The sequence below is a fragment of the Burkholderia sp. BCC0405 genome, from assembly GCF_902833075.1.
Taxonomy (GTDB): Bacteria; Pseudomonadota; Gammaproteobacteria; order Burkholderiales; family Burkholderiaceae; genus Burkholderia.
Window position 1 is genome coordinate 226171 of the sequence record NZ_CADFEO010000007.1, and the last position, 55751, is coordinate 281921.

At 67.8% G+C, this 55751-nt stretch carries 54 protein-coding genes and 1 pseudogene (1 of these 55 running past the window's edge); 21 read left to right on the forward strand and 34 right to left on the reverse strand.

Annotation, left to right across the window (positions count from 1 at the left end):
• A protein-coding gene (locus tag HWX36_RS14040; RefSeq protein ID WP_175952684.1) for a peptide ABC transporter substrate-binding protein crosses the window boundary here: on the reverse strand, window positions 1-521 show its 5' end (the start). Its footprint begins 1090 nt before the window's first position; the window shows 521 of its 1611 coding nt (coding positions 1-521); its start codon is at window positions 519-521; its stop codon lies off the left edge, out of view.
• Window positions 522-700: 179 nt separating this feature from the next.
• Window positions 701-1282, reverse strand: a complete 582-nt coding sequence (locus tag HWX36_RS14045) for a cupin domain-containing protein (RefSeq protein WP_175952685.1) — start codon at window positions 1280-1282, stop codon at window positions 701-703.
• A 499-nt stretch (window positions 1283-1781) separates the two neighbouring features.
• Here HWX36_RS14045 and HWX36_RS14050 point away from each other — a divergent pair, with 499 nt between their 5' ends.
• Together HWX36_RS14050 and HWX36_RS14055 are read left to right on the forward strand one after the other, a co-directional pair.
• Complete coding sequence (locus HWX36_RS14050; protein WP_175952686.1) at window positions 1782-3302, forward strand: oligopeptide:H+ symporter; 1521 nt, start codon at window positions 1782-1784, stop codon at window positions 3300-3302.
• 116 nt (window positions 3303-3418) lie between these two features.
• A complete protein-coding gene (locus HWX36_RS14055; RefSeq protein WP_175952687.1) occupies window positions 3419-3625 on the forward strand; it encodes a hypothetical protein in 207 nt (68 codons plus the stop codon).
• A gap of 46 nt (window positions 3626-3671) precedes the next feature.
• Here the strand turns inward: HWX36_RS14055 and HWX36_RS14060 are convergent, their stop codons facing one another.
• The 3 genes from HWX36_RS14060 to HWX36_RS14070 form a co-directional block, all read right to left on the reverse strand.
• Window positions 3672-4793, reverse strand: coding sequence for an OpgC domain-containing protein (locus HWX36_RS14060; RefSeq protein ID WP_175952688.1), 1122 nt, complete (start codon window positions 4791-4793; stop codon window positions 3672-3674).
• Between the two features lie 397 nt (window positions 4794-5190).
• Window positions 5191-6090: an EamA family transporter RarD gene (rarD, locus tag HWX36_RS14065; protein WP_175952689.1), complete on the reverse strand. Its 900-nt coding sequence runs from the start codon at window positions 6088-6090 to the stop codon at window positions 5191-5193.
• A 16-nt stretch (window positions 6091-6106) separates the two neighbouring features.
• Entirely contained in the window at window positions 6107-6403 is a 297-nt protein-coding gene (locus tag HWX36_RS14070) for an acylphosphatase (protein WP_175952690.1), read from the reverse strand.
• Window positions 6404-6579: 176 nt separating this feature from the next.
• Between HWX36_RS14070 and hpnA the strand changes: the two genes are divergently transcribed.
• Window positions 6580-7587: a hopanoid-associated sugar epimerase gene (gene hpnA, locus HWX36_RS14075; RefSeq protein WP_059780150.1), complete on the forward strand. Its 1008-nt coding sequence runs from the start codon at window positions 6580-6582 to the stop codon at window positions 7585-7587.
• 108 nt (window positions 7588-7695) lie between these two features.
• Window positions 7696-9138: a phage tail protein gene (locus tag HWX36_RS14080; RefSeq protein ID WP_175952691.1), complete on the forward strand. Its 1443-nt coding sequence runs from the start codon at window positions 7696-7698 to the stop codon at window positions 9136-9138.
• Between the two features lie 124 nt (window positions 9139-9262).
• Here the strand turns inward: HWX36_RS14080 and HWX36_RS14085 are convergent, their stop codons facing one another.
• Window positions 9263-10450: a glycosyltransferase gene (locus tag HWX36_RS14085; RefSeq protein WP_175952692.1), complete on the reverse strand. Its 1188-nt coding sequence runs from the start codon at window positions 10448-10450 to the stop codon at window positions 9263-9265.
• Between the two features lie 398 nt (window positions 10451-10848).
• On the opposite strand from HWX36_RS14085, the gene ispH reads away from it, so the two are divergent.
• Window positions 10849-11790, forward strand: a complete 942-nt coding sequence (gene ispH, locus HWX36_RS14090) for a 4-hydroxy-3-methylbut-2-enyl diphosphate reductase (protein WP_175952693.1) — start codon at window positions 10849-10851, stop codon at window positions 11788-11790.
• 12 nt (window positions 11791-11802) lie between these two features.
• A complete protein-coding gene (hpnH, locus tag HWX36_RS14095) occupies window positions 11803-12963 on the forward strand; it encodes an adenosyl-hopene transferase HpnH (RefSeq protein ID WP_021158681.1) in 1161 nt (386 codons plus the stop codon).
• A gap of 233 nt (window positions 12964-13196) precedes the next feature.
• Here the strand turns inward: hpnH and HWX36_RS14100 are convergent, their stop codons facing one another.
• Genes HWX36_RS14100 through HWX36_RS14110 form a run of 3 tightly spaced genes read right to left on the reverse strand, consistent with a single transcriptional unit; the run spans window position 13197 to window position 14286 of the window.
• Window positions 13197-13685 (reverse strand): hypothetical protein, encoded by a 489-nt coding sequence (locus HWX36_RS14100; protein ID WP_175952694.1) that lies wholly within the window; start codon window positions 13683-13685, stop codon window positions 13197-13199.
• Window positions 13682-13894 (reverse strand): hypothetical protein, encoded by a 213-nt coding sequence (locus tag HWX36_RS14105; protein ID WP_175952695.1) that lies wholly within the window; start codon window positions 13892-13894, stop codon window positions 13682-13684. Before HWX36_RS14105 ends, HWX36_RS14100 begins: the two co-directional genes overlap by 4 nt.
• A 14-nt stretch (window positions 13895-13908) precedes the next feature.
• Complete coding sequence (locus HWX36_RS14110; protein WP_175952696.1) at window positions 13909-14286, reverse strand: hypothetical protein; 378 nt, start codon at window positions 14284-14286, stop codon at window positions 13909-13911.
• Window positions 14287-14785: 499 nt separating this feature from the next.
• Between HWX36_RS14110 and HWX36_RS14115 the strand changes: the two genes are divergently transcribed.
• The 3 genes from HWX36_RS14115 (at window position 14786) to HWX36_RS14125 (ending at window position 17092) form a co-directional block, all read left to right on the forward strand.
• Window positions 14786-15139, forward strand: a complete 354-nt coding sequence (locus tag HWX36_RS14115; protein WP_175952697.1) for a DOPA 4,5-dioxygenase family protein — start codon at window positions 14786-14788, stop codon at window positions 15137-15139.
• Window positions 15140-15257: 118 nt separating this feature from the next.
• Window positions 15258-15689, forward strand: a complete 432-nt coding sequence (locus HWX36_RS14120) for a nuclear transport factor 2 family protein (protein WP_175952698.1) — start codon at window positions 15258-15260, stop codon at window positions 15687-15689.
• Window positions 15686-17092, forward strand: a complete 1407-nt coding sequence (locus tag HWX36_RS14125; protein WP_175952699.1) for an MFS transporter — start codon at window positions 15686-15688, stop codon at window positions 17090-17092. The genes HWX36_RS14120 and HWX36_RS14125 overlap by 4 nt, the downstream gene beginning before the upstream one ends.
• A gap of 58 nt (window positions 17093-17150) precedes the next feature.
• Here the strand turns inward: HWX36_RS14125 and HWX36_RS14130 are convergent, their stop codons facing one another.
• From HWX36_RS14130 to HWX36_RS14145, 4 genes are all read right to left on the reverse strand, one after another.
• The gene (locus HWX36_RS14130) at window positions 17151-17771 is read right to left on the reverse strand and encodes a hemolysin III family protein (protein WP_175952700.1); all 621 of its coding nucleotides are present in this window, start codon (window positions 17769-17771) and stop codon (window positions 17151-17153) included.
• Window positions 17772-17969: 198 nt separating this feature from the next.
• Entirely contained in the window at window positions 17970-18176 is a 207-nt protein-coding gene (locus HWX36_RS14135) for a YbdD/YjiX family protein (RefSeq protein ID WP_048246131.1), read from the reverse strand.
• Window positions 18177-18188: 12 nt separating this feature from the next.
• Complete coding sequence (locus tag HWX36_RS14140) at window positions 18189-20267, reverse strand: carbon starvation CstA family protein (RefSeq protein ID WP_175952701.1); 2079 nt, start codon at window positions 20265-20267, stop codon at window positions 18189-18191.
• Window positions 20268-20617: 350 nt separating this feature from the next.
• Entirely contained in the window at window positions 20618-22108 is a 1491-nt protein-coding gene (locus tag HWX36_RS14145; protein ID WP_175952702.1) for an alanine/glycine:cation symporter family protein, read from the reverse strand.
• A gap of 337 nt (window positions 22109-22445) precedes the next feature.
• On the opposite strand from HWX36_RS14145, the gene dapF reads away from it, so the two are divergent.
• A complete protein-coding gene (gene dapF / locus HWX36_RS14150; protein WP_175952826.1) occupies window positions 22446-23270 on the forward strand; it encodes a diaminopimelate epimerase in 825 nt (274 codons plus the stop codon).
• A gap of 203 nt (window positions 23271-23473) precedes the next feature.
• On the opposite strand, the gene HWX36_RS14155 is transcribed toward dapF, so the two are convergent.
• The 4 genes from HWX36_RS14155 to HWX36_RS14170 form a co-directional block, all read right to left on the reverse strand.
• Window positions 23474-23902 carry a PRC-barrel domain-containing protein gene (locus HWX36_RS14155; RefSeq protein WP_175952703.1) on the reverse strand — a complete coding sequence of 143 codons (429 nt, stop codon included), beginning with the start codon at window positions 23900-23902 and terminating at the stop codon, window positions 23474-23476.
• Window positions 23903-24076: 174 nt separating this feature from the next.
• On the reverse strand, window positions 24077-24994 hold the full coding sequence (locus HWX36_RS14160) for a hypothetical protein (protein ID WP_175952704.1): 918 nt from the start codon (window positions 24992-24994) through the stop codon (window positions 24077-24079).
• 76 nt (window positions 24995-25070) lie between these two features.
• Window positions 25071-26201, reverse strand: coding sequence for a 3-deoxy-7-phosphoheptulonate synthase (locus tag HWX36_RS14165; RefSeq protein WP_244136419.1), 1131 nt, complete (start codon window positions 26199-26201; stop codon window positions 25071-25073).
• Window positions 26202-26453: 252 nt separating this feature from the next.
• Window positions 26454-27770: a lipase family protein gene (locus HWX36_RS14170; protein WP_175952705.1), complete on the reverse strand. Its 1317-nt coding sequence runs from the start codon at window positions 27768-27770 to the stop codon at window positions 26454-26456.
• A gap of 403 nt (window positions 27771-28173) precedes the next feature.
• On the opposite strand from HWX36_RS14170, the gene HWX36_RS14175 reads away from it, so the two are divergent.
• Genes HWX36_RS14175 through HWX36_RS14185 form a run of 3 tightly spaced genes read left to right on the forward strand, consistent with a single transcriptional unit; the run spans window position 28174 to window position 30445 of the window.
• Window positions 28174-28728, forward strand: coding sequence for a hypothetical protein (locus HWX36_RS14175; RefSeq protein ID WP_175952706.1), 555 nt, complete (start codon window positions 28174-28176; stop codon window positions 28726-28728).
• Window positions 28728-29180: a hypothetical protein gene (locus HWX36_RS14180; protein ID WP_244136420.1), complete on the forward strand. Its 453-nt coding sequence runs from the start codon at window positions 28728-28730 to the stop codon at window positions 29178-29180. Before HWX36_RS14175 ends, HWX36_RS14180 begins: the two co-directional genes overlap by 1 nt.
• Window positions 29180-30445, forward strand: coding sequence for a hypothetical protein (locus HWX36_RS14185; RefSeq protein ID WP_175952707.1), 1266 nt, complete (start codon window positions 29180-29182; stop codon window positions 30443-30445). Before HWX36_RS14180 ends, HWX36_RS14185 begins: the two co-directional genes overlap by 1 nt.
• 90 nt (window positions 30446-30535) lie before the next feature.
• On the opposite strand, the gene HWX36_RS14190 is transcribed toward HWX36_RS14185, so the two are convergent.
• Window positions 30536-31243 (reverse strand): YceH family protein, encoded by a 708-nt coding sequence (locus HWX36_RS14190; RefSeq protein ID WP_175952708.1) that lies wholly within the window; start codon window positions 31241-31243, stop codon window positions 30536-30538.
• 373 nt (window positions 31244-31616) lie between these two features.
• On the opposite strand from HWX36_RS14190, the gene HWX36_RS14195 reads away from it, so the two are divergent.
• Window positions 31617-32381: an SDR family oxidoreductase gene (locus HWX36_RS14195; protein ID WP_175952709.1), complete on the forward strand. Its 765-nt coding sequence runs from the start codon at window positions 31617-31619 to the stop codon at window positions 32379-32381.
• A 59-nt stretch (window positions 32382-32440) separates the two neighbouring features.
• On the opposite strand, the gene HWX36_RS14200 is transcribed toward HWX36_RS14195, so the two are convergent.
• From HWX36_RS14200 to HWX36_RS14210, 3 genes are read right to left on the reverse strand one after another with little or no spacing between them, the layout of a single operon-like run.
• Complete coding sequence (locus tag HWX36_RS14200; protein WP_175952710.1) at window positions 32441-33148, reverse strand: MOSC domain-containing protein; 708 nt, start codon at window positions 33146-33148, stop codon at window positions 32441-32443.
• Window positions 33145-34041, reverse strand: coding sequence for a dihydrodipicolinate synthase family protein (locus tag HWX36_RS14205; protein ID WP_175952711.1), 897 nt, complete (start codon window positions 34039-34041; stop codon window positions 33145-33147). The genes HWX36_RS14200 and HWX36_RS14205 overlap by 4 nt, the downstream gene beginning before the upstream one ends.
• 50 nt (window positions 34042-34091) lie before the next feature.
• Window positions 34092-34874, reverse strand: a complete 783-nt coding sequence (locus tag HWX36_RS14210; protein WP_175952712.1) for an aldolase — start codon at window positions 34872-34874, stop codon at window positions 34092-34094.
• Between the two features lie 134 nt (window positions 34875-35008).
• Between HWX36_RS14210 and HWX36_RS14215 the strand changes: the two genes are divergently transcribed.
• Together HWX36_RS14215 and hutC are read left to right on the forward strand one after the other, a co-directional pair.
• Complete coding sequence (locus HWX36_RS14215; RefSeq protein ID WP_175952713.1) at window positions 35009-35551, forward strand: XRE family transcriptional regulator; 543 nt, start codon at window positions 35009-35011, stop codon at window positions 35549-35551.
• Window positions 35552-35581: 30 nt separating this feature from the next.
• On the forward strand, window positions 35582-36319 hold the full coding sequence (gene hutC / locus HWX36_RS14220) for a histidine utilization repressor (RefSeq protein ID WP_175952714.1): 738 nt from the start codon (window positions 35582-35584) through the stop codon (window positions 36317-36319).
• Between the two features lie 81 nt (window positions 36320-36400).
• On the opposite strand, the gene HWX36_RS14225 is transcribed toward hutC, so the two are convergent.
• The 3 genes from HWX36_RS14225 to HWX36_RS14235 all read right to left on the reverse strand — a co-directional run bounded on the left by HWX36_RS14225 (window position 36401) and on the right by HWX36_RS14235 (window position 38551).
• A complete protein-coding gene (locus HWX36_RS14225) occupies window positions 36401-37249 on the reverse strand; it encodes a phytanoyl-CoA dioxygenase family protein (protein ID WP_175952715.1) in 849 nt (282 codons plus the stop codon).
• A 31-nt stretch (window positions 37250-37280) separates the two neighbouring features.
• Entirely contained in the window at window positions 37281-38084 is an 804-nt protein-coding gene (locus HWX36_RS14230) for an ABC transporter substrate-binding protein (RefSeq protein WP_175952716.1), read from the reverse strand.
• Between the two features lie 320 nt (window positions 38085-38404).
• Window positions 38405-38551 carry a hypothetical protein gene (locus HWX36_RS14235; RefSeq protein WP_244136421.1) on the reverse strand — a complete coding sequence of 49 codons (147 nt, stop codon included), beginning with the start codon at window positions 38549-38551 and terminating at the stop codon, window positions 38405-38407.
• A 184-nt stretch (window positions 38552-38735) separates the two neighbouring features.
• Between HWX36_RS14235 and HWX36_RS14240 the strand changes: the two genes are divergently transcribed.
• Window positions 38736-39596, forward strand: a complete 861-nt coding sequence (locus tag HWX36_RS14240) for a LysR family transcriptional regulator (RefSeq protein WP_175952717.1) — start codon at window positions 38736-38738, stop codon at window positions 39594-39596.
• A gap of 107 nt (window positions 39597-39703) precedes the next feature.
• Here HWX36_RS14240 and HWX36_RS14245 read toward each other — a convergent pair whose 3' ends face one another.
• From HWX36_RS14245 to HWX36_RS14255, 3 genes are all read right to left on the reverse strand, one after another.
• Window positions 39704-40177 (reverse strand): nuclear transport factor 2 family protein, encoded by a 474-nt coding sequence (locus HWX36_RS14245; RefSeq protein WP_175952718.1) that lies wholly within the window; start codon window positions 40175-40177, stop codon window positions 39704-39706.
• 67 nt (window positions 40178-40244) lie between these two features.
• Window positions 40245-41429 (reverse strand): amidohydrolase family protein, encoded by a 1185-nt coding sequence (locus HWX36_RS14250; protein WP_175952719.1) that lies wholly within the window; start codon window positions 41427-41429, stop codon window positions 40245-40247.
• 85 nt (window positions 41430-41514) lie between these two features.
• Window positions 41515-42714 carry an amidohydrolase family protein gene (locus HWX36_RS14255; RefSeq protein WP_175952720.1) on the reverse strand — a complete coding sequence of 400 codons (1200 nt, stop codon included), beginning with the start codon at window positions 42712-42714 and terminating at the stop codon, window positions 41515-41517.
• 459 nt (window positions 42715-43173) lie between these two features.
• Between HWX36_RS14255 and HWX36_RS14260 the strand changes: the two genes are divergently transcribed.
• Together HWX36_RS14260 and HWX36_RS14265 are read left to right on the forward strand one after the other, a co-directional pair.
• Window positions 43174-43818, forward strand: a complete 645-nt coding sequence (locus HWX36_RS14260; protein ID WP_175952721.1) for a glycine zipper 2TM domain-containing protein — start codon at window positions 43174-43176, stop codon at window positions 43816-43818.
• A gap of 400 nt (window positions 43819-44218) precedes the next feature.
• Complete coding sequence (locus HWX36_RS14265; RefSeq protein WP_175952722.1) at window positions 44219-44728, forward strand: GNAT family N-acetyltransferase; 510 nt, start codon at window positions 44219-44221, stop codon at window positions 44726-44728.
• A 278-nt stretch (window positions 44729-45006) separates the two neighbouring features.
• Here the strand turns inward: HWX36_RS14265 and HWX36_RS14270 are convergent.
• Both HWX36_RS14270 and HWX36_RS14275 read right to left on the reverse strand, forming a co-directional pair.
• Window positions 45007-45280 (reverse strand): annotated as a pseudogene (locus HWX36_RS14270) (endopolygalacturonase); the annotation flags it as partial.
• 266 nt (window positions 45281-45546) lie between these two features.
• Complete coding sequence (locus HWX36_RS14275) at window positions 45547-46125, reverse strand: CS1 type fimbrial major subunit (RefSeq protein WP_175952723.1); 579 nt, start codon at window positions 46123-46125, stop codon at window positions 45547-45549.
• 514 nt (window positions 46126-46639) lie between these two features.
• Between HWX36_RS14275 and HWX36_RS14280 the strand changes: the two genes are divergently transcribed.
• Window positions 46640-47998, forward strand: coding sequence for an aspartate aminotransferase family protein (locus HWX36_RS14280; protein ID WP_175952724.1), 1359 nt, complete (start codon window positions 46640-46642; stop codon window positions 47996-47998).
• A gap of 153 nt (window positions 47999-48151) precedes the next feature.
• On the opposite strand, the gene HWX36_RS14285 is transcribed toward HWX36_RS14280, so the two are convergent.
• Window positions 48152-49327: a M20 aminoacylase family protein gene (locus HWX36_RS14285; RefSeq protein ID WP_175952725.1), complete on the reverse strand. Its 1176-nt coding sequence runs from the start codon at window positions 49325-49327 to the stop codon at window positions 48152-48154.
• A gap of 49 nt (window positions 49328-49376) precedes the next feature.
• On the reverse strand, window positions 49377-50609 hold the full coding sequence (locus HWX36_RS14290; protein ID WP_175952726.1) for a diaminopropionate ammonia-lyase: 1233 nt from the start codon (window positions 50607-50609) through the stop codon (window positions 49377-49379).
• Window positions 50610-50789: 180 nt separating this feature from the next.
• Between HWX36_RS14290 and HWX36_RS14295 the strand changes: the two genes are divergently transcribed.
• Window positions 50790-51266, forward strand: coding sequence for an Lrp/AsnC family transcriptional regulator (locus HWX36_RS14295; protein WP_175952727.1), 477 nt, complete (start codon window positions 50790-50792; stop codon window positions 51264-51266).
• Window positions 51267-51323: 57 nt separating this feature from the next.
• On the opposite strand, the gene HWX36_RS14300 is transcribed toward HWX36_RS14295, so the two are convergent.
• The 3 genes from HWX36_RS14300 to mhpT all read right to left on the reverse strand — a co-directional run bounded on the left by HWX36_RS14300 (window position 51324) and on the right by mhpT (window position 55486).
• Window positions 51324-53045 carry a tannase/feruloyl esterase family alpha/beta hydrolase gene (locus tag HWX36_RS14300; protein ID WP_175952728.1) on the reverse strand — a complete coding sequence of 574 codons (1722 nt, stop codon included), beginning with the start codon at window positions 53043-53045 and terminating at the stop codon, window positions 51324-51326.
• Window positions 53046-53073: 28 nt separating this feature from the next.
• On the reverse strand, window positions 53074-54213 hold the full coding sequence (locus HWX36_RS14305) for a porin (RefSeq protein WP_175952729.1): 1140 nt from the start codon (window positions 54211-54213) through the stop codon (window positions 53074-53076).
• Window positions 54214-54280: 67 nt separating this feature from the next.
• Window positions 54281-55486 (reverse strand): 3-(3-hydroxy-phenyl)propionate transporter MhpT, encoded by a 1206-nt coding sequence (gene mhpT / locus HWX36_RS14310; protein WP_175952730.1) that lies wholly within the window; start codon window positions 55484-55486, stop codon window positions 54281-54283.
• Window positions 55487-55751 lie beyond the last annotated feature (265 nt).

A 55751-nucleotide genomic window follows, 5' to 3' on the forward strand; every position in this document is an offset into this window, starting at 1 on the left:
AACGCGACCGGCACGTCGGTCGTCACCTCGAGCGTGTACGGGTCGATCGCACGCACGCCGAGCGTCGACGGCGCGGCCTTGCCGGCGATGATGTCCTTCGAGTTCTTCACGAACTCGACGAGGATCGTGTATTTCGAGCCCGTCTTCGGATCGACGAGGCGCTGCCACGCATAGACGAAATCGGCGGCCGTCACCGGCTGGCCGTTGCTCCACTTCGCGTCGTGGCGAAGCTTGAAGATCCACGTCTGCGGCGTCTTTCGCTCCCACGACAGCGCGACGCCCGGCACGACCTGGCCTGCCGCATCGATGCGGGCCAGCCCTTCGAACAGGTCGAGGCCGATCGTGTTGCCGGTCCACGACTCGATGTGCGCGGGGTCGAGCGACTCGACTTCGGCGGGCACCTGTCGCGTCAAGTCCTGTTGAGGAGCGAGCGTGACATTCGACGGAACGGTAACGGCGTGGGCGGCAGGCGTCAGGGCGAGCGCGGTCAGCACGGCCGACATGGCATGCAAGGATTTCATCGTGGCGGTCTTGAGAAGGGTTGTTCGGTGAGCGTCGCGCGGCGGATGCCGCGGCTTACGCTTGAGACGCTGACGGGTGCAGCGATTGAGGAGGCCCGTGATTCTCGTATTGCATTTTAGTATTCCTTACGTTTCTTTCGACAGGCATTCCGTCTTCGAAACGAAGGAATACCTGTGCGTTAGAACAGCCTTGGCGTCCCCACCCAGACCACCACCGACTCGATCTTCGCGGTGTTGACCCAGCTATGCGGGACCGTCGACTGATAATGCGAGCTGTCGCCGGCCTGCAGGACGAACGTCTTGCCTTCCAGCGTCAGCGACACTTCCCCTTCAATCACATACAGGAACTCCTCTCCTGCATGTGTCGTCACCTCAGACCGCTTCTGCCCCGGCGGCATCCTCACGAGGATCGCCTCCAGCTGGCGCCCTTCGGATACGTTCGTCAGCCTCGCGAACAGGTTCGCCGAATCGGCAAACCCGAAGAAGCGCAGCTGTTCGCCGCGGCAAACCGAGCGTTCCTCGCTCGGCGTATCCACAAAGTACTGCACCGTCACACCGAGCGCGTGCGCGATACCGGCCAACGATGTCAGCGACGGCGACGCGAGCCCGCGTTCGACTTGAGACAGAAACGGCTTCGAAATCCCCGCGGCGGTAGCGGTGTCGTCGAGCGTGCGCTTGAGTCGTTGGCGCAACGCGCGAATCTTGCTGCCCAGAGCGGCGGGAGCGTCTGCCGACCGCGAGTTTTCAGTGGGGGGAACCATAGCAGGCCGAAAAGTGATCGTCAAAAAATGTTTGATGGAAAATAACTAAGTTAGAACGATATCGCTTAGTCTTCGGGTTCGCCCACGTCTTCGGTGTTGAGCCCGGTGCACTGAACGGGACACGAAGCGAGCGAAATGACGCGCTATCTTGCCAGACTCGCCGGCTTCACAGGCAAGCTGCAAGCGGCTCTCCGGGAATCTTCGGAGGGCCGGCACGAAATCTTACAAATAGATGATGAGACGAATGTTCCTGAAAGCTTCTACCGCATTGGGAGTTTCCCTAAGTGGCAGATACGTGACGCACCGGACCGGCAGCCGTTACCATGCGCGCGCCGGTCGGGGCCCCTCCCCGCCACACCAGGCGGAGTCAGACCCCGGCCCGGGCTAACCGCCCGACTGTTCCATCGCCAGCACGAAGCCTACCCGGCCCATTGTGCACCGGCGCCAGTTCGACCCCCAGACGACGCGCGATCCGTGCCGTCCGTTTCAAACGAGATTGATGATGCAACCACCTGTTTCACAAACCCGATCGTTCACGACGGTCTTCCTCATCGAAATGTGGGAGCGCTTCGGCTATTACGGCATGGCCGCGCTCCTGGTCCTCTTCATGGTCGACCGGCTCGGTTTCACCGACAGCCATGCGAACCTGACCTGGGGTGCGTTCACCGCGCTCGTCTATGCGGCGCCGTCGATCGGCGGCTGGATCGGCGACAAGGTGCTCGGCGCCCGCCGCACGATGATCATCGGTGCGGCCGTGCTGTGCGCCGGCTACCTGATGCTGTCGGTACCGAACGATCAGCTGACGTACATGTACGCGTCGCTCGGCGTGATCGTCGTCGGCAACGGCCTGTTCAAGGCCAACGCGGCCAACCTCGTGCGCCGCATCTATGAAGGCGACGACGCCCGCATCGACAGCGCGTTCACGATCTACTACATGGCAGTCAACATCGGCTCGACGGTGTCGATGCTCGCGACGCCGTGGATCAAGGATCACTGGGGCTGGCACGCCGCGTTCGCCGTCTGCTGCGGCGGCATGCTGCTCGCGATCCTCAACTTCATGCTGATGCATCGCACGCTCGCGCACGTCGGCTCGCTGCCGGACGAGCAGCCGATCCGCTGGAAGCGCCTCGGCGCGGTCGCGCTGGGCGGCGTCGGGCTCGCGCTGATCACGCTGTACGTGCTGCAGCACAAGCAGCTCGCGGTCGCCAGCGTGTGGACGGCAGCGTTCGCGATCCTCGCGATCTTCGCATACATGATCGCGAAGTCGGAGCGCTCGGAGCGCGCGGGCCTGATCGCGGCACTCGTGCTGATCGGCCAGGTGATCCTGTTCTTCATCTTCTACGTGCAGATGTCGACGTCGCTGACGCTGTTCGCGCTGCGCAACGTCGATCCGCGCTTCATGCTGTTCGGCACGACGCTGTTCACGTGGAGCGCCGCGCAGTTCCAGGCGCTGAACCCGATCTGGATCATGCTGCTCAGCCCGGTGCTCGTGTGGGTCTACAACGCCGTCGCGAAGGGCGGCCGCGACCTGCCGGTCGCCGCGAAATACGCGCTCGGCTTCGGCGCAGTGGCCGCAGGCTACCTGGTGTTCACGATCAGCGGCCGCTACGCGGTCGACGGCCGCGTGTCATCGTGGTTCATGGTGTGGGGATACGGCCTCTACTCGCTCGGCGAACTGCTGGTGAGCGGCCTCGGCCTCGCGATGATCGCCCGCTACGTGCCGGCGCGCATGAGCGGCTTCATGATGGGTGCGTACTTCGTCGCGACGGGTGTGTCGCAGTATCTGGGCAGCGTCGTCGCGAACTTCGCGCAGATGCCGTCGCACGAACTGCCGGCCACCGAATCGCTGCCGCTGTATCTGTCGCTGTTCGAGAAGCTCGGCTGGCTCGCCGCGATCGGCATGCTGCTCGCGCTGCTGCTTCTGCCGCTGATGAACCGCCTGTCGCGTCAGCACCAGCGTTGTGCAGAAGAGCGCCGCGAGGAAGCGCTGCAGGCGCAGGGCGTCGCCGCGGCTCAGTAAGGACTATCCCTCGGCGTGCTGCGTGCACGCCACATTCTCCCGCCGGTTGCGCGATTGCGTCCTACACTGGTTGCAAGCAGTGCATCCGCCGAGATGCGCACTGGCGGGAGAAGACCATGAAAAGCAAGACCACGAGGCTCCTCAGGATCCTCTCGGACATCCGGTACGCGCAACGATGCACTGCACTGCGCGCCGCCCGGGCGGCAGCCGAAGCCGACGCGGTACTCGCGGAACGCGACGATCCGGCGCCCGACGAACGCGACGACGCCGAATCCGACGACGCCACCGCCGTTCCCCGCTCCCGTATCGGCTCACCTCACTGACGCCGCGCGGCACATTCCGTGCCGCACGCGCCGCCTCCCGCGCCGCTCATGCGGCCGCGCCGCGCCACCGCGCGATCCACGTTCCCGAACCGGCCACGGCCATCATCAGCCCGAGCGCGCACGCGTCGGCCACGAGGCCCACGCCGACATGCCGCAGATCGGCACTGCGCACGACCGGATGCAACAGCGAATCGATGACGAGCGAGATCGCCGCGCCCGCGACGAAGCAGATCAGCCCGCGCTGGCCCACGGCCACGACGGGCCGCACGCCCTGCGCGATCCGCGCGATCCAGCCGAAACGCACGCAGTCGGCCATCAGCCACGCGATGGCCGCGAAGCTCACGACGCGCGGCAGCGCGAGATCGCGCTTGAACACGCCTTCCGGCAGCGGCAGCCCCGAGAACAGCTTGTAGCTCGCGCAGCCGAGCACGACCGCGCACGCGAGCCCGGTCGCAGCCGCCCCCCAGCGCCCGAGCGCGATGCGCCGGTAGAACGGCTGGCAGCGCGCGAGCACGCCGGCGACGAACATCAGTTGCCATGCGAACGGATTGAAACTCCAGCGGAATCCGTCGGTATCCAGCAGCTCGGGGCCGAGCCAGCCCGCCGCCAGCCACGACGCAACGCTGAGCGCAACCAGCAGCCACGGATGCCGGCGCGCGAACGGCACGAGCACCGGCGACGCGAGCGCGAACAGCACATACATCGGCAGCACCGACGCGAGATAGGGCTGGCGCTGGAACGTCAGCAGCTCGGCGAGGCCCGTGAGCGGCGAGGCGAGCATCACGCTGACGTCGTCGAGCGCGAGGTTCGGCGCATCGATCCCGTAGTGGTCGAGCACGGCCGACACGACGAGCATCAGCGTCGAGGTCGCGAGAAACGCGCGGTAGATCTGCATCGCGCGGCGCACGAACCGCTTTTGCGCCGCGCGGGCGCCGTGCCGCTCGGCGATCGCGCCATAGGCGCTCGCGGTCGCGAAGCCGCCGAGAAAGACGAAGACCTCGGCCGCGTCGCACAGCGCGAACGCGTGCAGCGTGACGCGCGACAGCACGCTTGCACCGATGTGATCGACGACGATCATCAACAGCACGAGCCCGCGGAAGAAATCGACTTCGATCAGGCGGCCGCTGCGCGACGGCTGGATCGTGGCGGGCAGTCCACTCAACGACATGAGCGCACCTGCACGACAACGGTGCGGCACGCACCGGAAAGTGAATCGGGGAGAAGGAGGCGAGCGCGATCCGCGGCGATACGCGTATGCCCGCATCGCGCCGACCCGGCCGGCCAGGCACGGAGATGACCGTTCATTGAAAGGCTGCATACGAAGGGAAATCGGTGAGGCCAGTCTAATGGCCGATCCGGGGAGACCCTAAGTAACAAAGTGCAACCGAATCTTTTGTTCGATTACGGGCGCGAGCCTTGTGGGGCAAAGCAGGCAGCGTCGCCAGACTCGCGTCGGCGCGACGCCAGTTTGCGGCCAGCATCGATGTATCTGACCGCCGCGGCGCAGTGGTTTCGCGATGCACGACGCGGCACATGGCACGCGGCAGCCGCATCGCGATCGACGTTTATCTGCGCGCCGGCAGGCGCCGCATCAGCATGGCGCTATGCCACGCGGTCAGCGCAACGGCGACCCAGATCGGCCCATACGTCGCGAGCTTCGCGACGCTCAGCGTTTCGCCGAGCAGCAGCAGCGACACCGCGACGAGCAGCACCGGTTCGACGTAGCCGAGAATCCCGAACAGCGCCATCGGCAACATCCGGCTCGCCTTCAGGTAGCTCGCGAGCGCGAGCGTGCTGAGCACGCCGAGGCCAGGCAGCAGCGCAGCCCACAGCACCGGATGGCCGGCGACGCGCGTCGCGCTCGTCACGACCATCGCAAACGCGATCGGGCACAACAGCACGATCTCGACCGCGAACGCGGCGAGCGAATCGGCGTTGATCCGCCGGCGCAGCACGAAATACGGCGGATAGCCGAGCGCGACGACGAGCGTCGGCCACGCGAACGCGCGCGTCGCCCACACTTCGTGCGCGACGCCGAGCGCGGCACACGCGACCGCCGCCCATTGCAGCGGGTCGAGCCGTTCGTGATAGTAGAAGCGGCCGACGAGCACCATCGTCAGCGGCAGCAGGAAATAGCCGAGCGACACTTCGAGCATGCGGCCGTGCAGCGGCGCCCACAGGAACAGCCACAACTGCACGCCGAGCAGCGCGGCGCTCACGGGCAGCGCAAGCAGCAGACGCCGGTCGCGCACGCTGCGCCGAAGGAGGTCGACGAGCGCCGGCAAGCGGTCGCGCAGCGCGATCAGCGCGAGCGCGCCCGGTGCGGTCCACAACACGCGCCACGCGAAGATGTCGAGCCCGGTGAGCGGCGCGAGCAGTTTCGCGTAGGCGGACATCAGCGCGAACAGCATCGACGCCGCCACCGACAGCATGAGGCCGCGCCCGGCCTCCGGATACCCCGTCATGATCGTTCCGCGCCGCTTACTGCTGCTGGAAGCGCTCGAAGCGCCGTTCGGTCTGGCGTTCCTCGAACGTCACTTCGGTCACGCGCGCGGCCGGCGGCCCGTGGCGCAGCCACGCGAGCATCCGGTCGATCTGCGCGCCGGGGCCCTGGATCATCGCCTCGACGCTGCCGTCCTCGAGATTCGCGACCCAGCCGCGCAGCTTCAGCGCATGCGCCTCGCGCACCGTCGCATGACGGAAGCCGACGCCCTGCACGACGCCGCGCACCCGCACGTAGTAGGTCTCGATCCGTTCGTCCAGTTCATTGCGGCTCATCGCGTCGCCCTCCCGTTGCATTCAAGCCCGGCATTGTAGTCGCGTCGGCCGCTTCGCACACGGGCCGGAGCCTGTTCGCCGCCGTCGCGGCCTTGCGTCGCCGCGCGCGCCGACCACGTACAATCTCGCCGATGCTCAACCGCCGCGCCGCTCGCGCGCGGCCCTGAAGGAAACGCATGACTGATACCTCCCGCGATCTCGTTCTCGTCACCGGCGCGTCCGGTTTCGTCGGCTCGGCCGTCGCACGCATTGCGCAGCAGAAAGGCTATGCGGTGCGCGTGCTCGTGCGCCCGACCAGCCCGCGCACGAACGTGGCGGACCTCGACGCCGAGATCGTCACCGGCGACATGCGCGACGAGGCGTCGATGCGCGCCGCGCTGCGCGGCGTGCGCTACCTGCTGCACGTGGCGGCCGACTACCGGCTGTGGGCGCCCGATCCCGACGAGATCGAGCGTGCGAACCTCGAGGGCGCGGTCGCGACGATGCGCGCGGCGCGCGCGGAAGGCGTCGAGCGGATCGTCTACACGAGCAGCGTCGCGACGCTGAAGGTGACGAGCGCTGGCGACCCGTCCGACGAAAACCGGCCGCTCACGGCCGAGCAGGCGATCGGGGTCTACAAGCGCAGCAAGGTGCTCGCGGAACGCGCGGTCGAGCGGATGATCGCCGACGAAGGGCTGCCGGCCGTGATCGTCAATCCGTCGACGCCGATCGGCCCGCGCGACGTGAAGCCGACGCCGACCGGCCGCATCATCGTCGAGGCCGCGCTCGGCAAGATTCCCGCGTTCGTCGACACGGGACTGAACCTCGTGCACGTCGACGACGTCGCGCACGGCCACTTCCTCGCGCTCGAGCGCGGCCGGATCGGCGAGCGCTACATCCTCGGCGGCGAGAACCTGCCGCTGCAGCAGATGCTCGCGGACATCGCGCAGATGACGGGCCGCAAGGCGCCGACGATCGCGCTGCCGCGCTGGCCGCTGTACCCGCTCGCGGTCGGCGCCGAAGCGGTCGCGAAATTCACGAAGAAGGAGCCGTTCGTCACCGTGGACGGGCTGCGGATGTCGAAGAACAAGATGTATTTCACGTCCGCGAAGGCCGAGCGCGAACTCGGCTACCGTGCGCGCCCGTACCGCGAAGGGCTGCGCGATGCGCTCGACTGGTTCGGCGCCGCAGGCTACCTGAAGTAGCACAAAGCGGCGCGCTTCACGCCGCTTTGCGCACTTTGTTACACGTCCCGCGCGGCCCGCCACCGGCGCAGCGGGTAAAATCGCGGGTCTTACGCAGAGAAGACACGCATGAACCTGAACGATCAGATCGCTTCGCTCACCGTGGGCGTCGATCAGCTCCTCCACGATCACCACGCCGCGCAGCAGGCGGCCCGCAGCGCGGAAGCCTTCGCGCGCGCCGCAGCAGCGGAAGCCCAGGCCGCCGCGCAACGTCACGCCGCCGCGGAAGCCGAAGCGCAGGCCGCCGCACAACGCCACACGGCGGCAGCCGCCGACGCCGAAGCCGCGCAACAGCGCCACGCGGAAGCCACCGCCGCCGCCGAAGCCGCCGCCCACCGTCACACGGATGCCGCCGCGCAGGCCGAAGCCGCCGCGCAGCGCCATACGGAAGCCACCGCACTGACCGAAGCGCTCGCGCAACGTCACGCGGATGCCGAAGCCGCATCGCAACGTCACGCAGCGGCGATCGCCGAAGCCGAAGCCGCCGCGCAACGCCATCACGCCGCCGCGACCGAAGCCGAAGCGGCCGCGCAGCGCCATGCGGCCGCGACCGCCGAAGCCGAGGCCGCCGCGAAGCGTCACGCGCAGGCGACTGCCGAAGCCGAAGCGGCCACGCAGCGTCACACGGCCGCGATCGCCGAAGCCGAAGCCGCCGCGCAGCGCCACAAGGCTGCGATCGCGGAAGCCGAAGCGCTCGCGCAGCAGCACATGCAGGCGATCGCGGAAACGCAGGCCGCCGCGCAGCGTCATGCCGACGCGACCGCCGAGGCCGAAGCCGTCACGCAACGCCATGCCGAAGCGATCGCACAAGCCGAGGCGGCCGCGCGGCGCCACGCCGACGCCGCCGCGCAGGCCGAGGCCGTCGCGCAGCGTCATACCGAAGCGATCGCGCAAGCCGAAGCGGCTGCGCAACACCACGCGAAGGCCATCGCCGACGCCGAGGCGCTGGTCGAGGCCGTCGTCCAGGAAGCCGCGACCCACGCGGTCGCCGCCCCGGCCGTGGCGGCCGAAGTCGTCGAACCTGCGCCGGCCGCGGAACCGGCCGTGATCGCGCCGGCGCCCGCGCCGGCTGCGGCCGAAACGGTGGATTCGACGGCCGATGCCGAAACGGCCATCGTCGCGACGGCGCAAGCCGACACGCCGGTTGAAGGCGAAGCCGACGCGGCCACCACCCCGGCCCAGTCCGACAAATCGACGCTGCACGTGTCGCGTCCGTCGCAGAACGAACTCACGCTGACCATCAACGGCGAATCGATCACGCTGCATCCGGAGCAACTGGGGCAGTTGATCGAGGAACTCGCGCACGCACGCGCGTCGATGCAGCCGGAGCCGCCGCCCGGCATCCCGGCCGGCTGGCGCTTCGTGACGACGAAGAATCCGATGATGGCCGTGCAGAAGCAGACGAACGGCGACCGCCTGCTGGTGGCCCGCCACACGGGCTACGGCTGGGTGCCGTTCACGTTCTCGCCGGACGTCGTGGTCCAGATGTACATGATGCTGACGCAGCGCTAGGCACCGGCAGGCCGCACCGCCGAAAACGAAACAGCCCGACCGGTTTCCGCCGATCGGGCTGTTTGCTTTCCGGCTGCCGGAAAGGCAGCCTTCCGGGACGCGCGCCAACGGCGCGCGAAACCGCTCAGCGATCCACCGGCGCCTGCACGCGCGCCTTCCACTGGCCGCCCTTGCCGCGCCAGTAACGCCACGCGGACGCGAACGTCGCACCGACGTAGAACAGCGCGACGAGCGGCAGCGCCGGCGCCCACAGCGGCGAGCGCCGGTAGTAGCGCAGCATCGGCGCATACGCGGCGCACATCGACGCCCACGCGAGCCACGCCGGCCATGCGCGCGCGCCGTACGCGAGCGCGGCTGCGGGCGGCACGAGATAGATGATCGTCATCCCGAGCAGCGTGCCGGCCAGCAGCAGCGGCGAATAGTGCAGCTGCGTGAACGCCGTGCGCGCGATCATGTTCCAGATGTCGCGCCAGCTGTCGTACGGGCGCAGCGATACGCTGCGGTCGGCCAGGTCGAGCCGGATCGGATGGCGGCCTTCGCCGCGATGCTTGATCTGCGCGGCGAGGCTGCAGTCGTCGATCAGCGCGCCGCGGATCGACTCGATGCCGCCCGCTTCCTCGAGCGCCGTACGCTTGACGAGCATGCAGCCGCCCGCGGCGCCGGCTGTCCGGTTGCGCGGATTGTTGATCCACGAGAACGGGTAGAGCTTCGCGAAGAAGAACACGAACGCCGGGATCAGCGCCTTTTCCCAGAACGAATCGCAGCGCAGCCGCACCATCAGCGAGACGAGATCGCGGCTCTCGGCCTGCGCACGCGTGACGAGTTGCGCGACCGCGTCGGGCGGGTGGCCGATGTCGGCATCCGTCAGCAACAGGTAGTCGGCCGCCAGGCCGAGCGTCTGCACCGCGGCGATCCCCTGCGACTGCGCCCACACCTTGCCCGACCAGCCGGCGGGCAGCGGCTTCGCGGCCAGCACCGTCAGCCGGTCGGCGCGGTTGATCGCGAGCGCGGCCGCCCGGGCCGCGTCGGCGGTACCGTCGTCGCTGTGGTCATCGACAATGATCAGATGAAAATCGCCCGGGTAATCCTGCTCGAGCAGCGAAGTCGCCGCCCGGGCGATCACGTCGGCCTCGTTGCGTGCCGGCACGACCGCGACGACGGCCGGCCAGCCGGCCTCGGCCGCGGCGCCGCGCGCCTCGGGCGGCAGCGGCCGCGCGGGCACCGCGCGCCAGAAGCCGCCGCGCGCGACGAGCAGCACGATCCAGATCATCAGCGACAGGCCGGACACCAGGAAAGCGAGCACCAGCATCATCGGCGCGCCTCCTGCCGGGCGCCGGCATCGGCCCAATCAATAGGGGTCAGGAACAAAACGCCCGAAACCGCACGGGCGGCCGGGCAATACGCGTAAGAATCGACGGTCATCGAATGGCCTTGAAATGAGCGCGACGCCGGGCAGCCGGAGCGGCTGCCCGCGAAACCGCATAGTTTACTGGGTTCCGCGCGCGCCAGCGCCGACGCGGCTCTCCCGCAAATGCAACACGCCGGATACAGCACCGAAGCAAGGACTTGCCGATGAGGTTAAAATGCGCGATTAATTCGGGGTTCCGGGGCCTGGCCGGCCGGTTCGTTCCTGCCTTCATAACATCAAGCCGGGGCGAGCGAGTGCCAGCTCCTCGAACCCCGGCGTCTGTCGTCGGAGTTCGCTCACCTATGCGAGTCATCCTTGCCCAGCCTCGCGGCTTTTGTGCGGGGGTTGTCCGTGCGATCGAGATCGTCGATCGCGCGCTGCAACAGCACGGTGCGCCGGTCTATGTGCGTCATGAGATCGTGCATAACCGGCATGTCGTCGAAAATCTGCGTAATAAAGGGGCACGATTCGTTGAGGAACTCGACGAGGTGCCCCACGGCGCTGTCGCGATCTTCAGCGCGCACGGGGTCGCCCAGACGGTCGAGCTCGACGCGCAAACGCGCGGGCTCGACGTGCTCGACGCCACCTGCCCGCTCGTCACGAAAGTGCACGTGCAGGGTCGCCAATATGTCGCGGCGGGCCGCCGGCTGATCCTGATCGGCCATGCGGGCCACCCGGAAGTCGAGGGGACGATCGGCCAGATTCCGGCCGAGGTGATCCTCGTGCAGAGCGAAGCCGAAGTCGATACGCTGACGCTGCCTGTCGATACGCCGGTTGCGTACATCACGCAGACCACGCTGTCGGTCGACGATACGCGCGGCATCATCGAGGCGCTGCAGCGCCGGTTCACCGACCTCGTCGGCCCGGACACGCGCGACATCTGCTACGCGACGCAAAATCGCCAGGCCGCCGTGCGCGAACTGAGCGAGCAGGTCGACGTGCTGCTCGTGGTCGGTGCGACGAACAGCTCGAACTCGAACCGCCTGCGCGAGATCGGCACCGAAAGCGGCGTGCCGAGCTACCTCGTCGCCGACGGTTCGGAAGTAAAGGCCGAATGGTTCGCGAATGCGAAGACCGTGGGCCTGACCGCCGGGGCGTCCGCGCCCGAGGAGATGGTCGAAGATGTAATCGGCGCGCTGCGCGCGCTGGGTCCCGTCGACGTCACGACGATGGCGGGCCGAGAGGAAAAAGTCGAATTCAAGCTGCCGGCGAAGCTCACGCAAGCCGTCGCCCGCGAAGTTTAAGGAGGACATCTCTTGTCTATTCCGCTGCTCCAGCAAGTCCGCGTCGGCGCGTACATCACGCGCCAACACCTGTCCGGCAACAAACGCTATCCGCTCGCGCTGATGCTCGAGCCGCTGTTCCGCTGCAACCTCGCGTGCAACGGCTGCGGCAAGATCGATTACCCGGACCCCATCCTGAACCAGCGCCTGTCCGTCCAGGAATGCCTGGAAGCGGTCGACGAGTGCGGCGCGCCGATCGTGTCGATCGCAGGCGGCGAGCCGCTGCTGCACAAGGAAATGCCGGAAATCGTCCGCGGCATCATGAAGCGCAAGAAGTTCGTCTACCTCTGCACGAACGCGCTGCTGATGGAAAAGAAGATGGACGACTACCAGCCGAGCCCGTACTTCGTCTGGTCGGTCCACCTCGACGGCGACGCGCAGATGCACGACCACTCGGTGTCGCAGGAAGGCGTGTACGACAAGGCGGTCGCGGCGATCAAGGAAGCGAAGCGCCGCGGCTTCCGCGTGAACATCAACTGCACGCTGTTCAACGATGCGATCCCCGAGCGCGTCGCGAAGTTCTTCGACACGCTCAAGCCGATCGGCGTCGACGGCATCACCGTGTCGCCGGGCTACGCGTACGAGCGCGCGCCGGATCAGCAGCACTTCCTGAACCGCGACAAGACGAAGAACCTGTTCCGCGAAATCCTGAAGCGCGGCGAAGGCGGCAAGCGCTGGTCGTTCAGCCAGTCGTCGCTGTTCCTCGACTTCCTGGCCGGCAACCAGACGTACAAGTGCACGCCGTGGGGCAACCCGGCGCGTACGGTGTTCGGCTGGCAGAAGCCGTGCTACCTGGTCGGCGAAGGTTACGTGAAGACCTTCAAGGAACTGATGGAAGACACGAACTGGGACAACTACGGCGTCGGCAACTACGAGAAGTGCGCGGACTGCATGGTCCACTGCGGCTTCGAAGCGACCGCCGTGATGGACACGATGGCGCATCCGCTGAAGGCGTTCGCCGTGAGCCGCAAGGGCATCAAGACCGACGGCCCGTTCGCTCCGGACATTCCGATCGACAAGCAGCGTCCGGCCGAGTACGTGTTCTCGCGTCACGTCGAGATCAAGCTCGAGGAAATCCAGCGCGCCGGCAAGGGCAAGCTGCAAAAGCCGGCGAAGCCGGCAGCCGCCGCTTAAGCGCGTTTCGCCGCGCGGGGGCCCTGCCTCCGCGCCGGCGGGAAAAAACGAAGCGCCACGGAGTCCGCTCCGTGGCGCTTTTGTTTTGGGCCGCGGTTTTGCGTCGCGTTTCGCCGTCACCGCATGGCCGCGACGGACGTGCAATCGTCGAAGCCGAAGCCGCGCGATTACCGCAGCCACGCCGGTGCGGCTGGCCCTGTCTCCTCCAACCTCCCTGCGAAACCGGTGCGACGCTACGCGGCCGTCGATTCGGCGGCATGCCTGCGCATCTTCTCCGCCGCGCTCGCGACGAGCGCCGGCTGGCCGCTCGACGCGAACGTGCAGACGTGCTCCCACAGTTCGGCCAGCCGATGCCGCGTGAGCGTCGCGACGCACGTGTCGTTCGCCGCGAGCACATGCTCGAGTACCGCGCATTCGTCGTCGCGCAGCGTCCATGCGCCGCTTTGCGCCGCACGCGCCACGCCCGCATCGAGCGCACGCTCCGCGTCGACGCACAGGTCGATGTCCGCGTCCGCGCTCACCGCATCGTCAAGCGCCAGAAACACCAGGTAGACGCTCGTGCGCAAGCGCATCAGCAGCGCCTCGTTGCCGTGCCCGCCACGCAGCGCGACGAGCGCCATGTGGCATTTCAGCGAGATGTCGCGCGCATGCACGGGCGGCAGCGGCAGCAGCCACTCGCGGGTCAGCGGCACGTGACGACGCTTCTTCCGGGCGCCCTTCATGACTGGCCCCCGCTTGCCGGCGCATCGGCCGCCGCAACGGCCGGCCATGCGATGCGGCACGCAACCGCGTCACGGCGCGCATGGCGCGGGTGCTTCGCACGACGCCGCGCGCCGTGCCCAGCCTCGCGCCGCTGCGTCGCTCGCGCGTCCGGCAGCCGGTGCGGCGTCGACGCGTGCACGACGTCGACAAACCGGATCGTGCAAGCCATGCTCGTCTCCCGCATCAGAACGTGTTCTCGCCCTTCAGGTAGTACGCGGTCTTCACGAAGAACGCCTTGACCGGATGGCCGCCCTGCACGTCGCGCGCGACGCGCGCTTCCATCTCGGCCCGCTCTTCGCGCGACCGGTCCGGCACCGGATTGTGGACACGTTCGAGCGCACGCTGCATCGCGAGCGGATAGTTCTGGTTGCCGGCCGACGTCGCGCGATAGCCGGCGCGCGTCATCTGCATCAGTTGCGCGTCGGTTTCGGCACGCGCGGCGGACCAGGTCGACACGGCGGCATTCGGTGCGCCGTCCGGCGCGACCGGCTGCGCAAGGCTGACGGCGGGTAGCGCAACGAGTGCGCAGGAAAATACGGCAACGGGAACGAGGGATCGCATAGTGGCCTCCAGATGGTTGTCCCCGCATCGATCGTGTTCGACGATGCGTTGAAACCATCGTATGTCGCGCTGCATTCCGCTTGAATAGCCGATTCCGCAATTGATATTTTCGGCTTCGAAATCCGGTGCGCAAACCGCGTCATGCGCGAATCCCGCCAAACAGGAATTTCTCTATTTCATTCAACGCCCTGATCGCGTTTGTTCAGACGATCCGAAGCGGCGCACGCAGCGCTTTTTCAATTTCCGAAATGACGTGTTGCCGGTGCGATCGCGGCTCGTGCACCCGCCGGCAAGGCTTCCGGCGTGATATCGCGCGTGCGGATACCGGCTATTCCAAACCCCGGCCCGATCGAATCGAACGATTCTCGTGACTCAGGACAAGTCATCGGATCCGGATTGCCGGATAGCGACACGACGCGCACGGCAAGGACGCGCGATAATCACGCATCGGCCGTTTCGCACGGCACCTCACGCACGTCCATTTTTATCGAGTCCTTCCATGGCTGCCCTCGACACCACCGCCATCCACAGTTGGCACGCACACGTCTATTTCGATGCGGCCAGCCGCGACGCGGCCTGGGCATTTCGCCAGGTCGTCGACGAGCGGTTCGGCGCGGTCATCGAACTCGGCCGCTTTCACGAACGCCTGGTCGGCCCGCACCCGGCCTGGTCGTACCAGATCGCGTTCGACGCCGCACGCTTCGACGACATCGTGCCGTGGCTCGTGCTGAACCACGGCGCGCTCGATATCTTCCTGCATCCGAATACGAACGACGAACTGCGCGACCATCGCGATTGCGCGGTGTGGATCGGGAAGTCGTATGTGCTGAATCTCGACGCGCTGGCCGGATAAGGGCCGGCACGCGGGCACCTGCACCGCAGGCGACATCCACGTTTCGGGCCGACGTGAAACGTCTCGCGGCGGCGCGCCCATACAGTGGGTTCCGTTATCGATGCTTCCGGAACCTGCCATGTCACACGCCAACGCCGATGCTCGGCATATTTATGAAAGCTGGCACGCGGCCGTGGTCGCTCGCGACCTCGATGCGCTGATGTCGCTGTATGCGGACGACGCGATACTCGAAACGCCGCTCGTCGTCGTCACGCTGCCCGATCACGGCTCCGGCGTGCTGCACGGCAAGGCCGCGATCCGCGCATTCTTCGCGGCGGGCCTGCGCAATCCGGGCAGCCGGCTCGGGCGCTGGTACCGCACCGGGCTGTTCCTCTCGAACGGCCGCCAGCTCACGTGGGAATATCCGCGCGCCACGCCGGACGGCGACCAGGTCGATCTCGTCGAGGTGATGGATCTGCGCGACGGGCTGATCGCGCATCATCGCGTGTACTGGGGATGGGTCGGCTTTCTCGCGCTGCGCGCCGCCACGCTGGCGCCCGAGCGCGCATGACGGCCGCCGCGCCGAACCGCGCCGCGGCCCGCCGCGTGCTCGCCGCGACCTGCGTGAGCTACACGCTCGTGCTGCTCGACGCGTCCATCGTCAACGTCGCGCTCACCGACATCGCCCACACCTTCGGCAGCCGCGTGGCCGGCCTGCAGTGGATCGTGAACGCGTACACGCTCGCGTTCGCGAGCCTGCTGATAACGGGCGGCACGCTCGGCGACCGGCTCGGCGATCGCGACGTCTATATCGCGGGGCTCGCGGTATTCGTCGCCGCGTCGGCGCTGTGCGGCGTCGCGCCGACCCTTCCGGCGCTCGCGATCGCCCGCGCGTTACAAGGCGTCGGCAGCGCGATGCTGGTGCCCTGCTCGCTCGCGCTGCTCAACCGCGCATTCCCCGAACCGGCCGCGCGCGCCTCGGCGATCAGCCTGTGGATGGGCTGCGGCGGTATCGCGATGGCGTCGGGCCCGCTGATCGGCGGCCTGCTGATCCATCTGTTCGGGTGGCGCAGCCTCTTCTTCGTGAACCTGCCGCTCGGGCTTGCCGGCATCTGGCTCGGCCGCACGGTCGCGCGCGCCGCCGGCGACGGATCGCGGCAGTTCGACTGGGGCGGCCAGGCCACGGCCATCGTCGCGATCGCGGCGCTGATCGCCACGCTGATCGAAGGCCCGTCGCTCGGCTGGCGCTCGGCGCCGATCGTCGGTGGCGCGATCACGAGCGTCGTCGCGTGGAGCGCGTTCATCGCAATCGAAGCGCGGCGCCGCGAACCGATGCTGCCGCTCGCGTTCTTCCGCAACCGGTTGTTCGCCGGATCGACGTTCGTGTCGATGGCGTCGGCGTTCGTGTTCTACGGGCTGCTGTTCGTGCTCAGCCTGTTCTATCGGCAGATCCGCGGCGCGAGCCCGCTCGACACGGGGCTCGCATTCCTGCCGATGACCGCCATGGTCGCACTCGGCGGACTGAGTTCGGGCAGGCTGGCCGCGCGCTTCGGCGCGCGCGGCTCGATGTGTGCGGCGTTCGCGCTCTATGCGGCCGGCGCGCTCGGCATGACGGGCATGAGTGCGGCGACGCCCGCATGGCTCGCCGTCGCGCCGATGCTCGCGATCGGCTTTGCATCCGGATTCATCTCGCCGGCCGCGACATCGCCCGCGCTCGGGACGGTCGAACGGCATCGCGCCGGCGTGGCGGCGGCCGCGCTGAACGCGGCGCGCCAGAGCGGATCGGCGCTCGGCGTGGCGATCTTCGGTGCGTGCATCGCGACGCTGCAGCCGTTTCCGGCGGCGATGCGGGTGGCGCTCGGCATCGCGACCGGATTGTCGGCCCTCGCCGCGACGACGTGGTGGATCACGGCGCGGCTGACACCGGCAACCGGCGAACCGGCCGCGCCGCTGCGGACCGCCACGCGCCGCTAGCGCATGCCGTGGCGGACGCGCGGCGGCTCATCGCGTCGGGATCAGTGCGGCACGCCGCTCACGCGACATACATCGCGACACTGACGAACTGGCACAGGCTTCCGGCCAGCACGAACAGGTGCCAGATACCGTGCCCGTGGCGGATGCGTTCGTCGTTGATGAAGAAGTAGATCCCCGCGCTGTAGATCAAGCCGCCGGCCACGAGCCACGCGGTACCGACCGGCGGCAACGCATGGATCAGCGGGCGCACCGCGACGAGCGCGAGCCAGCCCATCGCCACGTACAGGATCATCGACAGCAGGCGCGTGCGCCGGCCGAGCGTCAGCTCCTGCACGATGCCGAACACGGCCAGCCCCCAGCTCACGCCGAACAGCGACCAGCCCCACGGGCCGCGCAGCGTGACCAGCGTGAACGGCGTGTAGCTGCCGGCGATCAGCAGGTAGATCGCCGAGTGGTCGCACTTCTGCAGAATGGCTTTCAGGCGCGGATTGCGCACGCTGTGGTACAGCGTCGAAATCGCATAGAGCAGGATCAGCATCGCGCCGTACACGCTGAAGCTCACGACCTTGTACGGATCGCCTTCGAGCGCGCCCATCGTCACGAGCGCCACGAGACCCGCCACCGACAGCACCGCGCCGACGAGATGGGAAATGCTGTTGAAACGCTCACCGACATGCACGACGTGTTCTCCTGCGGGGGTCCATCGGGGAAAAAAAGAAGCCCCTATGATACCGGCGGCCGAAGTTTGCCGTGCTGCGCCCGGGCAAACGGCACGCGCGCCGCCGGCCCGCCCACGAAAAAAAACGCCGCGACATCCGTCGCGGCGCTTCTGTTTCGATGACAGGCCCGAATCATCGGTCCATTTCGACGAACGGGCTCAGCAACACTTTCCCGCCCCCGACCCGTACCGCGCATTCTGACGCTCGCGGAAAAATTCCTCGTACGTCATCGGCTCGCGGTCCGGATGGGTGGCGCGCATGTGCGCGACGTAGGTGTCGTAGTCGGGCAGGCCGACCATCAGCCGCAACGCCTGCCCGAGGTAACGCCCCGCGCTGCGCAGGTCGCCGCCAAGATCGCTGAACATCGCGGCCTCCCCTTAACGTCCGCTGCCGAGCGCCTGCGCGGCCGGCATCGCTTCGTACGGCGTCTCGCGCACGGTCGGCTTCGACTCGCGGCGCGCGCGCAGCACGGCGATCACGCCGTACACCGCGATGCTCACCACGACGAAGATGAACAGGCCCGCCAGCGCCGCATCGATGTAGTCGTTGAAGATGATCCGCTTCATCTGCGCGATCGACTTCGCCGGCGCGAGCACCTTGCCTTCGTCCACCGCGGCCTGCAGCTTCGCGGCGTGCGCGAGGAAGCTGACCTTCGGGTTCGCGTCGAAAATCTTCTGCCAGCCGGCGGTCAGCGTGCAGATCAGCAGCCACACGGTCGGCACGATCGTCACCCACGCATAGCGCTCGCGCTTCATCTTGAACAGCACGACGGTGCCGAGCACCAGCGCGATCGCGGCGAGCATCTGGTTCGAGATGCCGAACAGCGGCCACAGCGTGTTGATGCCGCCGAGCGGATCGACCACGCCCTGGTACAGGAAGTAGCCCCACGCGGCCACGCACAGCGCGGTGGCGACCAGGTTCGCGGGCAGCGACTCGGTGCGCTTGAGCGCCGGGTGGAACGTGCCGAGCAGGTCCTGCAGCATGAAGCGGCCCGCGCGCGTGCCGGCGTCGACGGCCGTCAGGATGAACAGCGCCTCGAACAGGATCGCGAAGTGATACCAGAACGCCATCATCGCTTCGCCGCCGATCACCTGGTGCAGGATGTGCGCCATGCCGACGGCCAGCGTCGGCGCGCCGCCCGCGCGCGCGATGATCGTCGTTTCGCCGACGGCCTTCGCGGTCTGCGTCAGCATGTCGGGCGTCAGCACGAAGCCCCATTGCGTGACCGTGTTGGCCACCGCTTCCGGCGTCGAGCCGAGCACGGCGGCCGGTGCGTTCATCGCGAAGTAGATGCCCGGCTCGATCACGCACGCGGCGACCAGCGCCATGATCGCGACGAACGATTCCATCAGCATCGCGCCGTAACCGATGAAGCGCGCGTTGGTTTCGTTGTCGATCAGCTTCGGCGTCGTGCCCGACGAGATCAGCGCGTGGAAGCCCGACACGGCCCCGCACGCGATCGTGATGAACAGGAACGGGAACAGGTTGCCCGACCACACCGGGCCCGTGCCGTCGACGAACTTCGTCAGCGCGGGCATCTTCAGTTCCGGCGCGACGACCAGGATGCCGATCGCGAGGCCGAGGATCGTGCCGATCTTCAGGAACGTCGACAGGTAGTCGCGCGGCGCGAGCAGCAGCCACACCGGCAGCACCGATGCGACGAAGCCGTAGCCGATCAGGATCCACGTGAGCTGCGTGCCCGTGAACGTGAACCATGCGGCGAGCGTCGGCGAATCGTGCACGTGCTGGCCGAACGCGATCGACGCCATCAGCAGCACGAAGCCGATGATCGACACTTCGCCGATGCGGCCCGGGCGGATGTAGCGCGTATAGACGCCCATGAACAACGCGATCGGAATCGTCGCGGCGACGGTGAACGTGCCCCACGGCGAATTGGTCAGCGCCTTCACGACGATCAGCGCGAGCACCGCGAGGATGATCACCATGATCAGGAACGCACCGAACAGCGCGATCACGCCGGGCACCGTGCCGAGCTCCATCTTGACGAGGTCGCCGAGCGAGCGGCCGTCGCGGCGCGTCGAGATGAACAGCACGATGAAGTCCTGCACCGCGCCGGCGAACACGACGCCGGCCAGGATCCACAGCATGCCGGGCGTGTAGCCCATCTGCGCGGCGAGCACGGGCCCGACGAGCGGCCCCGCGCCGGCGATCGCGGCGAAGTGATGGCCGAACAGCACGTACTTGTTGGTCGGCACGTAGTCGAGGCCGTCGTTGTACTTGACGGCCGGCGTCATCCGCAGCCCGTCGAGCTGCATCACCTTGCTGGCGATGAAACGGCTGTAGAAGCGATACGCGATCAGATACACGCAGACTGCGGCGATCACGATCCAGAGGGCACTGACGCGCTCGCCGTGTGCGAGTGCGATCGTGCCGAACGAGAACGCGCCGAGCAGCGCGACCGCGATCCAGAGCAGGGTACTGGAAGCCCGATTCATGGCGTCTCCTGGTCTCCAATGTGGTTTTGATGGCATGCGGCTAAGTGGCCGCACACGCGTGACGTCGATGCGTCGCGCCACGGCCTCGCAAAGGCCGCGGCGATGGGCCGTAGTATTCCGTGCGACGGGGGCAGCTTACAAGCGGATAACTACGTATGCGGAGCTACGTAGAATTACGTAGATGCGTGCGCAACGTTCGGGTGGAAAGCATAGGGAACGCGCCGGCCTGCCCGGCGCGGCACGATGCAAAACGGCCGGCGACAGAGGTGCCGGCCGCTGGTGTGAAACGCATGATTCCCGCAATGCGCGCCGCCATCCTCGCAGACGGCGCACCGCCACGGAATGCCTTCCTACGACTGCCGCTCGGCTGCCACGACCGGCTCTGCCCGGCTTTCGCGCGCGCCGCTCGCCGCCGCCGGCTTCTCCCAGAACGTCGCGTTCGCGATGCCGAGCGCGGCCGGATCGAACGACGGCTCGCGTCCCGCGCGCTTCTGCGCTTCGTAGTCGCGCAGCGCCTTGAGCGCCGGCTTCTGCAGCAACAGGATCGCGACGATGTTGAGCCACGCCATCAACCCGACGCCGATGTCGCCCAGCGCCCACGCGACGCTCGCGCTCTTCACCGCGCCGTACAGCGTCGCGAGCAGGATCACCGCGCGCAGCACGAACGTGCCGGCGGCGCTGCTGCGCGCGCGGCTCAGGTACGCGACGTTGGTTTCCGCGATGTAGTAGTACGCGAGGATCGTGGTGAACGCGAAGAAGAACAGCGCCATCGCGACGAACGCCGCGCCGAAGCCCGGCAGCACCGATTCGACGGCCATCTGCGTGTAGCCGGGGCCGGCCTCGACGCCGGCCGCGCCCGAGAACAGCGTACGGCCGCCCGGCGCGACCACGTTGTACGCGCCGGTGATCAGGATCATGAAGCCCGTCGCCGAGCAGACGAACAGCGTATCGACATAGACGGAGAACGCCTGCACGAGCCCTTGCTGCGCCGGGTGCGTCACTTCGGCGGCAGCCGACGCGTGCGGGCCGGTGCCCTGCCCCGCTTCGTTCGAATAGACGCCGCGCTTCACGCCCCACTGGATCGCCATGCCGAGCACCGCGCCGAAGCCGGCCTCGAAGCCGAACGCGCTTTCGAACACCAGCTTGACGACGCCCGGCAGGCGCTCGATGTCGAGCGCGATCACGACGCACGCGATCAGGATGTAGCCGAGCGCCATGAACGGCACGACGATTTCCGCGACGCGCGCGATCCGCTTCACGCCGCCGAAGATGATGAGCCCGAGCAGCAGCACGAGCACCGCGCCCGTGACGGGCTTCGCGATGCCGAAGGAATTCTCGATCGCGGACGAGATCCCGTTCGCCTGCACGCCCGGGAGCAGCAGCCCGCACGCGAGCACGGTGGCAATCGCGAACGCCACCGCATACCAGCGGATGCCGAGCCCCTTCTCGATGTAATACGCGGGGCCGCCGCGATACTGCCCTTCGCGCCGCACCTTGTAGATCTGCGACAGCGTCGATTCGACGAACGCGGTGCTCGCGCCGAGGAACGCGACGAGCCACATCCAGAACATCGCCCCGGGCCCGCCGAACGTGATGGCCGTCGCGACGCCCGCGATATTGCCCGTGCCGACGCGCCCCGACAGCGACATCGCCAGCGCCTGGAACGACGACACGCCTTCCGCCGAAGCCTTGCTGCCGCGCATCAGGCGCAGCATCTCGACGAAATGGCGAACCTGCGCGAAGCGCGTGCGCAGCGAAAAGTACAGCCCCGCGGCAAGGCAGAGAAAGATGAGCGCGGGGCTCCAGATGACACCGTTGAGCGATTCGACGAGTTGTTCCATGAGGCGTTTCTGTTGAAGGCGAGGATGGCGCGTGGCGGAGGGTCGGATCCGTCGCGTGACCGCGCGGCGTCGCGACTACAGACAAATCCGAATTTATCTTTCATTTATATTACATGCCTTACGATCTTCTTCGCATTGGGGTGTCCCCCAAGTGCGCGTGACGAACCCGGGCGGCGTTGCAACGACGGGATCGGCAATCGGGCGGCGCGGCGTGCGCCGTGCGCCGGGCGCCGGGCGCCTCGAATCTCACGGCGCGGCAAGGCCCCGCGCCCGAACGGCATTGATCCCGGCCCGCGCGCACCGTACAGTGATCGCCTGCCTCGATACCGGAACCGCCATGCCGATCGGATTTCAGAAAATGCACGCGAACGGCGACGACTTCGCAATCGTCGACCTGCGCGGTCAGGATCGAGCGCACGCGATCGATGGCGACCTCGTGCGGCGCATGGGCGACCGCCATCGCGGCATCGGCTTCAACCAGCTCGCGGTCGTGTCGGACTGCGACGACGCGGCGGCCCGCGTCGCGTTCTGGAACGCCGACGGCTCGCCGCTCGACACCTGCGGCAGCGCGACACGCGGCGTCGCATGGCGATTGATGCGGGAAACCGGCCTGTCGTCGCTCGTGCTGCGGACTCCCCGCGGGTATCTCGTGTGCTCGACGGCGGCGAGCGGCCTCATCACCGTCGAGATGGGCAGGCCGCTCACCGGCTGGCGGGACGTGCCGCTCGCAGAGGCGCTCGACACCCTCGCGCTGCCGCTGCCCGGCGCACCGGCCGCATGCAACATGGGCAATCCGCATTGCACGTTCTTCGTCGACGACCTCCGCGCGATCGATGTCGCGGCGCTTGGCCCGGCCATCGAAACGCATCCGCTGTTTCCGCGGCAGACCAACGTGCATTTCGTTCAGGTCATCGATCGCACGCACATTCGCCTGCGCATCTGGGAGCGCGGCGGCGGCGTGCCGCTCGGTTCGGGATCGTGTTCGTGCGGGGCGGTCGTCAACGGCATCCGGCGCGGGCTGCTCGACGAAATCGTGCGGGTCGAGTGCGACGGCGGTGACGTCACCGTTCAATGGGACGGCACTGACAGCGTGTTCTTGAGCGGGCCGGTCGCGTTCGGGTTCGACGGGTTGTGGGTGGACGGGGAGGTGACGGCAAGCTGATCGCAGGCATTCGCGGTGCGGCGTGAATCACGATACCGATTCGCGCCGGATGCGCAGCGGCAACGCAGCCACATCGTCATCGATCGTCAACGTAATTCGTTCGCCGCCATGATGTGGCGCCCGGCCTCCAACGATCGCGCCGACGCGCGGGGCCATTCATCGCCCGCGGTCGGCGTGGCCCGGCACGTGCCGGGCCGCATGCATCACTGCTTGTCGTCGAGTTTCTTCGGCTTCGGCGGCGACGGCACCTTCGCGTACTGGAACGCGGGCGTCGCTTTCAGCGCATCCTTCGTCGCACCCGGCAGGTAGATGTTGCCGTTGCGCACGTCGAGCGACGCGATCGGCACCGCGACGTCGTGCGCGGCCACGCCGAGGAAGCCGCCGGCCGACACGATCGCCGCCGACACCGAGCCGTCCGGTGCGACGATCAGGTCGCGCACGGTACCGACCTTCTGGTTGTCGTCGTTGTAGACGGCCTTGCCGAGCACGCTCTTCTTCACGCTCCAGCCTTCGAGCAGCGCCTGCGATTGCTCGACGGTCACGCTGATCGGCTGCGCACCCGCGATCTGCGCGTGCGCGCTGACGCTCGATGCGAGGACGGTTGCTGCGATGAGGGTCTTGTAGAAAGCCATGCTGTCATGTACTCCGGTGAATTGTTGTCGGTGTCGGCGGCCGGCCAAGCCGCCTCCGTGCCTGCGCCGCGTGAAGCACGGCGCATCGCACCGGCCCATGTTAGCGCCACTCGCGCAACGCTGCATCGGACGCGATGACGCAGCCCCCGTCATGCGCGCCGCGCGACGGCGACATTACGGACACCGCAACGAATCGCGAACGCGGTCAAACTCCGGCAGGTAACGCGCGTAGTTTTCCTCCCGCGCGGTGTAGATCAGCACACAGGTCTTCGTGTCGCCGGACGTCACCACGGCCGCCTGGTGCACGATTTCATCGTTGAACGCCCCCTTGTGCTCGCACGTCATTGCGGGCCGGCCCGCTATCGTGCCGTTCTCCGCGTGCGACCATTCGATCGCGCTGCCACCGTCCTTGACCGCATCGACCATCTCGTCGCAGAAGCTCGACGGCGTATCGTCGCTCTTGTCGCCGATGACGAACTCGATCCCCGCCGACATCAGCCCGAACCTGAAACGCCGGATCCGGTAGGTCGCGTCGCCGCGATCCTCCGGCTGGTTCGCGACCCGCCATCCTGCCGGCAGATGCAGCTCCGCCGGCGCCGGATAGTCGCGCACGAGCCGCAGGTCGTTGTCGAAGTTCAACACGCCCGCGACACCCAGCGCCACGATCGCCACGGCAATCGACAGCCAGACGCCGAGCAGCGTCAGCAGGCCGATGCCCGCCGCACGCCAGTTCGATTGCAGCGCGCCGCCGGCGGCCCGATGCGCGTCCACGGCCGCGCGTTGCGCGTGCCGTGCATAGAAAATCGTCCCGGCGAGACCGGCAATGACCACCGCATGCACGAGCGCGTGCGGCACCACCGTGGGTTCCGGTATCTCCGCCGCCGCGTACAGCACGATCGACACGAGCGTGACGAGCGCCGTGACGAGCATCTGCCGCTGTGCGAGCGCGCGGTGGCCGAGACGCCGTGCGTTCGCCGCGAGCAGGATGCCGCCGGCGAGCGGCGAGCCGAGCAATGCCGCCCAGCCGACGCCCGCCATCGTGTACAGCTTGCCGGGTGGGATCGGTGCCGGTGCCGGTGCCGGTGCCGTCATACCGGAAGCAGCGGGTTCGCCCGGCATGGCCGGTGGGTCAACGGACGGGAAATCACTCATGTCGGCATCGCTTCCGTCACGCGTTGCGCGACCGCGCGCGTCGTTGCCGCACGGCGTCGGCCAGCACGTCGAGCACCGGTTCCGTCTGGGTCCAGCTCAGGCATGCATCCGTGATCGATACGCCGTACTTCAGCGGCACGCCCGGCTTCAGGTCCTGGCGCCCGGCCTCGAGATGACTCTCGACCATCACGCCGACGATTCGCTGCTCGCCCTGCGACAGTTGTCGCGCGAGATCCTGCGCAACGTCGATCTGACGATCGTGCGACTTGTTCGAGTTCGCATGCGAGCAGTCGACCATCACCTGCTCGCGCAAGCCGGCCTTGCGCAGCACCGCGCAGCTCGCCTCGACATGTTCGGCGTCGTAGTTCGGGCCGTTCTTGCCGCCGCGCAGGATCACGTGCGCGTCGTCGTTGCCGCGCGTCTCGAAGATCGCGGCCATCCCCATCTTCGTCATCCCCATGAACGCATGGCTCGCCGCCGCGGCGACGATCGCGTCGGACGCGACCTGCACGCCGCCGTCGGTGCCGTTCTTGAAGCCGATCGGGCAGCTCAGGCCCGACGCGAGCTGGCGATGGCTCTGGCTTTCGGTCGTGCGCGCGCCGATCGCCCCCCACGCGATCAGGTCGGCGATGTATTGCGGGCTCAGCAGGTCGAGGAATTCGGTCGACGCCGGCAGGCCCAGCGCGTTGATGTCGAGCAGCAATTGCCGCGCGGCGCGCAGCCCTTCGTTGATGCGGAAGCTGCCGTCGAGACGCGGATCGTTGATGTAGCCCTTCCAGCCGACCGTCGTGCGCGGCTTCTCGAAGTAGACGCGCATCGTGATCAGCAGGTCGTCCTTCAGCGCATCGGCGGCCGCCTTCAGGCGGCGCGCGTAGTCGAGCGCCTGGTCGTGATCGTGGATCGAGCACGGGCCGACGACAAGCAGCAGCCGGTCGTCGAGGCCGTGCAGGATGTCGCCGATTGCGCGGCGCGTATCCTCGACGAGCGTCTGCGTGGCGGGCGGCACCGGCAGTTCGTCCAGCAGCAGCGCCGGCGAGATCAGCGGGCGCACGGCGCCGATGCGGACGTCGTCGATGCGCGTGGTGTCCTGCGTCGCGTCGGCGCTGCCTACCTCGCGATCGTGGGAAGGATTGTCGAGGTTCTGCATGGTGATTCTCCGGGGACGTCTGGAATGATGGGCAGGCTCGATTATGGCACCCGGGCGGGACGGCGGCGGATTGCGGCGGGGGAGCGCGCGCGGCTGCATGACGGCAGCGCGACGGAGATCAAAAGGCGAAAGAAAAAAGGCGACCCGCGGAAGGTCGCCCGGCCATGCGCCGCATCGCATGCGGCGCTCCTTGCTTCTTGCACTGCAGCCGGCAAGGCTCGTTCGCAAGCCCGTTATCGGCGTGAACAGGCCCTAATGCAGCGTTTCGGGCGCCAGCGAATTGCTCGGCAGCAGCGACGTCAGCCAGCAATTGCTCGGCGCGGCTTTCCCGTTGAAACGGTCGTAGAGCCACGGCAGCATGCCGGCCACCCACGGCACGATCGCGCCCGCATGTTCGAGCGGATACTCGTTGTACGTGACCGGCGTGCCGCTCGCGCAGAACTTCTGCGCCAGTGCGCGCACGTCGTACGCCATCATCACGCCGTCGCCCACCTGGCTGCTGAACGTGCCATCCAGCGCGCCCGCCGTGCCCTGGCCGATGAACATCGGGATCGTCGGCGCTGCGGCCAGCCCCGCATTCACCTTGTTCGCATACGTCACGTACACGGGAATGCTGTTGATGTCGTTCGCGTATTGCGGCTTGAACAGCGTGCCCCAGTGCAGCCCCGTGTACTTCGGCAGGATGTACGCGAGCGACTGGCTCTGGATGTCCTTGAACACGGCGACGCCGGTATCGCTGAGATAGGGCGTCAGGTCGAAGCCGTAGCCGCGCGACAGCCCGGCCAGCGCGGCCGCGGCTACGCCGCCCCAGACGATGCTGCCGTCGACGTAGCGCAGATTGTGGGCGGGGTCGACCAGCACGCCGCCTTCCGCCGCGCCGACGAGCTGCCGGTTGATCTCGGGCGCATAGCTCGGCGCGAGCTGCGCGGCCCAGTTCGTCGCGATCGCACCGCCGGAATAGCCGATCATCGCCACCTTGCTAGATGGGTTCAGGCCGGTCGACGGCGTATTGAGCGCCGCACGAATCGAATCGAGCGTGGTCATCCCGTATTCGGGGCCGGCGGCGAAGTCGGCGGTCTGGCCTTCCGTATCGGGCACGATGATGTTGTAGCCGAGCAGCAGCAGGGTCGACAGCGGAATCGATTCCGCGCTGTAGAGCAGCGTGCCGACGTTGATGACCTTCGTGACGTCGCGGTCGCCGGCGATCACCTGCGACGGCTCGTCGTATGGGTTCAGCGAATCGTAGGCCGACTGGTACGAGATCGCCTGGCCGTTGCTGACCGGGCTCCGGATCACGGACGTCACGTTGACGACCGGCTGGTTCAGCGCGTTTTGGGTGCGGTACAGCAACTGCTGCGCGGTCAGCGCGGTGGGAATGCCGGCCACGTGATAGGTGACGTTGCGCGTCTTGAGCACCGTGCCCGGTGGAATCGATGCCAACGGCGTGGCGCCGGTGTACGTGTAGAACGGGTCGGACACGGTCTGCGCGGCGGCGCTGGCCGGCGGTGCGGCGACGGCCAGCGCGGCGGACACGGCCGCCGCGGCCATCATGAAACGTCTGGAGGACATGGTTGGAGCCCCTGGGATAACCTGCTTGCATCGAAGGAAGTTCGGCGGTGTTGCAGACCATCGTGTGTACCGCTTCAAGACCGTTTCCGAGCCATCGACTGTCTCCTGTGAATGAGTAATCCGGCTTGTTCTGAATCCATCGTTTTAGTAGGAGTACAAACCGCATCAATTGAAGCACAACGCGCACGCACTCGATGGGCGTTTCCCCTTGTTTGAAGGTAAACGTCTAGACCCGCCGCCACGCGATGCGGGGGGCGCCGGCCGTTCGGCCGACTGTCCGTGTTTTGTCGAAGTGCCGTACGATCACGGCTGTCCGGTACCGAAGGCCGCACCGTGCGATGCCGGCCGCGCCGTGCACCGCTTGCCTGTAACCGATCGCTCCCTGCCCAACCGACACGCCACGATGACCGTCTCCGAACTGCTCCGCGCCATCCGCCAACCGTATGCCGACCTGCTCGCGAAAGCCGCTGCACAACCGGCCGTGATCGTCGAACCGGCCTACCGGCGTGCCGACGGCACGCTCGCCGCCGAAGGGCCGCTCGCGTTGCCGTGCCGGGCCGACATCATCGCGACCGAAGGCGAATCGGCCGGCCAGCCGGCGAGGGTCGATTCCGCCACGCAGCTGGCGTTCGAGCCGTTGGCATTCGACCTCGAAACAGCGGCCGTGTCGATTCGCCCGTTCGTGTGGGACTGGGCCGCGATCGAGGCCGGCGGTCTCGACGAAGGCGCGGCCGTCGACGCGTTCAAGACGTGGTTCTTTGCGTGGTTCGATGGCGACGACGAAAACGCGCCGGCCGAAGATGGCCTGCACGGGATCGTTCACTACCTGTCGGAACCGGTTCGCACGGAACAGGGGTGGCGCGTCGATACGGATCTCGGCTCCGCACCCGAGACGGCCGTCGAGGATCTGCTGTTCCGGCTCGTCGATGCGGGCGCCACGCGGATCGTGCTCGGATAATGCCGTACTTCATTCTTCACCGGCCCATCATGAAAAAAACCTTTGCCGCCCTGCTGCTCTGCGCGTCGCTGCCCGCGTTCGCCACGGTCTCCACCGAGGTGTACTGCTTCAAATCGGACGGCGACAAACCCGTGCGCTTCGAGATGCGCACCTACTACGACGACGCCGTCAATTGGTCGGGTGGCATGGTCCGCTATGCGAAAGAAAAAACGGCCCTGCCGCTGGTGGTCGAGCACGTGGACGAGGAAGTGCTCGCCGAGGACCGACCGCACCAGTTCACGACGACCTGGGTCGAGATGGTCGACGGCAGGATCAATGGGCGGTACGAGATGATGTCGCAGGGCGCGATGATCTATTCGATGACCTATACCAGCGCGCGCACCGGCAAGCAGACCGCGTTCGGTAGGGCACTGGACGTCGACGCCTCCGAACAGAACGGGTGCCGCTGGTGATGCGCCCGCTGATCAGGATGGTGCTGGCGCTGATCGCGCTGCGCGCGGGCTTCGCGGACGCCGCACCGCGCACGGTCTACGAAGGAACGCTGCAAGGCGCCGGCGCCGTCGTGATGGAACTCGACGATCGCCCGGCTGCGGATGGTTCAATCTCGGGCCGCTACTTCTATGCGCAGTACGGCGTCGATATTCCGCTGCACGGCACGCCCGCAGAATTGATCGAACCGCTCGTGCGAACGCAGTTGCCGGACGATGCGCGCGTTCCATTGGGATTCAACGAGCAAGCCAATTTCGATCATGCCGCCGCCACCTGGCAGGGCACGCGGGACAAGGCCGGCTATCGCGGCCAGTGGACCGACGCGCGCACCGGCAAGACGCGCAATTTCGCGCTGCGGCGCATCGCCGAATACGATCCCGACGCGGTTGCGCCCGGCTCCGTCGAAGCGATCACCAACCGCATCGCCGGCGGCGTCGGCAGCGGCATCGCAAGCGGCGTGGCCATCGACATGCGGCAGGCGCCCTATGCAACGCTGAAGCTCGCCGGGCACGCGCAGCCGGCCGGCCCCGAGGTCGGAGACGGCACCGTCGCGTACCGGATGTGGCGCGATCCGCGCACGGAGCTCATGTATCCGCGTCTGAGCCGCCATCCCGATCCGGCGGTCATGGCGCAAGTCAACCGCCTGCTCGAACAGCAGCACTGGCAGATGAATCTCGCCGCGCTCGAATGCGCGTCGACCCGCTATACCGACGACGAGCCGGCGGCCGGTTCGCTCGGCGGCTACGACGACGAACAGGTGACGGTCACGTGGCTGTCGCCTGCGGTACTCGGCATCGTGGAATCGGGCAGTACGTACTGCGGCGGCGCCCATCCGAACAATCACTACGATCCGGTCACGTTCGACCTGCTGCGCGGCACGTACCTCGACTGGAATCGCGTGATCGACGCGACTACGGCAGGCAAGGATGGCAACCCGGCAACGAGCCCCGCACTGGTGAGTTTCATCACGCGGCTGCGCGATAAGGGCGAATCCGGCACTCGCGCGACGGATGGAAGCGGCGATTCGATCGCGTGCACCGACGTGTTCCCGGAATATCTGGCGTTCGAGTTCGATGCGCCCGGCAAGCTGTCGTTCAGCGTCTCCGGCATTGGGCACGCGATGGGTGTGTGTCTCGGGCCGCAACTCGGTGTTTCGTTTGCGGCGCTCGCGCCGATCCTGAAGCCGGGCGGCTCGCGCTATCTCGTACCGGGCGTCAAGCTGAAGTAACGCGGGGGTGCGTGCGATTTCCGCATCGCGCCCCGGCCCGGCCGCGTGGCGGCGGGGCCGGGCCATGCTCACGCACCGCAGCCGCTTGTGTCAGGACGCGTCGCCTTGCGCGCCGACGTCGATGCCCAGCTCGCCGGCCATCCGCTGAACCAGCGCACTTAGCCGCGCCACTTCGTCCGCGAGGCGCTTCTGTTCGGCCTTCAGCGCTTCGAATTCCGAAGGCGGAACGGAATCGGCGCCGCCGGCATCCGCGCTCGCGAAGTCGGCCATGTTCACTTCGCCGCACATCAGGTGCATCCAGCGGTTCTCGCGCGCCCCCGGCGCACGCGGCAGCCGGACGACGAGCGGCTGCGCGCGCGCCGCGAGCTCGTCGAGGAACGCCTCGACCGACGAAATATCCGCGAAACCGTGCAGGCGCGCGCTGTTCAGGCGCAGTTCGGCGGCCGTCTGCGGGCCGCGCAGCAGCAGGATCGTCAGCAGCGCGATCGCCTGGCTCGGGATGCCGAGCACGCGGTTCATGTTGTGCTCGAAACGCGGCACGCGGCTGCTGCTGCCTTCCATCACGAGGCTCAGGTGCTTCAGCCCGTCGAGCGCGGTCGTGACTTCATCCTCGCTGACGCTCATCACCGGCGCGCGCGCGGTTTTCTGGTTGCAGCCCGCGGTCAGTGCATTCAGCGACAGCGGATAGGTGTCCGGCACCGTGTGCTGTTTCTCGACGAGCACACCGAGAATGCGGGCCTCGAGAGGCGTGAGTTCGCGAAGGGCGCGTGGCGTGGGCATATCCGGCGTGGTGTTCATGAGTGGCGTCGCAGCGTGCAGCAGGTGAAGGGAAACGGTCGCGGCCCGTCCGGCATCGCGCACGGGCGAGCCATATGATAGCTCGCGTAGCCGGCGCCGCGCGGCGTGCGGGCGCGCGTACTTGCCGCAGCAGGCGCTCGTCCAACCTATCGGCCGGCCGGTGCCGTGCGGCGGATCCCGCCTCCTTGCACGCGGCGGCGTTTGCGTGGCGCGCAGGCGGGCGCTACGATATGCGTCACCCTGACGCCCGCGGCGGCGCGCGAGCGCATTCGCACGCCACACCACGCATCGCTTGTCCCGCACGCGTTGCCGCCACGCCTGTGCACTCGTCGACGCCGCTCATCCCGTTCACCCCTTCGAACCACTCACCGCCATGACCGCCTCCTCTTCCGCACCGCACGTGCGCGCCATCGTCACCGGACACACGCGCGGCCTCGGCGCGTCGCTCGCCGAACAACTGCTGCTGGAAGGCGTGGCCGTGCTCGGCGTGTCGCGCAGCCGCCATCCGTCGCTCGCGTCGCAAGCGGGCGACCGTTTCGCCGAAATCGAACTCGACCTGTCGGACACGTCGGCCGTCGCTGCCTGGCTGGCGGGCGACACGCTACGCCGCTTCGTCGACGGCGCATCGCTCGTGCTGCTGTTCAACAACGCGGGCATCGTCGATCCGATCGGCCCGCTCGCTGCGCAAGACCCGGCAATCGTCGCGCGCGCGGTCGGCGTGAACGTCGCGGCACCGCTGATGCTGTCGGCCGCGCTCACGCAAGCGGCATCGGCCACGACGGAATGCCGGATCCTGCACGTGTCGAGCGGCGCGGCACGCAATGCGTACGCGGGCTGGAGCATCTATTGCGCAACCAAGGCGGCGCTCGATCACCATGCGCGCGCAGTCGCGCTCGACGCGAACCGCGCGCTGCGGATCTGCAGCGTGGCGCCGGGCGTCGTCGATACGGACATGCAGGCGACGATCCGCTCGACCAGCGAGGACGACTTCCCGATGCGCGAGAAATTCGACCAGCTGAAGTCGAGCGGCGCGCTCGCGACGCCCGAGGCGGCCGCGCGACAGCTGATCGGCTATGCGCTGAGCGATGCGTTCGGCTCGGCGCCGACGGCGGACGTGCGGGAACTGCCGAGCCACTGAGCCAGGGCCTGTTCACGCTGATAACGGGCTTGGGCCGGCCCTGGCCGCCACGCAGCCCGTCAACGCCCTTCGAGCCGCTTCGTCCAGTCTTCGACCTGCCGCTCCGCCCGGCGCTTATCGAGCATCTTGCGCCAGCCGGGCGGCAGTATCGGCACGTCGCACAGCGCATCGAGCGCGGCCAGGTCGAGCGTGCGCCGGTACAGCACGTCGAGCACAGTCGACAGCGGCCATTGCGGATAGCCGCGCCGATGCAACGCCAGCACGTCGCCCGGCGCCACCCAGCCTTCCTGCAGCACGCGGTAGTACCAGCCCGTCCGGCCGCTCTGCTGCACGAGCGCGGCCATCCGCGGATGATCGAAACGCGTGTTCAGTTTCCAGCACGGTTGCCGCGACTGCGACACCTGAAGCACGGCGCCCCCCAGCGTGAATTCGTCGCCGAGACACACGTCGCGCTCGGTCACGCCGTGCGTCGACAGGTTCTCGCCGAACGCGCCCGGTTGCGCAAACACGTCGCGCGCGCCGATCTGTGCCGACCACCACGCATAGTGATCGTGCGCATAGTGGTGGACCGCCTTGTCGGGGCCGCCGTGGTGCCGCGCATCGGCCTGCTCGTCGCCGGCAAAGCCGAGCGTGCCCAGCCACAGACGCGAGGCGACCGGCTGCTTGTCGATCGCGCTGGCGTGCGGCGTACCGGCCAGCGGCCGGCTCTTGCCGATCCGCACCGCGCCGATGGCGGCCGAGATCGCCGGCCGTGCCGCATCGCTCATGTCGTCACACCGTCGGGCAGCGCTGCGAGCAAGCGTTCGAGTTCGCGCGTGCGCGCGTCGCCGAGCGGCATCAGCGGCTTCCTCGGTTCGCCCGCATCGAAGCCGCGCAGGCGCAACCCGGCCTTCACGGTCACCGGCAACCCGCCGTTCACGATGAACTGCAGCAGCGGCAGCTGCGCATGAAAGACCGACCTGGCGCGCGCCAGGTCGCCCGCGCGCATCGCGTCGAACAGCGCCAGCGGCAACGCCGCGTTCAGGTTCGGCGCGGCCGTGCACCATCCGGCTGCGCCCGCTGCAAGCGCGGCGAGCGCCATCGGATTGCTGCCGTTGTAGAACGGAATCGCGCCGTCGCTCAGCTGCGCGAGCCGGTGCATCCGCCCGATGTCGCCGGTGCTCTCCTTCACCATCGTCACGTTGTCGACGCTCCGGCAGATCGTCGCGATCAGGTCCGGCGACATGTCGACGCCGCTCGTCGCGGGGTTGTTGTACAGCATGATCGGGATGCCGATGGCGTCGCCGATCGCGCGATAGTGCGCGACGATCTCGTCGTTGGCGAGCTTCCAGTACGACACCGGCAGCACCATCACCGCATCGGCGCCGGCCTGTTCGGCGAAGCGCGCGCGGCGCACCGCGCCCGCCGTGGTGAGATCGGAAATGCCGACGACGGTCGGCACGCGCCGGCGCACCGCGCGAATCGACGCGGTGGCGACCGCCTCCCATTCGGCATCGGACAGGTACGCGCTTTCACCGGTACTGCCCAGCGGCGCGATCGCGTGGACGCCGTCGGCAATCAGGCGCTCGATCAGCGCGTCGAGCGTTTTCAGGTCGATGGCGCCGTCGGCGGAGAACGGTGTAACCGGGTAGGCAATGATGCCTTTCAACAGGATGGACACGATAGGTATTCCTCAATGATGATCTGACATGACCGTGGCGAATCGCCCGCTCATTCGACGCAGTCCCGGTGCGTACGCAACGCCCTGCGCGCGTAGTAGTCGAACGTCACCGCATCGCGCTTCGGCTTCGAAATCCAGTCGTGCGCTTCGCGCGCCAGCGCCGGCGGCACCGGCTTGATCTCTCCGGCCGACATCGCGAGCAGTTGCAGCTTCGCGGCCCGCTCGATCAGCAGCGCGAGAATGCATGCTTCCTCGATCGTCTTGCCGACCACGAGCTGGCCGTGGTGCGACAGCAGGATCGCGCGCTTGCTGCCGAGCGCCTTCGAAATGATCTCGCCCTCCTCGTTGCCGACCGGCACACCGGGCCAGTCCTTCAGGAACGCGCAATCGTCGTACAGCGGGCAGGTATCCATGTGCGACACGACGAGCGGCTGCTCGAGCATCGACAGCGCCGCGACGTGCGCCGGATGCGTATGGATGATGCAGTTCACGTCCGGGCGCTCGCGGTAGATCCACGTATGGAACCGGTTGGCCGGATTCGGAATGCCTTCGCCATCGACGACGTCGAGATCCTCGTTCACGCGCAGCAGGTTCGCCGCCGAAATCTCGTCGAAACCGAGCCCGAGCCGCTGCGTGTAGTACGTGCCGGCGTCGCCCGAGCGGCAGGTGATCTGCCCGGCCAGGCCCGAATCGTGGCCGGCGTCGAACAGGATCCGGCACGTGAGCGCGAGCTTCTGCCGCGCGGACCAGCCGCTGTCGCCCACCGCGTTGTCCAGGCGCCGCTCCGCCAGCGCGACCAGTGCCTCCTTCGTCAGATTCAGCGTTTCCGCCATGTTTACCTCCTGATTGGATCGGGTCGGTCGCGCCGTCCGCGGCCGCTTTCCCGGAGAAACATGACACACAATACACCACAGGACACTTTGTGTCATGCGCTACAATCGGTTTTTCGAAGGACACCTGGCGCCCCATGACGATTCGCCTGAAACTGCTCAGAAAACAGAAGGGCTGGACACTCGACGTGCTGGCCGACGAGACGGGCCTCACCAAGAGCTACCTGTCGAAAGTCGAGCGCGGACTGAGCGTGCCGTCGATCGCGGTCGCGCTGAAGCTGTCGAAAGCGCTGAACGTCGACGTCGAGCAGCTGTTCTCGGAAAGCCACAACCGCGAGCTGATCACGGTCACGCGCGCGGGCGAGCGCACGGCGATGGGCGCGGCAGCCGACAGCCACGCACATCGCTTCGAGAGCATCGCGGCCGGCGTCGCGCCGAAAAAGATGCTGCCGTTCGTCGTGCATCCGCCGCACGCATTCGTCGCGTCGACGTTCCGCGAGCACGAAGGCGAGGAGTTCCTGTTCGTGCACAAGGGGCGCGTCGAAATCGAATTCCCGAACGAGACGGTGCAACTCAAGACCGGCGATTCAGTCTATTTCAACGCACTCATCCCGCACCGCACGCGCAGCCTCGGCACCGCGCAGGCGGAGATCCTGGTCATCGTCAGTCACGACGACTAGCATCGTCACCTTTTCGCGCAAGGATCCCCGATGGTCACGAAGGCCACCGCACCGTTCCAGCAGATCAAGACACTCGTTCGCCAGAACGTCGAATCGGGCGACTGGCGCCCCGGCGATCGCATCCCGTCCGAGCTCGATCTCGCCGCGCAGTTCGGCGTCGCACGCATGACGGTCAACCGCGCGCTGCGCGAGCTGACCGAGGAGGGCGTGCTGAAGCGCATCGCGGGCGTCGGCACCTTCGTCGCCGAGGTGAAGCCGCAGTCGAACCTGCTGATGATCGCGCACATCCGCGACGAAATCCGCGCGCGCGGGCACGAATATCGCTGCCGCGTGTTGAGCCGGTCGAGCGAACCCGCGTCTTTCGACGTCGCGGCCGCGTTCGGCCTGCCGGTCAACACGCCGGTGTTTCATGTGGTGTGCGTGCACGAGGAAAACGGCCGCCCGATCCAGCTCGAGGATCGCTATGTGAACCCGGCCGCCGCACCCGGCTTCATCGACCAGGATTTCCAGGTCGAGCCGCCGTCCGAGTACCTGTACAACAACGTGTCGCACGACGAACTGGAGATCGAGCACGTGGTCGATGCGTCGTTGCCGACCGGCGAACAGGCGCGGCTGCTCGACATGCGCGCCGACGAGCCGTGCCTCACGCTCACGCGCCGCACCTGGACGAACGGGCAACCCGTCACGTTCGTGCACTTCCTGCATCCGGGCAACCGTTACCGGCTCGGCTCGCGCTTCAAGCCGGGCGCCGGACGCCACCCGACCTGATCCTGTTCCCACGCATGCAAACACCCGGCGGCCGTTTCGTCAGAAAACGGTCGCCGCGCCCATCGTGCACGCCCGCCGGCGTCAGATCGCGCCGGCCTGCCCCGCGCCACGCGACCATACGACCGGAAACAGCGGGTGATCGAGCGGCGCGCCGTCGGGCAACTGCTCGGCGAGCCCCGGGAAATCGGGCGACGTCTTCCAGCGGCGCGGCGCATGACGGATATCGTCGCCGACGAAGCGGATCGAGAACGCACGGCGGCGGTTCTGCGTACCGCCCGACGCATGCAGCGTGAGCATCCGGAAGCACACCATGTCGCCGGGCTCGAGCGCCCAGCGACGGATCGGAAATGCCGCGCGGTCGCCTTCGATGTCCGGCAGATCCGCGAGGCTGCCTTCCGGGAACCACTTCGCTTCCTTGTCCATGAACGTGCGCGGCATCAGCCACGGCCCGAGATGCGAGCCCGCGACGAATTCCAGCGTCGATTCGAGCGGCACCGGATCGACCGGAATCCACATGCTGACGTTGTCGTCGCCTTCGATGTTGTAGTACGGCTGGTCCTGGTGCCACGGCGTGCGCTGCCGCGTGCCGGGCTCCTTCACGAGCAGGTGGTCGTGATGGAGCCGCACGTGTTCGGTGCCCATCAGCGCGGCGGCGACCGACGGCGCCGGCGAGCGCACGATGAAGTCGCGATACGCGTCGTTGTGCTGCCAGTTGCAGAAATCCTCGAAGAACCAACCCGGATCGTCGGGCCGGCTCGCGACTTTCGCACGCGTGCTCGGCCGTGCGAGATTCGCGTCGATGCCGGCGCGCAGCACGCCGACTTCGTCGGGCGAGAAGATGCCCTTGATGCAGACCGCCCCTTCCTCGCGGAACGCGGCGATCAGGTCGGGGGTCACGGCTTGCGCGACGCGGTCCTGGATACTCGTCATGGTGTGCCTGTCGATTGGATGAATCACGGAATCACGGTGCGGAAGTCAGCGGCTGCTTCGCGCCGTAGATGTCGAAGTCGAAATATTTCGCGGCGATCTTCTGGTACGTGCCGTTCGCGCGGATCGCGACGATCGCGTCGTTCAGCCGCTTCTTCATCGCTTCATCGCCCTTGCGCACGCCCATTGCGACGCCGTAGCCGGTGATCCGCACGTCGGTCACGTCGGGGCCCGCGAACGCGTAACCCTTGCCGCGCGGCGTCTTCAGGAACGAGTAGCCGGCCTGCGTCTTGTCCTGGAAGGTCGCGTCGAGGCGACCGTTGACGAGATCCTGGTACACCTGGTCCTGGTTCTGGTACGAGACGATCGTCACGCCCTTGGTCGCCCATTCGGCCTTCGCGTACGCCTCCTGCGTCGTGCCCTGGTCGATCCCGACGCGCTTGCCCGCGAGCGATGCGGCGTTCGGCAGCAGCTTCGAGCCAACGGGCGCGACGAGCGCGCCCGGCGACGCATACAGCTTGTTCGAGAAGTCGATCTGCTTGAGCCGCTCGTCGGTGGCCGTCATCGCGGACATGATCACGTCGAACTTGCGCGCGCGCAGCGCCGGAATCATCCCGTCGAAGCCCTGCTCGACCCATACGCACTTCGCATGCAGTTGCTCGCAGATCGCGTTGCGCAGGTCGATGTCGAAGCCGGCGAGCGAACCGTCGGGCTGCTTCGCCTCGAACGGCGGATACGTGGGGTCGATGCCCCAGCGGATCGTCGACATGTCCTGCGCGAACAACACGAGCGGCGCGAACGCCAGCGCGGTAACGAGGAGCTTTGCAGTGCGGTTCATGGCGTGTCCTTGAAGGTCTCGACGCGGCGGGCAAGCGCCGGCGTCCGGTGGGGAGCGGTGCGCCGGAACGCCCGGCACGGTGCGCGAAAGACGGGGACTTCGATGGAACTGCGATGCAGTCTAGACCGCTTAATTTTCGAGCGCAAGCAGGGGAAACGGGGGCGGGGTGGATGGGAGACATGAGCCGGGAAGGAAGAATGCAATTGCGCCTGCAACTTGACTGTCTGGCAGGGATTTCCTCGCATTCCTGGGGTGTTTGACCTGCGGGATGCACACCGGCACAGAGCGTGTTTTTCCGGATATAGGTGAGATGACGATGTCTATACCGGTAATCCCGGCACGGTCTCGCCCAATTCGGCCGCGCTGCGCAGCCGGCCTTCGAGCGCGCCGCCGTCGGCGGCCGCCACCGCCGACGCGAGCGAGGTCAACGCAAACGAGCCGATGATCGCGATCCGTTTGAACAACATCGCGTTTCCTCCTTGCGTGCCGCGCGCGCCGAAGCGCGGCCGATGCAATGCGCCCGGCACCCCGTGGCGCCGCAAAACGCCGCGCCGCGTCCGGCGAAACCGCGATTGCCCGCGGCATCCGGCCATGTTAAAAGTCGTCGCACGCATTTGGAAATGAAATGCTTGAATCCACAGAAGTGCAGAAATGAATAGACCCCTGTTCGACCTCGACCTGCTGCGTGCGCTCGTGATGGTCGCCGACTGCGGCAGCTTCACGACGGCGTCCGCGCGCCTGCATTCGACGCAGTCGACGGTCAGCCAGAAGGTGCGCCGGCTCGAGGAAATCGCTGGGCACCGCCTGCTCGACCGCGGCACGCGCGACGTGCGGCCGACCGATGCGGGCGTGACGGTGCTCAGCTACGCGCGGCGCATGATCGCGCTGAACGACGAGATGCTGGAAGCGCTGTCGGGCGCCACGGTCGCGCTGACGATCCGGCTCGGCGTGCCCGACGATTTCGCGGCAGGCCGCACGACGCATGCGCTCGCGGCATTCAAGCGCGCACATCCGCAGGTGAAGCTCGAAGTGACGTGCGGGCTGAGCCGCGACGTCAGCGCCGCATACGACCGTGGCGAGCTCGACCTCGTGCTGATCAAGCAGCGTCGCGACAGCCGCGAGGCCGTCGTGCGCTGGCCCGAGAAGCTGCGCTGGATCGACAGCGCAAAGCATCCGTCGATCGGTCTCGACCCGGTGCCGATCGTCGTGTTTCCGCCGCGCGGGCTCTATCGCGACGACATGATCAAGGCGATCGAGGAGCGCGGCCGCCGCTGGCGGATCAGCTTCACGACGTCGAGCCTGAGCGGCATCCAGGCCGCCGTCGCGGACGGGCTCGGCATCAGCGTGCTGCCGGCGCGCGCGGTGACGGACGAGCACGTCGTGCTGACCGCGAAACAGGGCTTCGCGCCGATCGAGCACATGGACATCGCGATCCTGCATCGGCCGACGGCCGACCCGATGGTCAGCGAACTGACGAAGGCGCTCGCGACGATGCTGGAGCACGAGGAGTAGCAAGCAGGCCGGATGCGGCGGCACCGTGAAGGACGCCGCCGCGCCGCCGGCACCGCCGATGCGGCACGATCGCGGGCGCATCGGCGGTGCCGGCGCCCCCATCCCCGTCAGAACATCGTGTTCCCGTTCGCGGCCTGCTCGGGCACGGGTTGATTGACGTCCCAGTGCTCGACGATCTTGCCGTTCTCGAGCTTGAAGATGTCCATGATCGCGCTGCCGCGCGTGCCGGGTTCGCGTACCGCATGCACGTGCAGGATCACGTAGTCGCCGTCGACGAACGAGCGCTTGATCTCGCTGTGCGACCGCGGATATTTGTCCCGCAGGAATGCAACGAATTGGCGGAAGCCGTCGCGGCCGTCGGCCGCGTTCGGGTTGTGCTGCACGTAGCGATCGCCGACGTACGCGAGCGCGGCGTCCGCATCTTTCTCGTTCAGGCCTTTTTCGTAGAACGCGAGCACCGTCCGCCGGTTGGCCTCCTGCTGCGCGTCGGTCGGCCCAGCCGCCACCGCATGCGCGGCGTTCACGGCGAACAGGGCCGCCGCCATCCATCGTGCGGCCCGTGCCGCTGTCGTGCGTCGCATCGTCGTCTCCCGGGAAATCCGGCTGAAAACCGGATCATACCGGGGCGACGCCGCGCCCCCGCTTCACTCAGGCCAGCGCGCCGTTGCGCGCGACGATCTTCCCCGACGACACGACGAGCCGCCGCAGCGGCCGTGCGACGACCGCCTCGGCGAACGTCAGTGCATCGACGAGCACGACGTCCGCGCGGCTGCCCGGCTGCAGCCCGTAGTCGGCGAAACCGCACCCGCGCGCGGCGCTGTGCGTCACGCAGTCGAGCGCGACTTCCAGCGCATCGTCGCGGCGGAAATCGTTGCGCATGCCGATCAGCATCGCGCGTTCGAGCATGTCGGGCGACCCGTACGGCGTCCACGTATCGCGCACGCCGTCGTTGCCGCCGATGACCGTCACGCCCGCCGCGCGGCACGCGGCCACCGGCGGCACGGGCACCGCCGCCGGCGCGGTCGTGACGAGCCCGACGCCGAGTTCGGCCATCCGCGCGAGCAACACATCGCGCTCGCGTTCGGCGATATCGCCGAGACAGAACCCGTGGCTGATCGTCACCTTGCCCTGCATGCCGTGCGTGGCCGTGCGCTGCAGGATCAGGTCGAGCGAGTGCGCGCCCATCGATCCGCGCTCGTGCAGATGAAGGTCGAGCCCGCGGCCGTGGCGCTCGGCGATCGCGAACAGCACGTCCACCGCCTCGACCGCATCGCCTTCGATCGCGCACGGGTCGAGCCCGCCGAGCAGATCGGCGCCGGTGGCGAGGGCTTCGGACAACAGCACAGCGGTGCCCGGCCGCTTGAGCACGCCCGACTGCGGAAACGCGACGATCTGGATTTCAACTTCCCCGCGTAGCGTCTCGCGCGTCGCGAGCACGCCGTGCAGATGCCGCAGCCCGGCTTCGGTATCGATGTCGACGTGCGTGCGGATGCGCGTCGTGCCGGCCGCGAGAAACGCGCGCGCCAGCGCGAGCGACGCGGCGCCGGCGTCATGGCCGCTCGTCGCGCGATAGTGGCGTTCGTTCTCGATCCGGTCGACGAGGCGCGGCCCGACCTGGTTGCGATACCACGGCATTCCCCAGTGCGTCTTGTCGAGGTGCGTGTGGCCTTCGACGAGGCCGGGCAGCGCGAGCGCGCCCGCGCCGTCCTCGATCACGCAGCCGGCGGGCGCGTCGAGCGACGGGCCGATGCGCGCGATCCGATCGCCTTCGATCAGGATGTCGAGCGCGGCGCCGGCGCTCGGGCGGACGTTGCGGATCAGCAGGTTCGTCATGTCGGTTCCGGGGTGGTCGGTTGGTGCGGTCAGTGCCATCGGTGAGAAGGGGGCACGGCGCGTACCGTACCGCCGGTCGGGTGAGTCAGCGCGCCAGGCGCAGCGCGGGCGCGAACGGCGCGCCCGTGTCGCTTTCGCCGCGACGGAACACCCAGCGCTCGGCCGGCACGCCCGCGACGGCCGCCGCCGCATTCGGCGCACGCACCGCGACGAACGTCGCATCGCAGCCGACCGCGATTCCATAGTTGTCCTTTCCGATCACGCTCGCGCCGGCGTGCGTCGCCATGTCCAGCGCGATACCGAGCGCTTCATCGGTGTAGAAGCCTGATCGATAGCCGACCATCATCGCGCGCTGCAGCATGTCGCCGTTACCGTATGGCCACCACGCGTCGCGGATGTTGTCGTTGCCCGCGAACACGTGCACGCCCGCATCGCGCAGCGGCCGCACCGGCGGAAACGCGCAGTCGCCGGGCGCATTCGTCAGGATCGACACGCCGGCTTCGGCCAGCGCGGCCGCGGTGCGTTGCACGTCGTCATCGCTCACCTGGCCGAGCGCGTAAGCATGGCTCACGTTCACGCGGCCGCCGAGCCCTGCCGCGCGCGTGCGCGCCGCGATCCGCAGCAGCTGCGCGATGCCCGTTTCACCGGGCTCGTGCAGGTGAATGTCGATCTTCGCGCCGCGCTTCTCGGCGATGCCGAACACGATGTCGAGCTGGCCGTCCGCATCGCCGTCGAGCGTCGTCGGGTCGATCCCGCCGACCACGTCCGCGCCTTCACGCACGGCCGCGTCGAGGATCCCGGCGGTGCCGGGGCACGACACGACGCCCGCCTGCGGGAACGCAACCAGTTCGATATCGACGATGCCGCGCCATTGTTCGCGCGCAGCCATCACGGCCTGCAGGTTCGACAGGCCCGTGGTCGCATCGACGTCGACGTGGCTGCGCATCGCGACCGTGCCGAACGCGGCGGCCTGCGCGATCAGCGCATTCGCGCGCTCGACGATCGGCCGCGCGGCCGCGAGCTGGCGCTTCTCGACCGCGAGCCGCTCGCGCAGCGTGCCGACCGGTTCGTGCGGCACCCAGCGATCGCCAACGAAGCTCTTGTCGAGGTGGATGTGACCGTCGACGAAGCCGGGCAGCACGACGCGGCCGTCGAGGTCGATCGTTTCCGCGCCGGGCGCGGCGGCGCAATCGGCGCCGATCGCGGCAAAGCGGCCGTCACGGACGACGAGGTTGATGGGCTGGCCGCCGGCATCGACGGCGTTGATGAAGAGACGATCGGTCATGGCTCGGAATATGGGGCGGTCGCGGCGCGGCACCAGCGCGGACAGGGGAAGGAACCGCAGCCGGCGCGGCGCGACCGTTGGCAGGGAATCGGGCCACGATATCGGACGCCGCCGCCCGAGGCCAATTAAATGTCGCGATGCCGCGCATTCGATTTCGCGATGCGCGTCGCGCGAGACCGCCGGGCCTGGCGATGGGGCGGGATCGCGGTGAAGACCGCGGAAAAGCCGATGGCCGCGCAGCGTCGGCCTCCCCCGAAAGCGGGCGTCCGGAAGCCGCGTCGCGCCCTTGTCGGGCGTCGCTTCGGCGCCCCGCCGGGACGGCGATTTACGCGGCAACAGACTTTACACGTTGTTACCCGGCCGCACCGGACGCGCTTCCCCCCATTCCTTATACTCACGCCGAGTTCGCCACCCGTCCCGGCATTCGTCGGCGGACCCGTTGCCGATGCAGGAAACACCATGATGCGCATGCCTTCCACGAAGACCGTTCTGTTCGCCTCGCTCGTCGCCGTCGCGGCGCTTCCGCTGACCGCCTGCGTCGCACCGGGTTACTACGGCGCGCAGCCGGGCTATCCGCAGCAGCAATACGCGACGCCCGGCTACGCGCAGCCCGCGTATTCGCAACCGGGCTACGTGCAGCAGCAACCCTATCCGAACCAGGCGCCGCAGCCGTACGACCCGTCCGGCAACCCGCAGCCATACGGGTCGCAGCAGCCGTATGACCAGTACGGGAATCAGCAGCAATACGGCAACGGCTACGGCACGCAGTACGGCACGGTCGCGAACATCCAGCCGGTCAACGGCTCGGTCGGCCCGTCGGGCGTGGCCGGCACCGTCGTCGGCGCGCTGGTCGGCGGCCTGGTGGGCAACCAGTTCGGCCGCGGCCACGGCCGCGATGCGGCGACCGTGATCGGTGCCCTCGGCGGTGCGGTGGCCGGCAACCAGATCGGTCAGCAGATGGGCGCCGCGCAAGGCCCGAGCAGCTACCGGATCGACGTGCAGGTCAGCGACGGCACGATGCGTTCGTTCGACGTGCAATCGCCGGGCAATCTGCGGCCGGGTGATCGCGTGCAGATCAACGGCAATCAGCTGGCGCGGTATTGATGCCGATACGGTGCGCCTGACCTGATCGGGCGCATCGTCGCGCGTTTGACGTCATGCGCCGGTTCGGCGCGACGGTACGCCTGCTTCACGTCATTCCTCATCCTCCGTGCCGACGCGACGCGCATGACGCGCCGCCGGTACCTCCTCAGTCCGTCCACCTTCGCGTCAGCCTCCAGCGCGACGCATCGCACGGCCGTTTCGCCGCTCGTCTGCACGGACCGAGCGCGTTGCCGTCGCACGCGACGCGCACCGAGCGCGATGCGCGTCGACCGCACGGCCGCCCGCGGATGCCCCGAACGCCGCCACGCGTCATCCAGATTCCGATTAGCATAGGCACGATGCAACCCGCGGCCGCAGCAGCCTGCGCCGACGTGCACAACCCTCTACCAGAATCCCCTCGATGACGATCACGACCCGCCTGCTCGATGCGGCCGACGCCGCCCGTTTCCAGACCGTCCGCCTGCGTGCAGTCGACACCGCGCCCACCTCGTTCCTGCCGACGCTCGACGAAGAATCGCAGGTGCCCGTCGACGAATTCGCGACGCGCATCACGCCGACCCACGAACGTGCCGTGTTCGGCGCGTTCGACGGCGATACGCTCGTCGGCATCACCGGCGTGCGCCGCGATGCGCGCATGAAGATCGCGCACAAGGCGACGGTCTGGGGCGTGTTCGTCGATCCCGCGTATCGCGGGCAAGGCATCGCGCAGACGCTGCTCGAAAGCGCGACCGCGCACGCGGCGCAGGCGTGGGGCTGCAAGCAGCTGATGCTGTGCGTGAACGAGGTCAACGGCACCGCCGAGCGGCTGTATGCGTCGCAGGGGTTCGTCCGGTTCGGCACGGAACCGCGCTCGCTGTTCGTCGACGGCCGCTTCTACGACGAGCATCACATGGTCAAGACGCTGGCGTAACGCGTTCAATCAGGTTGGCGCTCGCGTGCATCGACCAACCGCGCGCGAACGCCCTTCACCTTCACCTCACGTCACCGCTAGTCGGTGATCGTCGTATTGACGGCCTGCCCGGCGATCGTCACGTTCGTCAGCGTCATCGCGCTCACGTTGAACGCATGGATCGGCCCCGTCGACGTGACCGTCGGCGTGCCCGACGCGACCAGGGTGCCGAAGTCGCAGTTGCTGATCGTCACGCCGGCAATCGGCTGCACGGCCGGCACGGGCGGCGCGCGCCGCCCGTGCGTCACGTCGACGTCGCGCCCGCGCAGCGCGAGCCGCGATATGTGCGCGAGCGACGCGGCGATGCGCGCAGCCGCGCCATGCTCGCCCCAGACGAGGTCGACCGCCGACGCATTGGGCATGTGGCCTCCCGCGAAGGCGCGGGTCGCCGCGAGCGGTCCGCCGAGCACGGCGCCGCCGGCGAGCGCGCCGGTCCAGCCGGTGAAAGCGCGACGCAACGCGCTTCGACGAGGGCGATCGGGCAGGCGAAAACGAACGGCGATTGTTTGCGGCCGTGGGAGCTCCTTCAGTGCATGGGGTATCGACGCACCTGACGGCGGATCGCTATTTGTACGTTGTCGTATCACGATGCGCAGTCTGAACGCGACCGCAGCCGAGCCCGCATTTGTCGCTTATCCTTTTTTAACCGGGATAATGTCTCGAATGTATGCGCTCACTCACATCGCAAAAGAGTAATTTCAGAGATGTGTTGTCGTACATTTATGCGCACAAACTTCAACTGAAACGCCCCGACCGACACCGTCCGCCGGGGCAACGACCTACTCGCCAGCAGCCGCTACCGCACCCGTTGCCGGCTCGCGTCCCGCCGAAGCGGCCGGTTCGAACATCAGCACCAGATCGCCGTGGTAACTCCCATTGGTCGAGGTCGCACCACTGACGGCCGGCGCATGGGCGCTGACTGTCAGGTTGCGCGTTTCGTCGTAGCCGTCAAAGCCATCGTGACCGGGCTTGACCAGCGTGATCGTGCGAGCGGCGCCGGATGCGATTTCCGCGTCGCCCGCCTTGCCCGTCAGCACGACCTTCGCATTGGCCATGTCGTCGCGACCGTTCGTCAGCCGCAGCGGCTGCAACAGCGTGACGTTGATATCGGGGTTCGTCGTGCGCACGCGGATCGGCAGCGTCGCGGCGAACGCCTGCTGCGCACGGTCCGTCGCGTTCAGTTCGACCACGTCGTACCACGCGGAATTGTCCGGCTTCGACACGAACAGGCTGTCGCCGATATGCGCCGTCAGCGTGATCTTCTTGACGACCGCTTGCGGCGACGTCGGGCCTGCATGAGCGATGCCGGCCAATGCGCCGCACACGGCGAGTGCGGCAAGCTGTTTTCCGATCTTCATTGTGCTGCTCCGCATTCTGGATGGATGGTTGAAATCCGATCGCCGACAAGCCGGCCCGCTTCGAGCCCACGATCCCGCCATTGCTGGAAAATCCGGTATTCGCTTATCTCTAAATTAACAAGCAAATCCCCGCGGAATTCGAAATGCCCAGCCGCATGCACGAGCGATCGAATCGTCCGGATGCATTCGTAACCGCGTATCGGATTCCCGCGTCAGCCAGCAACGACAAGCTCGGACGAACACCTCACGCCACGGCGTGCATTAACGATAGGCCACGAGAACCCGGATAAATATCCATGGAAACCTTCACGGTTTTTTTCGGTTTCCATTCACCAGTGCTATCCCCAAATCAAATAAAACACGCACGGTAAGCACCTGCCGTCACGCTCGACAACGTCATCGTCAATCGCAACGGATATTCGCGCGCCGCCATTCGCCTCGGTAATTCCGCCCCTGTTCAGCCCCCCGCCGCCCGCGCTATCGTTTCCCCATCTTCACAGCCCAGGAGCCCCTCTTGTCTTCCCGCCACGGAGTCGACCTCATCCGCGCCCGCGCGCTGTTCGATCGCGAGCGCCGCGCATTCACCGAAGCCATGCCGGTCTCCCGCGCCCTGTCCGCGGAAGCATCCGAGCATCTGCTGTTCGGCGTGCCGTTGCACTGGATGCAGGACTGGTCGACGCCGTTCTCGCTGTACGTGAAGGAAGCGCGCGGCGCGACGTTCACCGACGTCGACGGCCATCGCTACGTGGACTTCTGCCTCGGCGACACCGGCGCGATGTTCGGCCATGCGCCCGAACCGGTCGCGCGCGCGCTCGCCGAACAGGCCACGCGCGGCTACACGACGATGCTGCCGAGCGAGGACGCCGCGTGGGTCGCACGCGAACTCGCGCGCCGCTTCAGGCTGCCGGTCTGGCAGTTCGCGCTGAGCGCGAGCGACGCGAACCGCTTCGTGCTGCGCTGGGCGCGCGCGGCCACCGGCCGCAATACGATCGTGGTGTTCAACGGCTGCTATCACGGCACGGTCGACGACGTGTTCGTCGATCTCGTCGATGGCCGCCCCGTGCAGCGCGACAGCCTGCTCGGGCAGTCCTACGACCTGCTCGCGAACACGCGCGTCGTCGAATTCAACGATCTGGCTGCACTCGAAGCGGCGCTGAAAAGCGGTGATGTCGCCTGCGTGCTCGCCGAGCCCGCGATGACGAACATCGGGATGGTGCTGCCCGATCCGGGCTTCTGGGAGGCGGCACGCGAACTGACGCGCCGCTACGGCACGCTGCTCGTGATCGACGAAACGCATACGATCAGCAGCGGCCCGGGCGGCTACGCGGTCGCGCACGATCTCGAGCCGGACATGCTGGTGGTCGGCAAGCCGATCGCGGGCGGCGTGCCGTGCGCGGTGTACGGGTTCAGCGCGGAATTTGCCGAACGCGCGAAGCAGGCGAAGCTGAACGCGCCGCCCGGCCATTCGGGGATCGGCACGACGCTCACCGCGAACATGCTCGCGATGCATGCGATGCGTGCGACGCTGGCCGAGGTCGCGACCGACGCGGCCTATGCGCATATGTTCGCACTCGCCGCGCGGCTGGCGACGGGGCTCGAACAGGCGATCGCGAAGCACGGGCTGCCGTGGTGCGTGACGCGCATCGGCGCGCGTACCGAGTTTCAGTTCGCGCCCGTGCCGCCACGCAACGGGACGCTCGCCGGCGCACAGCTCGACAGCGAACTCGAACACATCGTGCACCTGTACCTGCTGAATCGCGGCGTGCTGATCACGCCGTTCCACAACATGATGCTCGTGTGCCCGCAGACGACGGCCGACGATGTCGACCGGCTCGTGACGCAGTTCGACGCGTGTCTCGGCGAGCTGGTTTGACGCAGTGACATTCGCGGCAGGCAACGCATCGCGCGCGTGCGGCCGCGATGGGTTGCCTGCCGTGTCGCTCGTGTCGCTCGTGTCGCCTGACAGTGAAACGGACCGCCGCACGGCGAGCCGTTTCCCGTCGCATGCGCATCACGCAGCGGCGTGCTACGCCGCCTTCAACGCCCGCCGCGCCACCTCCGCGAAATACCGCGCCCCCACCGGCAGGATCTCGTCGTTGAAATCGTAGCCCGCGTTATGCAGCGGCACGCCGCCGCGCCCGGCCGCATCGCCGTTGCCGATGAACATGAAATTGCCGGGCACGGCCTGCAGGAACGCGCCGAAATCCTCCGAGATCATCATCGGCTGCACGTCGGCGTTCACCGCATCCACGCCCGCGACCTGCGCCGCCGCCTGCACCGCCGTATCGACCCACTCCGGCGAATTCACCGTCGGCGCGAACTCGTGCGTGTACTCGAACGTGCAGGTCGCGCCGTGCATGCGGCAAACCCCTTCGCCGATCTCGCGCATCCGCGTTGCCAGCAGCGCCTGCACGTCGCGCGAATAGCTGCGCGTGTCGCCCTTGATCGTCACCGTCGACGGCAGCACGTTGCGCAGCCCGTCGGTGATGAACTCCGTGCACGAGATCACGGCCTGCTGGCCCGGATCGAGATTGCGCGACACGATCGTCTGCAGCGCGAGCACGACCTGCGCGCCGATCACGATCGGATCGATGCCCATGTGCGGGCGCGCCGCATGCGTGCCGCGCCCGTCGATCCGGATCACGAAGTTGTCTTCGCTCGCCATGATGCCGCCCGCACGCGTCGAGAACGTGCCCGCGCGCATGCCCGGCATGTTGTGCGCGCCGAAGATCGCGTCGACCGAAAAGCGCTCGAACAGCCCGTCGGCCATCATCGCCTTCGCGCCGCGCCCATGCTCCTCGGCCGGTTGAAAAATGAAACGCACGGTGCCGTCGAAATCCTTGCGCTCGGCCAGCAGTTGCGCGGCGCCGAGCACCATCGACATGTGGCCGTCGTGCCCGCACGCATGCATCTTGCCGGGCGTGCGCGACGTATGTTCGCGGCCTGGCGCGTGCTCGGCGATGTTCAGCGCGTCCATGTCCGCGCGGATGCCGATCGCGCGACGGCCGGTGCCTGCCGTCAGGTTCGCGACGAGCCCCGTGCCGCCGATCCCGCGATGCACGTCGAGCCCGAGCGTCGTCAGGATGCGCGCGACGTAGTCCGACGTGTTCACTTCTTCGAAACCCGTTTCCGGATGCTGGTGCAGATGGTGGCGCCAGGTCTTCAGTTGCCCCTGCAGCGTGCGTTCTTCGGTTGCGTCCATGGTGTTGGCCTCGTCAGTCGGAGTCGATCGGGATCGGTCGTGATGTCGTTCAGGCCGCCACTGCGGCGCGGTCCAGCCAGTCGCGCTGCCGCGCGAGCACGGCGTCGGCCGCCTCGCCCACGCAGCTCCGGTACACGGACGGCGCCGTCGCGCCTTCGGTATTGATCGCCAGCACGCGCGAATCCGCATCCAGCCCCACCTGTCGCGCGAGCGCGGGGTCGCGCATCAGCACTGCCAGCCCCGCGACGCCGGCCGCGCCCGATTCGCCGGCCACGAGCGGCGCATCGCGTTCGCTGCCGGCCGCGAGGCCGCGCATCGCCTGCACCGCGTCCTCGTCGTCGATCAGCATGAAGTGGTCGATGCACAGCTCGAGGAAATCCCATGCAAGCGGCGACGCCTCGCCGCACGCCAGGCCGGCCATCACGGAATCGACGCTGCCGGTCGCCTTCGCCGCCCGCCCCGCGAGCGCGCTCTGGTACAGGCAGTCCGCCTGGCGCGGCTCGACGACGATGAAATGCGGCCGCTGCGCGCCGTCGCGCTCCCACAGGTAACTCGCGACGCCCGCGGCGAGGCCGCCCACGCCGCCTTGCAGCAACACATGCGTGAACGGCCGCCCGTCGTCCTGCGCCGCCTGCGCGGCCGCCTCGGCGGCGACCACGCCATAGCCCTGCATCACGTCGCGCGGAATCGCCTCGTAGCCGTCGTACGACGTATCCGACACGACATACCAGCCGTTCGCCTGCGCAAGCTGCGCCGCGCAGACGACCGACTCGTCGTAGTTTCCCGCGATGCGCACGATCCGCGCGCCGTACGCCGAGATCGCGCGTTCGCGCTCGGCGTCGACGTTCGCATGCAGCACGATCACGCACCCGCAGCCGATCGCCCGCGCGGCGGCGGCGAGCGCGCGGCCGTGATTGCCATCGGTCGCGCTGATCACCGTCAGGCCGGCCAGCTCCGCCGCGTAGCGGCCGGTGACGAGCCCTTGCGGATCGAGATCCTGCGTGCGCCGCAGGCGCTTCACGAGCCGCACCAGTGCGATCGGCGCACCGAGCGCCTTGAAGCTGCCGAGCGGCGAGCGGCACGACTCGTCCTTCACGCTGACGCTCGCGACGCCAAGCCGCGCGGCGAGATCCGGCAGCGCGCGCAGCGGCGTGCGCGCGTGGCCGACGAGCGGCCAGTGCGACAGCCACGCGCCGCTTTCGTCGGCCGACGCGATGTTCATCACGCGGCGCAGCGCGTTCGGATAGGCGGCGCGCGACGCGCGGGGGTTGGCGATCAGCATGGGGCAAGGCTCCGGTGCGGGACCGCGCAGGCGGTCCGTCGGGTGGTTCGGATCGGGCAAGCGCGGGTTGCATTCGCCGTCGGTCCGAAAAATAATATTGCGCATGCCGGTCAACAAAATCGCCAAATCGGTTGCCTGGACGCAAAAATTTCTCATTCTTTCGAGGTTTCGCGCACCATCATGACGACCCCACTCGATGCGTTCGATCGCAAGCTGTTGATGGAAGTGCAGCGCGACGCGCAGACGCCGCAAAGCGAACTCGGCGCACGCGTGAATCTGTCGACGGCGGCGGTGAACCGGCGTTTGAAGCGTCTCGCGGAAGACGGCGTGATCGAGCGCTACACGGCCGTGGTCGCGCCGGACAAGGTCGATCATCCGCTGACGATCGTCGTCAACGTCGAGGTCGAAAGCGAGCAGATCGACCAGCTCGACGCGATGAAGCGCACCTTCGAGCGCTGCCCGCAGATCCAGCAGTGCTACTACGTGACCGGGGAATGGGATTTCGTGCTGATCCTGGCCGTGCGCAACATGGATCAGTACAACGCGCTCACGCGCGAGCTGTTCTTCGCGAACAACAACGTGAAGCGGTTCAAGACGCTGGTAAGCATGAGCCGCGTGAAGGTCGGGCTCGAGGTGCCGGTCGAACCGGGCGAGTGAGCGTTTGCAAACATGAGGCGACCGGCGCACGCCGGCCGCCTCCCATCGACGGCTACGTCAGCGGCAACTGAAGCTCGCCGCCGAATTCACGTCGCCGGAGCCGTTGTAGCGCGCCACCTGCGGATACGGGCACAGCGGCCGCGTACGCCCCGCCCCCCACGATGCGGGCACGTCCGCATTCGGCACCGCGTTCGTCGCATCGCGTGCAGTGGCCACCACCGCACCGGGCGCTTGCCCCTGCTCGACCCACGCGACGAGCGGCGTCAGCAGGTCGAACTGGTCGGCCGCCGGCCCGCCCGAGCAGTGGTTCATCCCCGGCACCGGATAGAAGCGCGCGAAATCCGACGCATCGCCGCCGTTCGCCTGCGCGACCCGCGCATACCAGTCGCGCGTGTCGTCGAACGAAAACACCGGGTCGCCCGTGCCGTGATAGACCAGCAGCTTCGCACCGCGCGCCTTCAGCGCGGACAGGTTGGTCTCGTCGGGCGGCGTCATGAACGACCACGCGGATTGCGTGTACACGCCGCTCGTCGCGAAAATGGCCGGCGCGTCGTTGTCCATGTCGAAACCGAGCGCGAAGCCGGGCACGTTCGCGAGCACCGCCGCGGTTTTCGGCGGCGACATGAACGTGAACGCCATCGCGACCGGATCGAGCGTGATCGAATTCGACTGCTTCCACGCGGCCCAGCCGCTGCCGGCGATGCCCGGATCGTACGGAAAGCCCGCGTAGAGCGCCGTGCCCGCGCTGTTGCGTGCGCCCGTGAACACGTTCTCGAGCGCGGTCTTCTGCGCGGTCGTCAGGCACGCGCCCGTGCGTGTGCCGTTCGCGCAGGTCAGGATGTCCGCATCGACGCTGAAATGCGCCTGGCACGCGGCGACGTCCTGCACCATCCCGTCGGCCGCGCCGTCGAGCGCATCGCATTTCTCGAGGATCTTCGCGCCGACGAACTGGCGCTCCGCATCGGTGAAGCCGCTGCGGATATCCGGCAGCCCGTTCGATCCGGTCGCCGATGCGATCTTCGCGAACTGCTGCGCGCCATACATCTCGCCGATCGCCGCCTTCGGCAGGTGAAAGCCCGGATCGCCCGCGATGATGCCGTCGTAGTCGGCCGGGTTGCGCACCGCCGTGACCATCGCGTGACGGCCGCCGTTCGAGCAGCCGTCGAAATAGCTGCGGTCGGGCGCCTTGCCGTACGCGAGCCGGATCACCTGCTTCGCCATCGGCGTCAGCGCGTCGACCGCGCCGTAGCCATAGTCGATGCGTGCCTGCGGGTCGATACCGAACAGCGGGTTCTGCGCGGCGCTGTGCCCGGAATCCGAGCTGATCACCGCGAAGCCCTGGTTCAGCGCGTCGGTCAGCGGGCCGCCGCCGCCGATCTCGCCCGTTGCCGTCACGACGTTGCCGTCGAGCCCGCCGTTCGCCTGGTAGAAGAAGCGGCCGTTCCACGCCTTCGGCAAGCGCATCTCGAAACCGATCGCATAGGTATTGCCGTCCACCGGGCTCACGCGCTCGTTCATCTTCCCTTCGATCACGCAGTGCTCGGCGATCGGCTTGCCGGCCACCGTGAGCGCGCCGTCGGCCGCGGTCGCAACCGACGTGAACGACGTGTTCGCATACGCCAGCTTCGCGGCGAGCGCGTCGCAGGTCTGCGCCATCGCGGCCGGTGTCGCGGCGCTCAGGTGCGTCGGTACGGAATTCACCGAATCGTCGCCGCCGCAACCGGCGAGCATCGCGGCGGTGAGCGGGGCAATGCAGAGGAATGCAGATTGTCTGTTCAAGATAGCTCCCGTTCGTCAGGCTGCCGGATCAGAACATGTGCCGGACGCCGACCATCGCGCCGAGCTGCCCCATCCCTTCGCCGGGCGTCGTGCCCGGTCCGCCGCCGCTGACCGCGTAGCGCGCATGCGCGCTGTTCCACAGGTACGACGATTGCGCGTAGACGGCCGTGCGCTTGGTCAGCAGATAGGTCGCGCGCAGCGTCGCCATCGTCGCCCGCGTGTCGTGCTCGCTGTTGACGATCCGGTAGCCTTCGCCGTCGACGACGAAATCGGGCTTCACCGCGTACGACGCACCGACGAAGAACAGGTTCGAATGCGCGCCGGGCGCGGCCGGCGAACCGGTCGACACGCTCCGGCCGATCCAGCCCGCGCCGATCTTCGCGCCCGCCGCCTGCGCGTAGGCGCTCACGTGCGTGCGCGCGTCCTTGCCGCCGCTGCTCGTGAAGGCGACCGGCGCGACGCCGTCGAAGAAATTCGCGGCCGCGCCGGTGCCGCCGCGCTGCTCCTCGTACGACGCCGCCGCGCCGAAATACGCGCTGTCGTACTTGAGCATCACCGACCAGTTGCGGCACTGGAGCGCATCGCCCGGCACCTGCCCCGCGCACGTGCCCTGCCCCGGCGAGTTGCCGGTGCCCGCGCCGTCGCGGCCGAACGAATACGCGGCGCCGAGCGTCACGCCGCGGTACGTGCCGATGTAGGTCGCCGCGTTGTCGGCGCGCCCGTTCGGCACGTATGCGTCGAACGAGCCGAGCCCGTAGATGTCGGGGCCGATGATGTCCGCGCCCTGCAGCGCGAGGTACGTCATCGTGTACTGGCGGCCGAACGCGAGCGTGCCGAAGCCGCCCTTCAGCCCGACGAACGCCTGCCGCCCGAACAGCCGGCCGCCCTGCCCAAGATCGCCGCCGCGCACATTGAAACCGCTCTCCAGCGTGAAGACCGCCTGGTAGCCGCCGCCGAGATCCTCCGCGCCGCGCAGCCCCCAGCGCGACGGCAGTTCGCCGGTCACGGCCGGCATCCGCACCACGTGGTCGCCGGCCGCGTTCGCGTGGGACACGAACTCGACGCCCGTGTCGATGATCCCGTACAGCGTCACGCTCGATTGCGCGTGCGCGCCGGTCGAGGCCAGCGCGCACGCGCCGGCCGCCAGCAAGGCTTTGGTGTGCTTCATGGTTAGTGTCTCCAGACCTGCGTCGATATCGCGCTCTGCCGGCGCTCGTGGGTGAAAGTAAAGAAACTCAGTCGTGTGCCTGCGGCCTGCGGATCAGCACCAGCGCCGCGACGGCGGCGACCAGCGTGACGGGGATGCTCGCGCCGATCACGACCGACGCGCTGCGGCCCATTGCGAGCAGCTCGGCGGCCGCGAGCGGGCCGACCACGGAGCCGAGCCGGCCCACCGCGACCGCCGAGCCGACGCCGGTGCCGCGCATCGCGGTCGGGTAGTAGATCGCGGCGAGCGCATACAGCACCGACTGGCCGCCGACGACGAACATCCCGGCCGCGAACGCGGCGGCGGACAGCCATACGAGGCCCGGCGCGATGGCGAGCGCGGCGAGCGACAGCACGATCCCCGCGTACATGCCGCCGACGACCCGCGACGGCCGCATCCGGTCCATCGACATGCCGATGCCGAGCACGCCGAGGCCGCTGCCGATGTTGAAGAAGATCTGCACGATGCCCGCCTGGCTGCGTGCGAGCCCCTTCGCGGCCATCAGCGACGGCAGCCAGTTCAGCAGGAAATACAGCACGATCAGCGTGCAGAAATAGCTGAGCCAGAGCGCCAGCGTCGTGCCGGTGCGCGAGCCGCCGAACAGCGTGTGCGCAACGCCCGGACGCGCGCCGCCCGATGCGCTGACGTCGAGGAACGCGCGCGATTCCGGCAGCAGCATGAGCAGCAGCGGAGCAAGCAGCAGCGGCCCGATGCCGCCGACGTTGAAGATGTGCCGCCATTCGGTGTCGCCGGCCAGCAGCACGCCGATCAGCGACGCGATCACGCCGCCGAACGGAATCCCGCAGTACATCACGGCCACCGCGCTGCTGCGCGAGCGCGAGTCGACCGCTTCGGACGACAGTGCAATGAGGTTCGGCATCGCACCGCCGAGGCCGAGGCCGGTCAGCGCGCGCACGACGACCAGCATCGCGAAGCTCGACACCTGCGCGGTCGCGATCGACAGCAGCCCGAACAGGCAGACCGACGCGATCAGCACGTGCTTGCGGCCGATCCGGTCGGCGAGCCAGCCGCCGAGCATCGCGCCCGGCAGCAGGCCGAACGTGCCGGCGCTGAACGCGAGCCCCATCTGCGAAACCGTGAGGCCGAACTCGTGAGCCATGCGCGGCGCGGCGACGCCGACCGACTGCAGGTCGAGCCCCTCGAGCAGCGCGATCGCGAAACACAGACCGAGCGTCGTCGCGACGGCCGGCCTCTCGGCAACGGAAGTGTCCATGTCGTCTCCAAACCTTGTACCGCGCGTCATGCCGGGACGCATGCGCGGCGTCTTTTTCGTGATCGGACCATGCATCAGAAATTATCAGGTAGCCTGATTCATTGTCCGAAATAAAATCCGCTCGACCAGCCGGTCATGCGGACCGTCATCCCATCGAAGGACGGGACGATTTAATAACAGGTAACCTGATATTTCAAGTGTGCGGTGCGCCGGTGTTAACCCGCAACGCGCGCGGAAGCCGGCCGGGCAAGGCCGTGCGGAACGA

Bases quoted from the DNA above. Each gene is read 5' to 3' on its own strand.
- HWX36_RS14045 (WP_175952685.1), bottom strand. From the start codon at position 1,282: ATGGTTCCCCCCACTGAAAACTCGCGGTCGGCAGACGCTCCCGCCGCT.
- HWX36_RS14050 (WP_175952686.1), top strand. From the start codon at position 1,782: ATGATGCAACCACCTGTTTCACAAACCCGATCGTTCACGACGGTCTTC.
- HWX36_RS14055 (WP_175952687.1), top strand. From the start codon at position 3,419: ATGAAAAGCAAGACCACGAGGCTCCTCAGGATCCTCTCGGACATCCGG.
- HWX36_RS14060 (WP_175952688.1), bottom strand. From the start codon at position 4,793: ATGTCGTTGAGTGGACTGCCCGCCACGATCCAGCCGTCGCGCAGCGGC.
- rarD (WP_175952689.1), bottom strand. From the start codon at position 6,090: ATGACGGGGTATCCGGAGGCCGGGCGCGGCCTCATGCTGTCGGTGGCG.
- HWX36_RS14070 (WP_175952690.1), bottom strand. From the start codon at position 6,403: ATGAGCCGCAATGAACTGGACGAACGGATCGAGACCTACTACGTGCGG.
- hpnA (WP_059780150.1), top strand. From the start codon at position 6,580: ATGACTGATACCTCCCGCGATCTCGTTCTCGTCACCGGCGCGTCCGGT.
- HWX36_RS14080 (WP_175952691.1), top strand. From the start codon at position 7,696: ATGAACCTGAACGATCAGATCGCTTCGCTCACCGTGGGCGTCGATCAG.
- HWX36_RS14085 (WP_175952692.1), bottom strand. From the start codon at position 10,450: ATGATGCTGGTGCTCGCTTTCCTGGTGTCCGGCCTGTCGCTGATGATC.
- ispH (WP_175952693.1), top strand. From the start codon at position 10,849: ATGCGAGTCATCCTTGCCCAGCCTCGCGGCTTTTGTGCGGGGGTTGTC.
- HWX36_RS14100 (WP_175952694.1), bottom strand. From the start codon at position 13,685: ATGAAGGGCGCCCGGAAGAAGCGTCGTCACGTGCCGCTGACCCGCGAG.
- HWX36_RS14105 (WP_175952695.1), bottom strand. From the start codon at position 13,894: ATGGCTTGCACGATCCGGTTTGTCGACGTCGTGCACGCGTCGACGCCG.
- HWX36_RS14110 (WP_175952696.1), bottom strand. From the start codon at position 14,286: ATGCGATCCCTCGTTCCCGTTGCCGTATTTTCCTGCGCACTCGTTGCG.
- HWX36_RS14115 (WP_175952697.1), top strand. From the start codon at position 14,786: ATGGCTGCCCTCGACACCACCGCCATCCACAGTTGGCACGCACACGTC.
- HWX36_RS14120 (WP_175952698.1), top strand. From the start codon at position 15,258: ATGTCACACGCCAACGCCGATGCTCGGCATATTTATGAAAGCTGGCAC.
- HWX36_RS14125 (WP_175952699.1), top strand. From the start codon at position 15,686: ATGACGGCCGCCGCGCCGAACCGCGCCGCGGCCCGCCGCGTGCTCGCC.
- HWX36_RS14135 (WP_048246131.1), bottom strand. From the start codon at position 18,176: ATGTTCAGCGATCTTGGCGGCGACCTGCGCAGCGCGGGGCGTTACCTC.
- HWX36_RS14140 (WP_175952701.1), bottom strand. From the start codon at position 20,267: ATGAATCGGGCTTCCAGTACCCTGCTCTGGATCGCGGTCGCGCTGCTC.
- HWX36_RS14145 (WP_175952702.1), bottom strand. From the start codon at position 22,108: ATGGAACAACTCGTCGAATCGCTCAACGGTGTCATCTGGAGCCCCGCG.
- dapF (WP_175952826.1), top strand. From the start codon at position 22,446: ATGCCGATCGGATTTCAGAAAATGCACGCGAACGGCGACGACTTCGCA.
- HWX36_RS14155 (WP_175952703.1), bottom strand. From the start codon at position 23,902: ATGGCTTTCTACAAGACCCTCATCGCAGCAACCGTCCTCGCATCGAGC.
- HWX36_RS14160 (WP_175952704.1), bottom strand. From the start codon at position 24,994: ATGACGGCACCGGCACCGGCACCGGCACCGATCCCACCCGGCAAGCTG.
- HWX36_RS14165 (WP_244136419.1), bottom strand. From the start codon at position 26,201: ATGCAGAACCTCGACAATCCTTCCCACGATCGCGAGGTAGGCAGCGCC.
- HWX36_RS14170 (WP_175952705.1), bottom strand. From the start codon at position 27,770: ATGTCCTCCAGACGTTTCATGATGGCCGCGGCGGCCGTGTCCGCCGCG.
- HWX36_RS14175 (WP_175952706.1), top strand. From the start codon at position 28,174: ATGACCGTCTCCGAACTGCTCCGCGCCATCCGCCAACCGTATGCCGAC.
- HWX36_RS14180 (WP_244136420.1), top strand. From the start codon at position 28,728: ATGCCGTACTTCATTCTTCACCGGCCCATCATGAAAAAAACCTTTGCC.
- HWX36_RS14185 (WP_175952707.1), top strand. From the start codon at position 29,180: ATGCGCCCGCTGATCAGGATGGTGCTGGCGCTGATCGCGCTGCGCGCG.
- HWX36_RS14190 (WP_175952708.1), bottom strand. From the start codon at position 31,243: ATGAACACCACGCCGGATATGCCCACGCCACGCGCCCTTCGCGAACTC.
- HWX36_RS14195 (WP_175952709.1), top strand. From the start codon at position 31,617: ATGACCGCCTCCTCTTCCGCACCGCACGTGCGCGCCATCGTCACCGGA.
- HWX36_RS14200 (WP_175952710.1), bottom strand. From the start codon at position 33,148: ATGAGCGATGCGGCACGGCCGGCGATCTCGGCCGCCATCGGCGCGGTG.
- HWX36_RS14210 (WP_175952712.1), bottom strand. From the start codon at position 34,874: ATGGCGGAAACGCTGAATCTGACGAAGGAGGCACTGGTCGCGCTGGCG.
- HWX36_RS14215 (WP_175952713.1), top strand. From the start codon at position 35,009: ATGACGATTCGCCTGAAACTGCTCAGAAAACAGAAGGGCTGGACACTC.
- hutC (WP_175952714.1), top strand. From the start codon at position 35,582: ATGGTCACGAAGGCCACCGCACCGTTCCAGCAGATCAAGACACTCGTT.
- HWX36_RS14225 (WP_175952715.1), bottom strand. From the start codon at position 37,249: ATGACGAGTATCCAGGACCGCGTCGCGCAAGCCGTGACCCCCGACCTG.
- HWX36_RS14230 (WP_175952716.1), bottom strand. From the start codon at position 38,084: ATGAACCGCACTGCAAAGCTCCTCGTTACCGCGCTGGCGTTCGCGCCG.
- HWX36_RS14235 (WP_244136421.1), bottom strand. From the start codon at position 38,551: ATGTTGTTCAAACGGATCGCGATCATCGGCTCGTTTGCGTTGACCTCG.
- HWX36_RS14240 (WP_175952717.1), top strand. From the start codon at position 38,736: ATGAATAGACCCCTGTTCGACCTCGACCTGCTGCGTGCGCTCGTGATG.
- HWX36_RS14245 (WP_175952718.1), bottom strand. From the start codon at position 40,177: ATGCGACGCACGACAGCGGCACGGGCCGCACGATGGATGGCGGCGGCC.
- HWX36_RS14250 (WP_175952719.1), bottom strand. From the start codon at position 41,429: ATGACGAACCTGCTGATCCGCAACGTCCGCCCGAGCGCCGGCGCCGCG.
- HWX36_RS14255 (WP_175952720.1), bottom strand. From the start codon at position 42,714: ATGACCGATCGTCTCTTCATCAACGCCGTCGATGCCGGCGGCCAGCCC.
- HWX36_RS14260 (WP_175952721.1), top strand. From the start codon at position 43,174: ATGATGCGCATGCCTTCCACGAAGACCGTTCTGTTCGCCTCGCTCGTC.
- HWX36_RS14265 (WP_175952722.1), top strand. From the start codon at position 44,219: ATGACGATCACGACCCGCCTGCTCGATGCGGCCGACGCCGCCCGTTTC.
- HWX36_RS14275 (WP_175952723.1), bottom strand. From the start codon at position 46,125: ATGAAGATCGGAAAACAGCTTGCCGCACTCGCCGTGTGCGGCGCATTG.
- HWX36_RS14285 (WP_175952725.1), bottom strand. From the start codon at position 49,327: ATGGACGCAACCGAAGAACGCACGCTGCAGGGGCAACTGAAGACCTGG.
- HWX36_RS14290 (WP_175952726.1), bottom strand. From the start codon at position 50,609: ATGCTGATCGCCAACCCCCGCGCGTCGCGCGCCGCCTATCCGAACGCG.
- HWX36_RS14295 (WP_175952727.1), top strand. From the start codon at position 50,790: ATGACGACCCCACTCGATGCGTTCGATCGCAAGCTGTTGATGGAAGTG.
- HWX36_RS14305 (WP_175952729.1), bottom strand. From the start codon at position 54,213: ATGAAGCACACCAAAGCCTTGCTGGCGGCCGGCGCGTGCGCGCTGGCC.
- mhpT (WP_175952730.1), bottom strand. From the start codon at position 55,486: ATGGACACTTCCGTTGCCGAGAGGCCGGCCGTCGCGACGACGCTCGGT.